At 45.6% G+C, this 56722-nt stretch carries 69 protein-coding genes and 1 riboswitch (2 of these 70 running past the window's edge); of the genes, 6 read left to right on the forward strand and 63 right to left on the reverse strand.

Going from position 1 to position 56722, the window contains the following annotated elements:
* The 21 genes from menG to prsW form a co-directional block, all read right to left on the reverse strand.
* Nucleotides 1–24: the 5' end (the start) of a demethylmenaquinone methyltransferase gene (gene menG, locus AXG56_RS05525; RefSeq protein WP_008638568.1), read on the reverse strand. Its footprint begins 687 nt before the window's first position; 24 of the gene's 711 nt are visible here — the first part of the coding sequence; its start codon is at nt 22–24; its stop codon lies beyond the left edge, outside the window.
* Nucleotides 25–27: 3 nt separating this feature from the next.
* Nucleotides 28–831, reverse strand: a complete 804-nt coding sequence (locus AXG56_RS05530; RefSeq protein WP_008638570.1) for a heptaprenyl diphosphate synthase component 1 — start codon at nt 829–831, stop codon at nt 28–30.
* A gap of 88 nt (nt 832–919) precedes the next feature.
* Complete coding sequence (gene mtrB, locus AXG56_RS05535) at nt 920–1144, reverse strand: trp RNA-binding attenuation protein MtrB (protein ID WP_008638573.1); 225 nt, start codon at nt 1142–1144, stop codon at nt 920–922.
* 184 nt (nt 1145–1328) lie between these two features.
* On the reverse strand, nt 1329–1601 hold the full coding sequence (locus AXG56_RS05540) for an HU family DNA-binding protein (protein WP_008638574.1): 273 nt from the start codon (nt 1599–1601) through the stop codon (nt 1329–1331).
* Nucleotides 1602–1964: 363 nt separating this feature from the next.
* Complete coding sequence (gene spoIVA, locus AXG56_RS05545; RefSeq protein WP_008638576.1) at nt 1965–3443, reverse strand: stage IV sporulation protein A; 1479 nt, start codon at nt 3441–3443, stop codon at nt 1965–1967.
* 218 nt (nt 3444–3661) lie between these two features.
* Nucleotides 3662–4390 carry a hypothetical protein gene (locus AXG56_RS05550; protein WP_062513517.1) on the reverse strand — a complete coding sequence of 243 codons (729 nt, stop codon included), beginning with the start codon at nt 4388–4390 and terminating at the stop codon, nt 3662–3664.
* 13 nt (nt 4391–4403) lie between these two features.
* Nucleotides 4404–4601, reverse strand: coding sequence for a DUF2768 domain-containing protein (locus AXG56_RS05555; RefSeq protein ID WP_008638581.1), 198 nt, complete (start codon nt 4599–4601; stop codon nt 4404–4406).
* Between the two features lie 236 nt (nt 4602–4837).
* Complete coding sequence (locus AXG56_RS05560; protein ID WP_008638582.1) at nt 4838–5095, reverse strand: stage VI sporulation protein F; 258 nt, start codon at nt 5093–5095, stop codon at nt 4838–4840.
* 61 nt (nt 5096–5156) lie between these two features.
* Nucleotides 5157–6197 (reverse strand): NAD(P)H-dependent glycerol-3-phosphate dehydrogenase, encoded by a 1041-nt coding sequence (locus AXG56_RS05565; protein WP_008638585.1) that lies wholly within the window; start codon nt 6195–6197, stop codon nt 5157–5159.
* Nucleotides 6198–6220: 23 nt separating this feature from the next.
* Nucleotides 6221–7531, reverse strand: a complete 1311-nt coding sequence (der, locus tag AXG56_RS05570; RefSeq protein ID WP_008638588.1) for a ribosome biogenesis GTPase Der — start codon at nt 7529–7531, stop codon at nt 6221–6223.
* A 182-nt stretch (nt 7532–7713) separates the two neighbouring features.
* Nucleotides 7714–7899, reverse strand: coding sequence for a hypothetical protein (locus tag AXG56_RS05575; protein WP_008638590.1), 186 nt, complete (start codon nt 7897–7899; stop codon nt 7714–7716).
* Between the two features lie 12 nt (nt 7900–7911).
* Nucleotides 7912–8781 (reverse strand): YIEGIA family protein, encoded by an 870-nt coding sequence (locus tag AXG56_RS05580; protein WP_008638591.1) that lies wholly within the window; start codon nt 8779–8781, stop codon nt 7912–7914.
* Nucleotides 8778–9110 (reverse strand): hypothetical protein, encoded by a 333-nt coding sequence (locus AXG56_RS19290; protein ID WP_152413404.1) that lies wholly within the window; start codon nt 9108–9110, stop codon nt 8778–8780. Before AXG56_RS19290 ends, AXG56_RS05580 begins: the two co-directional genes overlap by 4 nt.
* Before the next feature lie 345 nt (nt 9111–9455).
* Nucleotides 9456–10481 carry a type 2 isopentenyl-diphosphate Delta-isomerase gene (fni, locus tag AXG56_RS05590; protein ID WP_062513519.1) on the reverse strand — a complete coding sequence of 342 codons (1026 nt, stop codon included), beginning with the start codon at nt 10479–10481 and terminating at the stop codon, nt 9456–9458.
* A 16-nt stretch (nt 10482–10497) separates the two neighbouring features.
* A complete protein-coding gene (gene rpsA, locus AXG56_RS05595; RefSeq protein WP_008638596.1) occupies nt 10498–11640 on the reverse strand; it encodes a 30S ribosomal protein S1 in 1143 nt (380 codons plus the stop codon).
* A 102-nt stretch (nt 11641–11742) separates the two neighbouring features.
* Nucleotides 11743–12324, reverse strand: coding sequence for a 1-acyl-sn-glycerol-3-phosphate acyltransferase (locus AXG56_RS05600; RefSeq protein ID WP_026577346.1), 582 nt, complete (start codon nt 12322–12324; stop codon nt 11743–11745).
* Between the two features lie 7 nt (nt 12325–12331).
* Nucleotides 12332–13012 (reverse strand): (d)CMP kinase, encoded by a 681-nt coding sequence (cmk, locus tag AXG56_RS05605; RefSeq protein WP_008638600.1) that lies wholly within the window; start codon nt 13010–13012, stop codon nt 12332–12334.
* A gap of 143 nt (nt 13013–13155) precedes the next feature.
* A complete protein-coding gene (locus AXG56_RS05610; protein WP_008638603.1) occupies nt 13156–13809 on the reverse strand; it encodes a flagellar brake protein in 654 nt (217 codons plus the stop codon).
* Between the two features lie 178 nt (nt 13810–13987).
* The gene (gene ypeB, locus AXG56_RS05615) at nt 13988–15328 is read right to left on the reverse strand and encodes a germination protein YpeB (RefSeq protein ID WP_062513521.1); all 1341 of its coding nucleotides are present in this window, start codon (nt 15326–15328) and stop codon (nt 13988–13990) included.
* A gap of 11 nt (nt 15329–15339) precedes the next feature.
* Nucleotides 15340–16176, reverse strand: coding sequence for a spore cortex-lytic enzyme (gene sleB / locus AXG56_RS05620; RefSeq protein WP_062513523.1), 837 nt, complete (start codon nt 16174–16176; stop codon nt 15340–15342).
* 102 nt (nt 16177–16278) lie between these two features.
* Nucleotides 16279–16944 (reverse strand): glutamic-type intramembrane protease PrsW, encoded by a 666-nt coding sequence (gene prsW, locus AXG56_RS05625; protein WP_062513525.1) that lies wholly within the window; start codon nt 16942–16944, stop codon nt 16279–16281.
* An 88-nt stretch (nt 16945–17032) separates the two neighbouring features.
* Between prsW and AXG56_RS05630 the strand changes: the two genes are divergently transcribed.
* A complete protein-coding gene (locus tag AXG56_RS05630; RefSeq protein ID WP_008638611.1) occupies nt 17033–18001 on the forward strand; it encodes an asparaginase in 969 nt (322 codons plus the stop codon).
* Nucleotides 18002–18031: 30 nt separating this feature from the next.
* Here the strand turns inward: AXG56_RS05630 and AXG56_RS05635 are convergent, their stop codons facing one another.
* From AXG56_RS05635 to AXG56_RS05660, 6 genes are all read right to left on the reverse strand, one after another.
* On the reverse strand, nt 18032–18964 hold the full coding sequence (locus AXG56_RS05635; protein WP_062514110.1) for a YpdA family putative bacillithiol disulfide reductase: 933 nt from the start codon (nt 18962–18964) through the stop codon (nt 18032–18034).
* A gap of 152 nt (nt 18965–19116) precedes the next feature.
* Nucleotides 19117–20397 (reverse strand): Glu/Leu/Phe/Val dehydrogenase, encoded by a 1281-nt coding sequence (locus AXG56_RS05640; RefSeq protein ID WP_008638617.1) that lies wholly within the window; start codon nt 20395–20397, stop codon nt 19117–19119.
* A gap of 129 nt (nt 20398–20526) precedes the next feature.
* A complete protein-coding gene (locus tag AXG56_RS05645; RefSeq protein ID WP_008638618.1) occupies nt 20527–21471 on the reverse strand; it encodes a D-alanine--D-alanine ligase in 945 nt (314 codons plus the stop codon).
* Between the two features lie 127 nt (nt 21472–21598).
* A complete protein-coding gene (locus AXG56_RS05650; RefSeq protein ID WP_026577342.1) occupies nt 21599–22180 on the reverse strand; it encodes a genetic competence negative regulator in 582 nt (193 codons plus the stop codon).
* Nucleotides 22181–22314: 134 nt separating this feature from the next.
* Nucleotides 22315–23214: a MerR family transcriptional regulator gene (locus tag AXG56_RS05655; protein ID WP_008638621.1), complete on the reverse strand. Its 900-nt coding sequence runs from the start codon at nt 23212–23214 to the stop codon at nt 22315–22317.
* Between the two features lie 68 nt (nt 23215–23282).
* Nucleotides 23283–24071, reverse strand: a complete 789-nt coding sequence (locus tag AXG56_RS05660; RefSeq protein ID WP_062513527.1) for a metallophosphoesterase — start codon at nt 24069–24071, stop codon at nt 23283–23285.
* Between the two features lie 148 nt (nt 24072–24219).
* On the opposite strand from AXG56_RS05660, the gene AXG56_RS19100 reads away from it, so the two are divergent.
* The 3 genes from AXG56_RS19100 to AXG56_RS05670 all read left to right on the forward strand — a co-directional run bounded on the left by AXG56_RS19100 (nt 24220) and on the right by AXG56_RS05670 (nt 25349).
* Nucleotides 24220–24441 carry a spore coat associated protein CotJA gene (locus AXG56_RS19100; protein ID WP_008638623.1) on the forward strand — a complete coding sequence of 74 codons (222 nt, stop codon included), beginning with the start codon at nt 24220–24222 and terminating at the stop codon, nt 24439–24441.
* Entirely contained in the window at nt 24438–24704 is a 267-nt protein-coding gene (locus AXG56_RS05665; RefSeq protein ID WP_026577340.1) for a spore coat protein CotJB, read from the forward strand. Before AXG56_RS19100 ends, AXG56_RS05665 begins: the two co-directional genes overlap by 4 nt.
* 75 nt (nt 24705–24779) lie before the next feature.
* Nucleotides 24780–25349 carry a manganese catalase family protein gene (locus AXG56_RS05670; protein ID WP_008638626.1) on the forward strand — a complete coding sequence of 190 codons (570 nt, stop codon included), beginning with the start codon at nt 24780–24782 and terminating at the stop codon, nt 25347–25349.
* Nucleotides 25350–25450: 101 nt separating this feature from the next.
* Here AXG56_RS05670 and AXG56_RS05675 read toward each other — a convergent pair whose 3' ends face one another.
* From AXG56_RS05675 to AXG56_RS05690, 4 genes are read right to left on the reverse strand one after another with little or no spacing between them, the layout of a single operon-like run.
* A complete protein-coding gene (locus AXG56_RS05675; RefSeq protein ID WP_062513529.1) occupies nt 25451–25762 on the reverse strand; it encodes a hypothetical protein in 312 nt (103 codons plus the stop codon).
* Nucleotides 25755–26351 (reverse strand): CPBP family intramembrane glutamic endopeptidase, encoded by a 597-nt coding sequence (locus AXG56_RS05680; RefSeq protein ID WP_008638629.1) that lies wholly within the window; start codon nt 26349–26351, stop codon nt 25755–25757. Before AXG56_RS05680 ends, AXG56_RS05675 begins: the two co-directional genes overlap by 8 nt.
* The gene (locus AXG56_RS05685) at nt 26341–27852 is read right to left on the reverse strand and encodes an ATP-dependent DNA helicase RecQ (protein ID WP_062513531.1); all 1512 of its coding nucleotides are present in this window, start codon (nt 27850–27852) and stop codon (nt 26341–26343) included. The genes AXG56_RS05680 and AXG56_RS05685 overlap by 11 nt, the downstream gene beginning before the upstream one ends.
* Nucleotides 27849–28901 carry a helix-turn-helix domain-containing protein gene (locus AXG56_RS05690; protein WP_062513533.1) on the reverse strand — a complete coding sequence of 351 codons (1053 nt, stop codon included), beginning with the start codon at nt 28899–28901 and terminating at the stop codon, nt 27849–27851. Before AXG56_RS05690 ends, AXG56_RS05685 begins: the two co-directional genes overlap by 4 nt.
* 130 nt (nt 28902–29031) lie before the next feature.
* Between AXG56_RS05690 and AXG56_RS05695 the strand changes: the two genes are divergently transcribed.
* Nucleotides 29032–29280: a ferredoxin gene (locus tag AXG56_RS05695; RefSeq protein ID WP_008638633.1), complete on the forward strand. Its 249-nt coding sequence runs from the start codon at nt 29032–29034 to the stop codon at nt 29278–29280.
* Between the two features lie 42 nt (nt 29281–29322).
* On the opposite strand, the gene AXG56_RS05700 is transcribed toward AXG56_RS05695, so the two are convergent.
* The 16 genes from AXG56_RS05700 to AXG56_RS05775 all read right to left on the reverse strand — a co-directional run bounded on the left by AXG56_RS05700 (nt 29323) and on the right by AXG56_RS05775 (nt 43435).
* Entirely contained in the window at nt 29323–29763 is a 441-nt protein-coding gene (locus AXG56_RS05700) for a helix-turn-helix transcriptional regulator (RefSeq protein WP_008638636.1), read from the reverse strand.
* An 81-nt stretch (nt 29764–29844) separates the two neighbouring features.
* Entirely contained in the window at nt 29845–30933 is a 1089-nt protein-coding gene (locus AXG56_RS05705) for a hypothetical protein (RefSeq protein WP_062513535.1), read from the reverse strand.
* Entirely contained in the window at nt 30926–31462 is a 537-nt protein-coding gene (gene sigX, locus AXG56_RS05710; RefSeq protein ID WP_008638640.1) for an RNA polymerase sigma factor SigX, read from the reverse strand. The genes AXG56_RS05705 and sigX overlap by 8 nt, the downstream gene beginning before the upstream one ends.
* A gap of 100 nt (nt 31463–31562) precedes the next feature.
* Nucleotides 31563–32087 carry an ECF transporter S component gene (locus AXG56_RS05715; RefSeq protein ID WP_008638642.1) on the reverse strand — a complete coding sequence of 175 codons (525 nt, stop codon included), beginning with the start codon at nt 32085–32087 and terminating at the stop codon, nt 31563–31565.
* A 6-nt stretch (nt 32088–32093) separates the two neighbouring features.
* On the reverse strand, nt 32094–32495 hold the full coding sequence (locus AXG56_RS05720) for a DUF4430 domain-containing protein (protein WP_039871590.1): 402 nt from the start codon (nt 32493–32495) through the stop codon (nt 32094–32096).
* A 147-nt stretch (nt 32496–32642) separates the two neighbouring features.
* Nucleotides 32643–32820: riboswitch (cobalamin riboswitch) on the reverse strand.
* 49 nt (nt 32821–32869) lie between these two features.
* Entirely contained in the window at nt 32870–34648 is a 1779-nt protein-coding gene (locus AXG56_RS05725) for an ATP-binding protein (RefSeq protein ID WP_008638644.1), read from the reverse strand.
* Complete coding sequence (locus AXG56_RS05730; RefSeq protein ID WP_008638645.1) at nt 34648–35364, reverse strand: response regulator transcription factor; 717 nt, start codon at nt 35362–35364, stop codon at nt 34648–34650. The genes AXG56_RS05725 and AXG56_RS05730 overlap by 1 nt, the downstream gene beginning before the upstream one ends.
* A gap of 78 nt (nt 35365–35442) precedes the next feature.
* Nucleotides 35443–36630, reverse strand: a complete 1188-nt coding sequence (gene ccsB, locus AXG56_RS05735; RefSeq protein ID WP_026577333.1) for a c-type cytochrome biogenesis protein CcsB — start codon at nt 36628–36630, stop codon at nt 35443–35445.
* Nucleotides 36631–36648: 18 nt separating this feature from the next.
* Nucleotides 36649–38280: a cytochrome c biogenesis protein ResB gene (locus tag AXG56_RS05740; protein WP_062513537.1), complete on the reverse strand. Its 1632-nt coding sequence runs from the start codon at nt 38278–38280 to the stop codon at nt 36649–36651.
* Nucleotides 38281–38309: 29 nt separating this feature from the next.
* A complete protein-coding gene (gene resA / locus AXG56_RS05745) occupies nt 38310–38861 on the reverse strand; it encodes a thiol-disulfide oxidoreductase ResA (protein WP_026577331.1) in 552 nt (183 codons plus the stop codon).
* A 53-nt stretch (nt 38862–38914) separates the two neighbouring features.
* Nucleotides 38915–39643: a pseudouridine synthase gene (locus AXG56_RS05750; RefSeq protein WP_026577330.1), complete on the reverse strand. Its 729-nt coding sequence runs from the start codon at nt 39641–39643 to the stop codon at nt 38915–38917.
* Between the two features lie 143 nt (nt 39644–39786).
* Nucleotides 39787–40302 carry a spore maturation protein gene (locus AXG56_RS05755; protein ID WP_026577329.1) on the reverse strand — a complete coding sequence of 172 codons (516 nt, stop codon included), beginning with the start codon at nt 40300–40302 and terminating at the stop codon, nt 39787–39789.
* Nucleotides 40299–40889 (reverse strand): nucleoside recognition domain-containing protein, encoded by a 591-nt coding sequence (locus AXG56_RS05760; protein WP_008640105.1) that lies wholly within the window; start codon nt 40887–40889, stop codon nt 40299–40301. The genes AXG56_RS05755 and AXG56_RS05760 overlap by 4 nt, the downstream gene beginning before the upstream one ends.
* On the reverse strand, nt 40877–42025 hold the full coding sequence (locus tag AXG56_RS05765) for a D-alanyl-D-alanine carboxypeptidase family protein (protein WP_008640106.1): 1149 nt from the start codon (nt 42023–42025) through the stop codon (nt 40877–40879). Before AXG56_RS05765 ends, AXG56_RS05760 begins: the two co-directional genes overlap by 13 nt.
* 73 nt (nt 42026–42098) lie before the next feature.
* On the reverse strand, nt 42099–42686 hold the full coding sequence (gene scpB / locus AXG56_RS05770) for an SMC-Scp complex subunit ScpB (RefSeq protein WP_008640108.1): 588 nt from the start codon (nt 42684–42686) through the stop codon (nt 42099–42101).
* A complete protein-coding gene (locus AXG56_RS05775; RefSeq protein WP_026577327.1) occupies nt 42677–43435 on the reverse strand; it encodes a segregation/condensation protein A in 759 nt (252 codons plus the stop codon). Before AXG56_RS05775 ends, scpB begins: the two co-directional genes overlap by 10 nt.
* 137 nt (nt 43436–43572) lie before the next feature.
* Between AXG56_RS05775 and AXG56_RS05780 the strand changes: the two genes are divergently transcribed.
* Nucleotides 43573–44046 carry a DUF309 domain-containing protein gene (locus tag AXG56_RS05780; RefSeq protein WP_062513540.1) on the forward strand — a complete coding sequence of 158 codons (474 nt, stop codon included), beginning with the start codon at nt 43573–43575 and terminating at the stop codon, nt 44044–44046.
* Nucleotides 44047–44089: 43 nt separating this feature from the next.
* Here AXG56_RS05780 and AXG56_RS05785 read toward each other — a convergent pair whose 3' ends face one another.
* The 16 genes from AXG56_RS05785 to AXG56_RS05860 form a co-directional block, all read right to left on the reverse strand.
* A complete protein-coding gene (locus tag AXG56_RS05785; RefSeq protein ID WP_008640114.1) occupies nt 44090–44455 on the reverse strand; it encodes a GNAT family N-acetyltransferase in 366 nt (121 codons plus the stop codon).
* Between the two features lie 283 nt (nt 44456–44738).
* Nucleotides 44739–45185: a site-2 protease family protein gene (locus AXG56_RS05790; RefSeq protein ID WP_039871831.1), complete on the reverse strand. Its 447-nt coding sequence runs from the start codon at nt 45183–45185 to the stop codon at nt 44739–44741.
* 22 nt (nt 45186–45207) lie between these two features.
* Entirely contained in the window at nt 45208–45642 is a 435-nt protein-coding gene (locus AXG56_RS05795; protein WP_008640120.1) for a peptidylprolyl isomerase, read from the reverse strand.
* A 5-nt stretch (nt 45643–45647) separates the two neighbouring features.
* Entirely contained in the window at nt 45648–46952 is a 1305-nt protein-coding gene (gene lysA / locus AXG56_RS05800) for a diaminopimelate decarboxylase (protein ID WP_026577323.1), read from the reverse strand.
* A 121-nt stretch (nt 46953–47073) separates the two neighbouring features.
* Entirely contained in the window at nt 47074–48540 is a 1467-nt protein-coding gene (locus AXG56_RS05805) for a spore germination protein (protein WP_062513542.1), read from the reverse strand.
* 23 nt (nt 48541–48563) lie between these two features.
* Nucleotides 48564–48914 (reverse strand): stage V sporulation protein AE, encoded by a 351-nt coding sequence (gene spoVAE / locus AXG56_RS05810; RefSeq protein WP_008640128.1) that lies wholly within the window; start codon nt 48912–48914, stop codon nt 48564–48566.
* A complete protein-coding gene (gene spoVAD / locus AXG56_RS05815; protein WP_008640129.1) occupies nt 48911–49924 on the reverse strand; it encodes a stage V sporulation protein AD in 1014 nt (337 codons plus the stop codon). Before spoVAD ends, spoVAE begins: the two co-directional genes overlap by 4 nt.
* A 12-nt stretch (nt 49925–49936) precedes the next feature.
* Nucleotides 49937–50395, reverse strand: coding sequence for a stage V sporulation protein AC (gene spoVAC / locus AXG56_RS05820; protein ID WP_008640130.1), 459 nt, complete (start codon nt 50393–50395; stop codon nt 49937–49939).
* A gap of 18 nt (nt 50396–50413) precedes the next feature.
* The gene (locus tag AXG56_RS05825; RefSeq protein ID WP_008640131.1) at nt 50414–50824 is read right to left on the reverse strand and encodes a stage V sporulation protein AB; all 411 of its coding nucleotides are present in this window, start codon (nt 50822–50824) and stop codon (nt 50414–50416) included.
* Entirely contained in the window at nt 50811–51425 is a 615-nt protein-coding gene (locus AXG56_RS05830) for a stage V sporulation protein AA (RefSeq protein ID WP_008640138.1), read from the reverse strand. Before AXG56_RS05830 ends, AXG56_RS05825 begins: the two co-directional genes overlap by 14 nt.
* A gap of 123 nt (nt 51426–51548) precedes the next feature.
* Nucleotides 51549–52295: an RNA polymerase sporulation sigma factor SigF gene (sigF, locus tag AXG56_RS05835; RefSeq protein ID WP_026577321.1), complete on the reverse strand. Its 747-nt coding sequence runs from the start codon at nt 52293–52295 to the stop codon at nt 51549–51551.
* Nucleotides 52296–52305: 10 nt separating this feature from the next.
* A complete protein-coding gene (gene spoIIAB, locus AXG56_RS05840; protein ID WP_008640148.1) occupies nt 52306–52746 on the reverse strand; it encodes an anti-sigma F factor in 441 nt (146 codons plus the stop codon).
* Nucleotides 52731–53096, reverse strand: a complete 366-nt coding sequence (gene spoIIAA / locus AXG56_RS05845) for an anti-sigma F factor antagonist (RefSeq protein WP_008640150.1) — start codon at nt 53094–53096, stop codon at nt 52731–52733. Before spoIIAA ends, spoIIAB begins: the two co-directional genes overlap by 16 nt.
* Nucleotides 53097–53191: 95 nt before the next feature.
* A complete protein-coding gene (locus tag AXG56_RS05850; protein WP_008640151.1) occupies nt 53192–54367 on the reverse strand; it encodes a D-alanyl-D-alanine carboxypeptidase family protein in 1176 nt (391 codons plus the stop codon).
* A 231-nt stretch (nt 54368–54598) separates the two neighbouring features.
* Nucleotides 54599–55900: a pyrimidine-nucleoside phosphorylase gene (locus AXG56_RS05855; RefSeq protein WP_062513544.1), complete on the reverse strand. Its 1302-nt coding sequence runs from the start codon at nt 55898–55900 to the stop codon at nt 54599–54601.
* A gap of 87 nt (nt 55901–55987) precedes the next feature.
* Nucleotides 55988–56722 carry the 3' portion of a purine-nucleoside phosphorylase gene (locus tag AXG56_RS05860; RefSeq protein ID WP_026577318.1) on the reverse strand. The gene runs 87 nt beyond the window's last position, so 735 of the gene's 822 nt are visible here — the last part of the coding sequence; its start codon lies off the right edge, out of view; its stop codon occupies nt 55988–55990.

Consider the following 56722-nt stretch of genomic DNA (forward strand, 5'->3'; position numbering starts at 1 on the left):
CTCTTCCTTCGTTTGTGGCTGCATGTTCTAACCCTCTTCCGCTGTCTTTCGATGATTAAATTGATGATGAATTGCTGTGTGTACATAATCCTTCAACCAGTTAAAATGAATCGGCAACTGGGAAACAGCCGATTCCAAGCGCAGGACATGACTTTGCAGCATTTGTTCTAAATTGAGGAGTACCTGGCTGTTGCTTCCGAACAACCCGGGCCGCTTCGTAAGTACGTCCATGAGCGGTGAAAAATTCCCTGCCTGGTAACTCCGCTTCTCTTCCATAAGCTTCTTGGCTAAGAGCCAGTCGCCGGCCATATCATTGATTGCCGTCTTCTGCACATACGAGGCAACCCTTTGAATAAGCAGGGACTCTATCTTCTTCACACTTTCAAGGAATTCTTGGAAAGAATCCACGTCCTTGTAATATAGCTCCATCTTCCACTCATTGATTTCCTTTATTGCTCCTGCAAGCGTGTGGATCATCGGGATATCATCGAGTTGGGACAACAAGTAGTAATACAGGCCGCTGTAATAATCTCCCGCAAGCACGGTGAGCTGCCTCGTTCTGACAGTTTCCCTGTCATCATCCTCTTCCGATAATGTGACGAGATCGTGCGTATCAAGGGCGATCTGCACGAGCATGGTCGTTATAATATACTGTTCTTTTTTTACTTCAGAAAGGTTTGTGTGATCCATGATGGACGAAAGAATGACAAGTTTGTCTTCATCGATGGTAGGTTCAGGTATAAAGCGGACCAAATAAGGATGCCGAACCTTTGATGCGATTTTCTGTTTGAGTTCCTTTATATTGTTATCTGCAGAATTCAACGTGATCACCTGATCCCTTCCTGAAACGATGTTGACCCGAATCTGATTATAGCACAAATTCGTCCGTCATCTGTATGTATAGTATGCCGCAAGTGGGTCAATCCGCTTCGTTTGTCATCTCTCCGTGACTTGTCTGAATGACAGCTTTCCCTCTCACTTTCACTGCTGATGTATGTTCTGTAAACTGGGCAATCATAACTTCGCCCTTATCCAGTTTTTCCGAGTGATGGAACCGTGTGTCCGTACCGCGTGTTAAACCGATGACGTTGACACCGTCCTCCAACGCTTTAATAACGAAAAAATCATTGTTTGGTGCTGACATGTTCACGCCTCCTTCTTTATCAATACTATCTCTTACAAGGGGGGCTTTGTCAAAACATCCACCTTGTGGGCGATGAGACCAGATGCCTTTCTTATCTCCATTATGGACAGCCTTTTCTTTTTCTAACGGAATAAAAAGAAAAAAGGGTGCTTATGCACCCTTTCTTCAAGCCCTATGTAGCTGTTTATTTAACTGCATCTTTAAGGGCTTTACCAGGTTTGAAAGCTGGTACTTTGCTAGCAGAGATTTCGATCTCTTCTCCAGTTTGCGGGTTACGGCCTTTACGTGCCGCGCGCTCACGAACTTCAAAGTTACCAAATCCGATAAGCTGGACTTTGTCACCATCTTTAAGTGAATCCATGATAGATTCGAATACAGAATCTACAGCTTGTGTTGCGTCTTTCTTAGAAAGATCTGCTTTTTCAGATACTGCGTTGATAAGATCTGTTTTATTCATGATATTCACCTCCTCCCAAGAAGGTTAAACTCATTAAAGCGACGGAATGCCGCTTCAAATGTTTATTTTAGCGGTCATCTCTTTGATGACATGCCTTATAATAAACGAGTTTTCTCTGAAATTCAATAGACAACCCTTTTAAAATCGCGTAACAATGCGATTTCAGAGCTGAATCACCCCTCACTTAAAGGGCGGATTACCATAAATGGATTTTACTAGCAACAACCTCTAAACACTGTCACATCAAGGTTTTCAGCCATTTTTTATATTGTTACATTGCTAAATACGACGCCGATGGAAGAAACTCCTTCCTATCAAAGATTTTTTTCCGAAAAAAAATTAAAAACGGCCCCATCGGAGCCGTTAAAGTATGATCGCTATCATGCCGCCGGAGCCTTCATTAATGATTCTTTCCAGCGTTTCCTGCAGTTTATATCTTGCATTTTCAGGCATCAATGCGAGCTTAGCCTGAATACCTTCCCTCACAATAGAGCTCAGGGAACGACCGAAAATATCTGAATTCCAAATCGAAAGCGGGTCCTCTTCGAAATCCTGCATTAAATACCTTACAAGTTCTTCGCTTTGTTTTTCGGTTCCGATAATCGGGGAAAATTCGGACTGGACATCAACTTTAACCATATGAATCGACGGAGCGACTGCTTTGAGACGAACGCCGAACCTTGATCCTTGACGGATGATTTCAGGCTCATCAAGCCTCATATCCTCCAAGGTTGGCGCAGCGATGCCATAGCCTGTCTGTTTGACCATCTGTAGAGCATCCGCGACCTGGTCATACTCTCTCTTCGCATGAGAAAAGTCCTGCATGATCTCAAGGAGATGATCTTTCCCGCGGATTTCCTCTCCGACTATTTCCTTCAGCACCTGATCGTATAACTGTTCCGGGGCCTGAAGGTCGATTTCTGCGACTCCTTCTCCAAGATCCATACCGGATATATGTGCTCCTGTAATATATTCATACTGATCGAAGTTACCTACGACGGTATCGACATCACGGAGTCGCTTAATATCTTTAACCGTCTCTTCAATCGCTTCCTGAAGGTTGTTTCTCAGCCAGTGCCTATTGTCCAGTACCATGACCCAGCTTGGAAGGTTTACATTTACTTCAAGCACAGGAAACTCAAATAACGCTTCACGAAGGACGCTTTGGACATCCTGTTCCCTCATACTCTCTACAGATAATGCAAGAACAGGAATATCATATTTCTCAGAAAGGTTTGCCCTCAGCTTCTCCGTGTTCGGATGATGAGGCTGCGCCGAGTTGACGACCATGATAAACGGTTTGCCTACTTCTCTTAGTTCATCGACAATTTTTTCTTCTGCTTCTACGTAATCCTGCCTGCTGATCTCACCGATGGTCCCATCCGTGGTCACAACAATTCCGATGGTTGAATGCTCCTGTATAACCTTCTGCGTCCCAATTTCCGCAGCTTCATGGAAAGGAATGGCTTCTTCATACCATGGCGTGTGGATCATACGTGGTCCATGTTCATCTTCATAACCGATTGCACCGTTCACAGCATAGCCGACACAGTCGACCATACGGACACGAATATCAAGGTGGTCATCGATATTAATCGTTGCCGCCTGATTTGGTACGAACTTCGGCTCTGTAGTCATAATCGTTTTCCCTGCAGCACTTTGCGGAAGCTCATCCAAAGCGCGTTCACGCTCCGCTTCATCTTCCATATTCGGAAGCACTACAAGCTCCATGAATTTCTTTATAAATGTTGATTTACCCGTACGCACTGCCCCAACGACCCCTAAATAAATGTCTCCATTCGTCCGTTTGGAAATATCACTGAAGATATCAACCTTTTCCAAAGGATCCCCTCCCAAATAAAATTTCACCATCATACAAGCCTAGACAATCTAATTCTATGACGTCGCCCTACCGTAATATGCACAAATTCGAGAAGTAAAATGAGAAGCGTTTGGTAAATCATAGATTGATAACTTCGTCGGACCGTTACATATCATTAAGGATGATTTCGTTTAATCATATGAAAAAACCGCTCCCTTATGCAGGAAGCGGTAAGAATTTATGACGGCTGTTCATTCATGAAGACAGGTTCACCGTCTTCAACGGTATATGGTTTGGAGTAGGCGGGCACGAAAGGAGCGTGGTCTGTAAGAAGGTAACGAATGTCATCGCCCGGCTTATAATCCGCTCCTTCGTCCCGCATGAAGCTGTATATGTCTTTACGATAGTCTATAAACACCTTCCCCTGCTCATCTATATAAAGAGGAAGTGTATGTTCCGAATAGGGGCTGTCCACACTCGGCGGCTCCTTTAAACCGAGTTTCTCATGATCGATCTCATATACTCCTTTGGCCACAAAATCACCAAAAGGAGGATACCGGTGACTTTCCTGATAGAACGTCACCTTCACCTGAACGGAACGTACGGTTTCCGTTGTCCTGAGGTCAAGCACCTTCACCGTAGGATCCGTCTCCGGATGAATCAGCACGTACTGATAATGCCCCCCATTCTCAAAAGACGTCCCCGGAAGTTCTCCGATCAGATTCCGTTCCTTCAGCTTCTGGAACTCAATCGGATATTTCTGAAAGACCGGTGTTTCCTGATCTTTTGTTTTAATCGGGAGAAGACCGCTGCTTTGCTCCTGAAAGCTGTCCACTGCCGTCTGGACCATTTGCAACTGGGCATCGTTCGGAATTTTGTTCTTCTCTAAACGGGATTCCGGATAAAGACAACCGGAAAGGACAAGCAGAACCAAAACGGATAGTGCACCAATAGCTTTCTGTTTCATTACAGCCCCTCCTTCACGCCGTCGGCCCGCTCAGAACAATATAGAAGATGATCAGTCCGCCAAGGATCATAAAAAAGTATGCGAATATGGCAACGATGACGGATACTACACCCTTTAATTTATGTCGGCTCAAATAAATCAAACCCACGGCAAGGAATAGGGAAATAATCCCACCGAATGATATGTACATTTTTAACATGGATAAAGACATAGGCGCGCCTCCTAGCGACAATTGTAACTTTTGGTATTATACCATAATCAGGACACTTCTCCTACATCCTTACAGGTAGCGCTTCCAAACATCTTCATTCCTAAAAAAAACCGGAGCGGTTTATCCGCTCCGGGTGACTAAATAATTCCCTAACCAGCTCATGTGTAATGATTGCTGCGTGTTATCTTATGCATACGATCGAAGGACCGCCTCCTCAGGCGCCCACGGGTTCGTAATTATTTCATAAATTTCCCTAACGTGTTCATATCGAGAGGCATATTCTGCTTCGTGATCGCTTCTACAATCTTATCTTCTTTCTGCTTGGAGATGTTCTTGTTCGCGACCTTCGCCAACTGTCGTACGAGGCGACGGACGGTCTTCTCATCACTGAAGTCCGCATTTTGCACAGAATTTGCAACTTTAAACACATCTTCCGGGTCGATGTTTGCCTTCTTCTTTAAATGGTCGAAAATATTCTTCTGAAAATCACTCATCTATCCTTGACCTCCTCGTGCATTAGGTTCTGTGTATTATATGCACGGGGGCGGGGATGTGTCAGTGATTCATCTTATCATCAAGAATATTCGTTAAGTCTTCCATCTCGTGGCGGCGGATCCTCGTCATCAATTGGTCAACGACGTCTCCCGGAGCAGCATCTTCAAAGAGCACTTGATGAATTCCAGTCGTGATCGGCATGTCCACCTTTTGGTCAAGCGCCAGCTGATAGGCCGCTTTCGTTGTGCGGACTCCTTCTACGACCATGCCCATCTGCTCAAGCACTTCTTCAAGCGCATACCCTTTGCCGAGCTTATAACCTGCACGCCAGTTTCTGCTGTGAGAACTTGTACATGTGACGATCAAATCACCGACACCGGTCAATCCGGAAAAGGTCAGCGGGTTCGCTCCCATGGATGTACCAAGCCGGGCTATTTCGGCCAGGCCCCGGGTGATGAGAGCTGCTTTAGCATTATCCCCATAACCGAGTCCATCGGAAATACCTGCTCCAAGGGCTATGATGTTCTTCAAAGCACCTCCAAGCTCGACACCAACAAGGTCAGGTGATGTATAGACACGGAACTGCTTATTAATAAATAAATCCTGTACCTTTTCGGCAATTTCCAACTTCTCACCCGAAACGGTAACCGTTGTCGGTTGTCTCAAGCTTACTTCTTCGGCATGGCTTGGACCTGACAGGACTACGACATCTTCATATAAGTGTGCAGGAATCACTTCCTTGATCACTTCTGAAACACGCTTGTACGTATCCGGTTCTATCCCTTTGGAAGCATGCGTGAGTACGGCTCCCGGTTCCATCACATCTTTCAATTGACGGCACACGTCCCTCATCGCTTTTGTCGGCACGACTAACACAATGTGTCCGGCACCTTTCACGACATCCTGTAAACGGTCGCTGGCTGTGATTGTATCCGGAAGTTCTACTCCTTCCAGGTATCTGTTGTTCGTATGGGATTCGTTGATTTCATCAGCGAGCTCTTTCCTGTGGGCCCAGATATGAACATCCAGGTCGTTATCTGCCAGAACAAGAGCCAGGGCTGTCCCCCAGCTTCCTGCTCCCAATACTGCAACTTTTTCCATCATACCTGCCTCCTTATGGACGATTAGCTACGTTTCCTTGCATAAATTTTAATTGGAGTACCTTCGAATCCGAACGCATCACGAATTCTATTCTCGAGAAAGCGCTCGTATGTGAAGTGCATCAATTCCGGATCGTTCACGAAAACGACGAACGTCGGCGGCTTGACGGATACTTGAGCAGCATAGAAGATCTTAAGTTTCTGCCCTTTCACAGAAGGTGTAGGATTCATCGCCAGCGCATCCACGATGACTTCGTTCAGGATATTCGTCTGAACACGCTTCGAATGATTTTCGCTCGCTTCCAGCACCTTCGGCAGAAGCGTATGAATCCGCTTTTTCGTTTTAGCGGATAAGAATACAATCGGCGCATAGTCGAGGAAACGGAATTGATCCCGCACTTTATCCTCGAATTCCTTCATCGTTTTCTCTTCTGTCTCTACAGTGTCCCACTTATTGACAACAATGACGACAGCTTTTCCGGCTTCGTGCGCATAACCGGCAATTTTCTTATCTTGTTCATGAATACCAGTATCCGCATCAATCAGTGTAAGGACGACATCGGATCGTTCGATTGCTTTCAAGGCGCGCATGATACTGTAGCGTTCTGTTGATTCGTAAACTTTTCCACGCTTTCTCATACCTGCTGTATCAATGATAACAAAATCCTGGTCATCTTTGGTAAAAGGCGTGTCAATAGCATCGCGGGTCGTTCCTGCTATATTACTGACGATAACCCGCTCCTGACCAAGAAGGCTGTTAACAAGAGAAGACTTCCCGACATTCGGACGGCCGATCAAGCTGAAGCGGATTGTTTCATCGTCCACCTCTTCCATCACTTTCTCTGGGAAATGGCTGACGACTTCATCGAGCATGTCTCCGAGTCCAAGGCCGTGTGTCCCTGAAATCGGGAATGGCTCTCCAAAACCGAGGGAATAAAATTCGTAGATGTTTTCACGCATCTCGGGGTTGTCTACTTTATTAACAGCCAGCACGACCGGTTTATTGGATTTAAAAAGGAGCTTCGCCACTTCTTCATCCGCACCTGTAATGCCGTCACGTCCGTTCACCATGAAGACGATCACGTCCGCTTCATCGATGGCCACCTGGGCCTGGGCACGCATTTGAACGAGGAGAGGCTCGTCCCCAAGTTCAATTCCTCCTGTATCAATGACGTTAAAGCGTGTAGTAAGCCACTCGGCTTCTGCATAGATACGGTCCCTCGTTACACCGGGCGTATCTTCTACAATAGATATTCTTTCTCCTACCAATCGGTTGAAGATGGTCGACTTCCCGACATTCGGGCGGCCGACGATCGCAATTACTGATTTTCTCATGAAAGGATCATCCTTTCTCTATTTCTTTTTCAATTATTTCATGTGTACTCAGTAGTAAAAAGCAAAAAATGCCGTTCTTCAACGGGATGGTGTAACAGCCCATCTTCCGAAGAACAGCAGGATGCCATTAACTTTATTATCTTAGCAAACTTTGTGAAAAGAAACAATTCTTTATCCAACCCTTAATGTTTGACAATAATATAGAGATGATCACTCAGTGCATGAGCAATTCCGTCAAGAATTGCTTCCAGGTTGGCAGCGACCGCTTCCATCTCTTCTTTTGTCTCGCATTTGAATACGGCAGCACTTCCCTGCACTTTATCTTCGGATGTGGTAACAGCTGCCAATATCGCTTTCTCTATTTTCATGAGAAACACTCCCTATCTCCGCTTCGTCGGCATTTGTATCGCATTCTCAAGTACCGGTACGGCTGAAATAATTTCTTTCGCCCTTACCGGGTCCTGCTCCTGAGGAAGGATGAAGACACCGATCCTTCCATCATTTAAGTCTCTCTTAATCAACGGTACAAGCGCAGGCGTACCGGAATCGCGGAAAACCCCCAGCGACACGGAAACGTCATGTAAAATCGCCTGACGCTGGCCGAGGTTCGCAATCGTCGACCGGAAGTTAAATGATTTTGGAGTAAGAATAAAACCCATTCCGTATTTTAATATCTCTCTTTGACGCTCTTTGAGTCCGATGTTCATGATATAAATGTTGTCTACATATAAACCGGCACCGTCAAAGGACACCTCTGCCTGTTCAACAGTGACGATATCAGACAACTGGGATCCGCTCATCAACACACTCGACAGGATGAAAACCACCACCGCCGCACCTATCGCGACCCAAACATTAAAAGCGAGGTATCCTAGCGTAACGAGGAAAGACGAGAAGATAACCAGGTAGTTTCTGCTTTCAAACGCAACGGCTATCCCTTCAATATAAGTATTCCCCCTCGGTACAAGTTCATAGGAATCCATTTCAGATAGAGTATTTCTCTCCATATTACGCACTTCCCGAAACTGAGAGGCGGCAAGAGTGAGAAATGTCACAGCAGTAAATTCTTTCTCCATTATGGAAGGTACCGCTATCGTACCAAGAGAAGCGGCGATGAAGCCTAACGACAAATGAATGATTTTTCCATGAAGATAGGTTGGGTACTGTCTATAATCCGTTCGCAACATAAAAACACGAAGAGCGGTACCGACGATGATCCCAAAAAGGATGGGATATGTAAATTCGTTCATACAAATGCAGATCCTTTCTTTCGCAGGCTGCGTTTCTTTTTGTTAATCGATTGTTTCATACGCTCCACGCCGTAGATGATAAATAGGATGAATAACCCCTTCATCGTCAGCGTCATCATATTTCCGCTTTCCACCAATCCTTCTTCTGTGTAAAGAGAGAAGACATAGTAACTGAGGAGCGATCCTCCTGCATTCATAAAAATCCACAATCCTATACGCCCTTCTAAATCCCGTATAACAAGACGCAGACTGAAGACCACTCCCGCCAAAAGCAGGGATATCCCCGGAAACACCGCCCAAACCGGGTGTATGATATGAATGATCCACACGGCCGAATAACCAATGCTTGATAGGAGCAGCCAAGCATGCTCCCACTTCTTACGTCTTGTCCGATTCCAAAAATATATTCCAAACAGCAAAAAAAAGCCGGTTTGGACAAAAATATAATCCGTTTCCTGTATAAAAGGAACATTGTAGAGACACATAGAAAGGCACAAAAAAATGTACAGCCTTGGTCTGATGTACGTATTCGCAAAAAAACATGCGATAATTACAACCATCCAGGTTATCCAATAAAACGTTGCCGGCATATGGATCCCCCCTTTATCCCCTTTATTATGGAACAAAATTTATCAGTTTAAACATCAGCCATAACAAAAAAACCCATGACATTGTCATGGGTTTCTTTGATCGTACCAATCTTTTGTTTGACCGTACAAAACGTATGGTTTCCCCTTCAGTTCCTGCGTTTTCGTGCAGTTTAAAAGCATCATTGCCATTTTCACTTCTTGATGAATATGGTCGACAGCTAATAGGAGATTATCCGGCCCTTCTTCGACTAGAACTTTCAAGAGAGCTCCTGCCATACCGAAAGCTTGGGCGCCGAGAACCAAGGCCTTCGAACCGTCAAGTCCGTTTCTGATACCGCCTGATGCAAACAGATGAAGATCACTGTATCGGGCCGCATTTTCGAGGATGGAAGAAGGTGTGGGAATGCCCCAGTTATTGAAGGAAGCAAACGGCCGTTCTCTGCGCATGTTCTCTACTTTAGAGAAATTCGTTCCACCTCTTCCGCCGACATCGATGTACCGCACTCCCATGTCATAAAGTTTGTCCACCGTTTCTTTGGACATACCATACCCTACTTCTTTCACAATAACAGGAACAGGTGAACGCTCCAGGATTCGTTTAATGTTCACAGAACGCTTAGTGAAGTCGCGGTCTCCTTCGGGCATGATTAATTCCTGTAGGGTGTTAATATGAATTTGAAGTGCATTTGCTCCGAGCATACGGACGGCCTCCACTGCCTGATCGGGAGTCGCTTCACTTCCGACATTAGCAAAGAGAATTCCTTCCGGGTTTTCTTCTCGAACCACTTCATACGTCCGGCGTTCTTCGGGGTTTTTCAAGGCAGACATTTGCGAACCTACAGCCATGCTGATTCCGGCCTGCTTAGCTACGACAGCCAATTCCCTATTAATGCGTTCCGTTTCCCGACCACCGCCGCCTGTCATCGCATTGACAAAAAGAGGGGAACTTAAATTAAGTTCCCCCACTTGTGAAGCTATGCTTATTTGATGAAAGTCCAGCTCAGCCAGACTTTGATGAACGATCTGTACATCATCGAAATGATTGTGAAATTCCCGTTCATGCCCCAAGGCGTGGCGGATATGGTCGATTTTTCTTTCCGATCTACTCATATCCTCACCTGCTTCATTACTTCTTATATTTATCTAGTTTATCACCGATCATATCACTCAGAGAGAAGCCGGAGTTATCGTCCTCTTTCTCATACTGTTGAATATCGGCGCGTTCTTCATCACGCTCAAGCTCTTTCATGCTAAGGGAGAGACGTTTTGCATTTTCGTCAACGTCAAGAACTTTCACTTCGACCTGCTGTCCTTCATCAAGGACTTCATCAGGTGTCCCGATATGACGGTTGGAAATTTGAGAAATATGGACGAGACCTTCCACTCCAGGGAACACTTCCACAAACGCTCCGAAACTAACGAGACGTCGGACAGTGCCCTCCAATACATCCCCGGAACTAACTTTGGATTGGATATCGTGCCAAGGTCCCGGCTGTGTAGCTTTCAAAGATAGAGAAATCCTTTCATTATCGCGGTCGACTGAGAGGACTTTCACTTTCACAGCTTGTCCTTCTTCCACAACATCAGAAGCCTTCTCTACATGTTGGTGGGAGAGCTGTGAAATATGTACAAGCCCGTCGATCCCTCCAAGATTAACAAAGGCACCAAAATCTGTAAGCCTTTGAACAGTACCCTCGATCACTTGACCTTCTTCGAGTGACTGAAGGACCTCTTGTTTCTTAACGGATTCTTCTTCTTCAACTACAGCACGGTGGGAGAGGATGACACGGTTTTGTTCACGATCCAATTCCACGACTTTCAAAGATAATGTTCTTCCTTTGTAGTCTTCAAAATCTTCAACGTAATACGTTTCAACCAATGAAGCCGGAATAAATCCACGGAGACCGATATCCACGACAAGTCCGCCTTTAACGACGTCTTTGACTTCCGCTTCAAAAATCTCTCCGCTTTCGAATTTGGCTTCCAGATCCTGCCATGCTTTATCGGCATCCACAGCTCGCTTCGAAAGGACGATTTCATCATCTTCCACTTTCTTAACCTGCAAAGTCAGCTCGTCTCCTTCGCTGACAGCATCTGAAGCTTTTTCTACATGAAGGCTGGATAGTTCACTGATAGGTACAATACCCTCGACTTTATATCCAACATCTACGAGGACTTGCTTATCTTCAATTTTCACGACTTTACCAGTCACGATGTCCCCTGCAGAGAATTCTTTCATTCCTGATACTTCCTGATTCATTTCATCCATACCAAGCTACCTCCTTCAATTTCCGACACAACCAAAAATACAGAAATGCCCTTTTGTCTAACTTCTAATATTTAGAGCATTTTGTCAAGTGATTACGCCTCATCATTGATGAATTTTATGCAATTGTCTGATTTCTTCCATAATTCGATCCGTAACGACCTGGGCAGAAGCTTTCTTTTCCCGATATTCTGTCATATCGATCGGCTTACCATAAACAACTTTCAGAGGCTTAAATTTCCGGTATGGACCGATGATGGCACAGGGCACAATGGCCGCCTCTGATCGAAGCGCGAAGAAGCCTGCCCCGGCAAGCCCCTGACCGATTTCACCGTTTTTCTGCCTTGTACCTTCAGGAAACAGACCGAGTGCATTGCCCTCTTTAAGAATATCAAGACCTTTTCTCAAAGCGTTCCGGTCCCGCATGCCGCGCTTAATAGGGAAAGCATGGACTCTTTTCAATATTCCCCCAATGAAACGTTTTTCAAACAATTCTTCTTTAGCCATAAAGTAAATGTTCCTGCTGCTTGTAATCCCAACTACGGGAGGGTCGTAATTGGAAATGTGATTGGCACTGATGATGACAGGACCGTCAGCAGGTATATTTTCCTTACCAATGACTTTAATCCGAAACATCGGATAAAAAATGGCACTGCAGACAGCCTTACCTACTTTATAAAGATCCATCACTGCCTCATTCCCCCTTAGCCGCTTTCTCTTTGACTATATCAAGGATACGGCTCACAACCTCTTCGATATCCATGGATGTCGTGTCCACCTCGACAGCGTCCGCTGCTTTCACCAGAGGGGCGATTTCCCGGTTGGAGTCGATCTCATCACGTTTTCTAATATCCTCTTTCAACTGCTGAAGATCGGATTGGAATCCTTTTTTCAGGTTTTCCTTATGACGGCGTTCTGCACGTTCTTCGACCGAAGCAATCATAAATACTTTTACTTCCGCTTGAGGAAGTACGTGGGTACCGATATCACGGCCATCCATGACGACCCCTCTATCTTTGACAAGCTCCTGCTGTCTTCTTACCATCTCTTCTCGAACAAGACGATGTTTTGCAGCGATAGACACCTGATTGGTGACTTCGTCGGTACGAATATCATCGGAAACATCTTTGCCATCAAGGATGACCCTTTGTCCATCCGGGCTCTGAATAAGATTCAGTTCCGTTTCTTTCAGAAGCGCGGTCAAAGCTTCCTCATCCTCAAGGGATACCTTGTGCTTTAACGCTTTCCATGTAAGGGCACGGTACATGGCACCCGTGTCCACATAAATAAAGGACAGCTCTTCCGCCACCTTTTTCGCTACTGTGCTTTTGCCGGCTGCGGCCGGTCCGTCAATCGCAATTGTCATAGTGTTCATACATCCATATCCTCCATCTACCATACTACAATAAAAAACGCACAAGGACCGTGCGTCTTTCTCCAGTTGAGTAAGCGTTCATTCGATTTATTTACAATTAAAAGAATAACATAACGGTTGTAAAAAAATCCATGAATTCTCCATCAAACTCTCTTATCTGTACGAAGTTTCATCTGTTGTTCAAAACAATAACGGATGATCGTCTGACGATCCTGTTCTTCAATATCCGAAAATTCCAATGAAGCCCTTTCCGGGCGTTGATCCGTACCCTCTATTTCCCTTACCAATTCACCCACAGCACGGACGTAATGATAGGATCCCGACTTCATCGGCAGCACGATAGTCATCTCTACAGGACTGTCACTAGGAAATATTTTAGTGGAGGGTTTCACTATAAGAACGCCTCCCCCGCTGATATCATGCGTAACCGTCGTAAACGGGACACCATCCACCTCCACCGCTATATCAACGTTCGCAGGGACGCGGACATACTGTCTACGTTGTACTCTTTTCCACTCCTGTTTATCCGGCAGTTCCAAAAGAATGACCGGGATCGTTCTTTTTTCCCTCCCGACTACTGTTGCTTCGAATGAATACACGGCTTGTTGGTTGTCGACAAAGCTTACCTTAAACACGGCTCCCTCCAGGAAAAAACCAGGTCTTCCAGTTACAGAGTGGATGGGGTAGTCAATACAGACGAAGGCTTCTTCTACGTCCACTATTTTGCATTTGAATGTTTCTCCACCGTTGTTTTCCGTTTCAAGGGAAAGCGGAATACCAATGTGTAAAGGATTCATGGATTGCCCTCCGTTTCATGGGTCTTAAGCATTAACTAATTATCCCACGACCATTATAAAAAGGAAAGCATTTAGGTATAAAGATCCATTGAAACCCGATTCGAATAACGGGTTTCACTACTATTATTCTGCGATGTAAAGAAGGACTGCATCTCTGCAGTCCTTTTTTATATGGAACTTATACATCCTGGTTGAATTTCATCTCGGCTTTCTTCAACGTCTCCACTTTTTCTTCCTCTCCGTTGGAAGCGTTAATGAAAATTCGGTACGTCGTCTGGTCCATAGTGGTTAGAAATTCGTAAGTCAGCACTTGTTCTTTTACATCATTTTCAATAACCGCCATATGCTCTTCTTGAATTTCAAGGTTTGGATTTATCTTATCCCTGGCTTCCTCCACCGTAATTTCCGGTTTGTTTACCTCCATATCGGTGTGGTAGTTGAAGTAATCCCTTGCTGACATACCAAGAACTTCTCCATTATCAAGGGCAACTTTGACAACAATAGCATCGGAATGGTACCGGATGTCGTCTTGCGTATAAACAAAGCGGAAGACACCCATTTTGTCGTATTGGCTGCTCTCAATAAGAGTCAGTTCATCAATATCTAATCCTTGCACGTACTTTTTAGCTTTTTCGGAAGCATCATACAAGCTGATTTCTGCTTCTCCTACGGGACGGTTGATCATGATCGTCAGCGGATGTCCGCCTTTCTCTGTTAAATCGATATACCCGTTTTTATCCCCTTTTTGGAAAGAAGCGGTGTAGGTAGGTACTTCTGCCCCCTCTCCGGATTTAGTTACTGTCAGCGCTTGAGGGTCTACCTTTTCCAACCATTTACTTGCCGTGTTTCTCGCTTCTTTTTCGGATATTTCTTCTCCTGAAAGATCAGCAAACGGCTTGTCCCTTGTCGCTTCCCCGAAGCCGACCTGCGTGGTGTCTCCTTCGTAGCTCTCTACCGATTTCTCCACCGTCTTGAACCCGTTCACAATGGTATTGTCACCAACTTCATCATTGGTTGCTAACGCAAGTTGAACGTCCATCCACCTTAAATTATCATTTAAAACAACATTCTGGACTTTTCTCAACTCTTTTTCAATTTCACCTGATTGTGTATGAAGCTGCTCCAACTTGCCGATTTCCTCTTCGCTGAGCGGTTTTTTCTCCAAGTCCCGAACAGCTGTCCGATAGGCAAAATCACCGATATTGTATAAAAATTCTTCGGTTTTATTGAATGGGAGCAGGGTCAAAGGAAGCTGTCCTACGTCTGTATTAGCCTCCGACGAAATCTTCCATATTTCTGCTAATTGCGGAGAAAGCTGTTCCCTGGAATTCATTGCTAAACTGGAGCCGATTTTATCATGTAGTAGGTCTATATTATAGGTCAGATCATGAAAGGCTCTCTGATAACTGTTTTCCGCCTGTAGAAGGACTGCGTTTTTATCCTGGTTTTCTTTATATCCCCATACCCCTACTCCGACTAAGACAATACTCAAAACAATAATAGTTATCCAACGTACCATACTTCCACCTCCTATTTACAGAATATGTGTTTACCAATTTGTTTAATTTGCGGTCTGGACCATATCCAGCTCGAAGTCGCTGTATTAGGGTTGAAATAATACATCGCTTCTCCAGAAGGGTCCCAGCCATTAATGGCATCAAGTACAGCTTCTTTAGCTGTGTCATTAGGTTCCAGCCATATTTGACCATCACTGACCGCAGTAAAAGCGCGGGGTTCGAAAATAACACCGGACACAGAGTTAGGAAACGAAGCACTCTCGACTCGGTTCAATATAACGGAAGCTACGGCAACCTGACCGACATAAGGCTCTCCACGCGCCTCTCCGTACACTGCGTTTGCCATCAGTTGAATATCATTCTGTGAATATCCGCTTGGAACGTTGACGGCTGTCTGCTCTGTTTTTTTAGGTTTCGATTTTTCCGGAGCCTGATTACCGTTTGAATCATTTCCTGCTGGTTTCTTTGTCTGTTGAGACTTAGGCGTTCCGCCGTAATGGGTGAATTTATTTCCCTGGCGGATCTGTTCTTTAACAAAACCCTCATCAAAATTACTCGCCTTCACTAATTTATTTTTTACTTCAGGTCCCGCCAACCCGTCGATTTCCATACCGAATTCATACTGAAAATTACGGAGAGCCCAATACGTACCCCAACCGAACACTCCGTCAATTTCTCCATTATAAAAGCCGAGATACTGGAGACGGGACTGCAGTTCAATTACGTCATCCCCTGTCGCTCCCTGCTGTATCACTTGATTGGAGAATGCTTCCACTTGATTTCCTGAGTACACAGGTATCATCAAAAGCGTCATTCCAATCATGATGACCGCTGCTTTCTTCCATACCATTTCATACACACCCCTGTCCCAATAATTTATAGGGGTAGTTTTTGACAGATGTTGAACTTTATACACAGCCTGTGCGATAAAAAAAGAGCTGCCAGGGGCAGCTCAATGATCGATTTCCGGGTACGAAGTATGATGTTGGTTGGCAACTCGGATATGGCGGAAACTGATTATCCATAAGATCACGATGAACGGGGTGATCCAATACATCCATGAATCTCCCTTGATTGTGATGATATAATCATATATGGTATGAAGCATAACTGGAATAAAGAGAGCGATGTACATATATCTGTTTGAATACTCTCCTGCAAATTTGGCTTTTCCCATATAAAAGCCCATCATGATTCCGAAAAGACCATGGGAGGATACCGGAAAGACCGCACGGAGCACCGCAATTTCTATTCCGTTTGCAAACAAATAAATGACGTTTTCGATTGTTGCAAACCCCAGACTGATTGCTACTCCATAGATGATTCCATCATAATGATGATCGAAGTCGGAATGCCTGTATGCCACGAACAGAAGGAAGAACCATTTGAAGAATTCCTCAAGCAGACCCGCAAGGAAGAAGGACTTTAGAAAAGGCTCTTGAAACACCCCTTCTGCTTGAAAGGCATACTGGATGAACATCAAAGGGAACACCATAATGACACCGATAATGAACATGCGAAAAATCAGCGGTAACGGTTCCAACTCGATCCGTTTGCTTAAGTATATGAATGTCATGATGGCCACAGCAGGAGATATGGCAGCAGTGAGTATGGCCATTTTATCAACCTCTCTCTTTCTTTCACCTACATTTCATCGTATCATGAAGAAGATGGAAAAGGAATAATTGAATGGAAGTTGGTGTGCTATGAAAAGAATTTTGATCATTCATACAGGTGGGACAATCTCGATGAAAGAGGATAAAGAAACAGGAGAAGTGAATACAGCTTCCAACCACCCTTTACAGGAGATTTCCGAGCTGCTTAAAGATCACGTAGAAATTGAGGATGACATCCTATTTTACCTTCCCTCCCCCCACATTCGACCGGACCACATGTTGAAACTCGGCCGGTCCATCCATGAAAAGATGGCCCGTAAGAATTATGACGGCATCGTGATTACGCACGGCACGGATACACTGGAAGAAACAGCGTTTTTTCTGGACCTTTTCCTGCAGACGAGAAAGCCTGTCGTTGTGACCGGCGCAATGCGATCAAGCAATGAAATTGGTTCCGATGGTTTATACAACCTTTTAAGTGCGATAAGAGTAGCAAGCTGTGACGAAGCACAGGACAAAGGTGTCCTTGTCGTGATGAATGATGAAATACACACGGCGAGAAACGTTACAAAGACATCGACCAGTAATGTGGCGACATTCCAAAGCCCCCAATATGGACCAATTGGAATCACCACCAAACAAGCTGTCTTCTTCCACCATAAAATGACCAAACATGAATCCTATCCGATCCAGAAAATTGACAAGAAAGTCTCCTTGATCAAAGCATTTGCTGGTATGGACGGTTCTCTAATTGATGCCGTTAAGGAAAGCGGAGCTGATGGTCTCGTCATCGAAGCGCTCGGCCAAGGAAACCTTCCACCCGAAACGGTAGATGCCATTGCCAGGACACTGGATGCAGATATCCCGATTGTCCTCGTTTCCCGGTGTTACCAAGGTATCGTACAGGATACATACGGATATGCAGGCGGTGGAAGGGAACTGCGTCAGCTCGGTACCATATTTGCGAACGGTTTGACCGGACCGAAAGCCCGAATTAAACTGATGGTTGCATTGGAATTGACTAATAACCGGACAGAGCTTGAGCACATGTTCAGCTGAAATCGAAAAAGGAGCCCTGAGGCTCCTTTTTTATTTCTTATTAATGATGGATGAAGCGATGCGGCCGCCATGGTGGCGACCGTTCTCAATAAAAATCTCGTTGTTGTTATAACCGGCAGCAATAACACCTGCAATGTATATTCCAGACACATTTGTCTCCATTGTGTCTTCTTGGAAGGCCGGACGCCCTGTTTCTTCATCCATCTCCACGCCCATTCTTTGAAGGAATCCGTGATCAGGACGGTACCCGGTCATAGCAAAGATGAAATCGTTGGCTATGCGTTTCTCTTCCCCGCGGCACTCATAGACGACTTGATCCTCCGTGATTTCTTTTACGTCGGCACAGAATTCCATATCGACGATCCCTTTCCTTACAAGGGCTTCAAATTGTGGTAAAATCCAAGGTTTAATACTTTTTGAATATTCTTCACCTCTATAAAGGACTGTTACCTCCGCACCGCATTTCTCCAGTTCAAGCGCTGCATCTGCAGCTGAGTTCTTTCCACCGATGACAACGACCTTTTTCTTGAAATAAGGATGTCCTTCCTTGAAATAATGCATGACTTTAGGTAGCTCTTCCCCTTTGACACCCATGAAATTCGGCTGATCATAATATCCGGTAGCAACGATGATGTTATTCGTTTGGTAGACGTTGTTTTCCCCTGTGTTTGTTTCCGCGTTTACAACGAAGCCCGTGCCTGACTGTTCAACCGTCAACACTTTTTCGAAGGTGTTTACGCGCAGATCCTCTCTGTCTGCAACGGCGCGGTAATAAGCAAGCGCTTCGTTACGTACAGGTTTCTGCCTTTCGCTGATGAACGGAATATTTCCTATCTCCAGTTTCTCGCTGGAGCTGAAAAACGTCTGATGCGTCGGATAATGATAAATGGAATTAACGACATTTCCTTTTTCAATAATTAGTGGATCGATTCCATGTTTTTTTAATTCGATGGCTGCGCTCATTCCGCACGGCCCACCGCCTATTATAATTACATCTTCATTCGGTTGTTGCACAATGAAACACTCCTCTTCCAATAACCTGGACCTGATAACACTTAACATAATAAAAAATCTCCTACCATATTATGATAGGAGATTGTTCGATTAGAATCAACCTATATCCATCCTCTGAACCTTGATGCTTCGGCCATTTTACGCACACCGACCATATAAGCAGCCAGTCTCATATCCACACGTCTCGTCTCGGCTGTACCGTAAACATTGTCAAAGGCCTTCACGATAACCTTATGGAGTTTCTCTTCCACTTCCTCTTCCGTCCAATAATACCCCTGGTTATTCTGTACCCATTCAAAGTAGGATACGGTTACACCACCTGAGGATGCAAGGACATCGGGAACGAGAAGGATGCCGCGTTCAGATAAAATTCTCGTAGCATCGAGCGTCGTAGGGCCATTGGCAGCTTCTACTACGATAGAAGCCTTAACATTATGTGCATTATCTTCTGTAATCTGATTCTCAATCGCTGCAGGAACCAGAATGTCGCAGTCAAGCTCCAGGAGCTGTTCATTGGTAATGGTATTCTTAAACAGGTTCGTTACCGTACCGAAGCTGTCCCGGCGGTCAAGCAGATAATCAATATCCAGCCCATCCGGATCGTGCAATCCGCCATAAGCATCAGAAATACCAATCACTTTTGCGCCACGATCGTGCATGAATTTGGCAAGGAAACTTCCCGCATTACCAAAGCCCTGAACGACTACGCGTGCGCCTTCTACACTGATACCCTTCTTCTTGGCTGCCTCTTCTATACAGATGGTTACTCCCTTGGCCGTTGCGGTTTCTCTACCGTGTGAACCGCCTAGCACCAATGGCTTTCCTGTGATGAACCCTGGATTATTGAATTCGTCAATACGACTGTATTCATCCATCATCCATGCCATGATTTGAGAGTTAGTAAATACATCCGGTGCAGGTATATCTTTTGTCGGACCTACAATTTGACTGATGGCACGTACATAACCGCGACTGACTCCCTCGAGCTCCCGGAAGGACATTTCACGTGGATCGCAGATGATGCCGCCTTTACCTCCACCATATGGCAAGTCGACGATGCCTGCCTTAAGACTCATCCATATAGATAAGGCTTTCACTTCTTTTTCGGTGACATTCGGGTGAAAACGGACTCCGCCTTTCGTTGGTCCGACAGCATCATTGTGCTGCGCTCGATAGCCTGTGAAAATTTTGATCTGATCATTATCCATACGAACGGGGATACGGACCGTCATCATTCGTACAGGTTCTTTCATCAATTCGTAAACTTCATTTGGATATCCTAATTTATCAAGTGCTTTCTTGACCACCTTCTGTGTGGACTTCAACACGTCTAGTTTATCATTAGTTTCATTTGCAGAATCTGCTGGCTTATCGGCTACCATCCATTTACCTCCTATATCCATCCATTCGATTAGGGCTCATCTTTCAGTGATTAGTATACACCTTCCACCTGGTTAAGAAAAGATGGAAATACAGCTTTTCTCCTAATTAACCAAATAAAAAGAAAGCGATTACACCTTTTTCTTCTCCGTGGCTCCGGAAAGGTCTACGAACTTCTGAATCAGATCATCATAACTCCAGCCCACCGCCTGGGCAGAATCAGGGAAAAGGCTCGTCGGTGTCATTCCAGGAAGTGTATTAACTTCGAGTATTACCGGCTCATTCCTTTCATTAATAATGAAATCGACCCGGGAGTAGACATCGCACCCCAACAGCTGATGTGCAAGAACCGCATGCTGCTGAAGCTTTTCTGTCAAAGCATCTTCCACTTTGGCAGGAACAATATGCTCACTTCCACCTGGCTTATATTTTGAATCAAAATCATAATAATCATTCTTAGGTATAATCTCAATGACAGGGAGCGCCTGTTCCTTCCCTTTCTTTCCGATAACCGGAACCGTAACTTCCCTTCCACTGATGAAATCTTCCACCAATATATCAGTATCTGACTTTGCAGCCGTTTCAATAGCACCTTTTATCTGTTTTTCTTCTTTTACAATCGTCAACCCAAGGGTAGAACCTTCCTGATTCGGCTTAATGACGAAAGGAAGTTGGAATTCCTTCTTAATCTCCTCTTCAATCTTATGAAAAAGGGTTGAATCCCTCACGTCATACGCCACACTCTTCGCTGTGTGAAGTCCGTTCAACGAAAACAACTGCTTTGATTTTGCTTTATCCATGGCAAGAGCGGAGGCTAGGACTCCTGAACCTACATAAGGAAGTTCCATCATGTCGAGCACGCCCTGAATTTTCCCATCCTCTCCGAAACGTCCGTGAAGCCCTATGAACACAAGATCTACATCCAGATCAAGGACCTCGTTTATTCTATCAGGAGAAAAATCCACGGAAACCACTTCGTGCCCTTTGTTCTTCAGGGCGTTAATGATTCCTTTACCTGTCGATAAGGACACTTCCCGTTCTCCGGAAGTTCCACCATATAAAACCGCTATCTTCATGCTTTACACTCCATTTCCAACTACAATAATAATAGTTTGATACCGTTTTAATCTTAACACGTCCAACGTGTCTGCTTCTATTAAAAATAAAAAGAACGAAGCTTTTAATAAGCATCGTTCCGACAAATCAGGAAAAGTGTATGAATAATGTTTCACACGCCTGACCGTCCATAACCAGCTTCCCGTATTCCATCAGCCGATGGGAAGTAGCTGCAGAAGCAGACGCAAACTCTGACAGCAGTGCAATTACCTGGTCCTGATCCAGATGTAAAATATCTTCATCCTGAAGCAGCATATAGTAATTTTCATTATAATAATAAACACTACCGCCTGTCACGCCCAGCTGATAGAGTTGTATACCGGCCTGGATCACATCCTCGAAATCATCGAAAGAAAACATCATTTCTTTACTTTCGTCCAATGTAACTTTCATTTCAAAGTAATCTTCGTCCTCTTCCAAGTCCAGGGATTCTGTTCTGGTCACGACCACAAGCATTCCCTGCGCCTGTAATAGGTACACCTGAACAAGCAGCACTCCGGTAAGTTCCAAACCGAGCTCGATCCCCGCATCATACATCATGTCACTAAATATTCTGTGTACCCTCGGGAGGTCGTTCCACAGCTCTTCACGTGACAAACCTCTATCCATTAAATCATCAAACGTCAAAAATATCTTAAACTTCTCATTCGTCATTCTTTCCACTCGCACATGATCGCCCCCCTGCCACAATGTGTGTTATCTATATATTATGATGTACGTTCCGATTATGGCACCTTTTTTCAAATTATATCCGGCACAGCAGGAAGGGCCGGCCGCTTTCTCCAGAGAATTCATATCTCTGTTCAATTATCTTTCAGCCAAACCTCCCATGCTTTCTTTGAATTCCCAACAATGAACGGCTCTATCCGCTTCTTATCCAATTCAGAAAGGCGATCATAAGCATACCCGCCGAGGCCGATGACAAGATCAGGGTACTGTTTCTGAAGAGATTCCGCCAAGCGGACGGTTATTGGTATGTTCTTCTTAAGCGTACAGGACATGAACATATATTTAGGCTTAATTTCATCAATCACGATATCAATATCTCCGCCGGCTATACTTTGTCCAAGGAATACAACATCATAGCCTTTACGCTTCAGAAATAAAGCAAAGATAAGCAGCCCTAATTCGTGACGCTCATTTGGTCCGCACACAAGCAGCGCCTTAGGCAGCATGCTGTCCGTCGGTATAGATAAAAGCATCATGCCGATTCTGGACCGGATAAACTGACTCGCAAAGTGTTCGTGCGCACTTGTTATTTTGTTGGCTTCCCACAAATCCCCAATGTTAATGAGGATCGGGCCGATAATATCAATAGCGACTGTTTCCGGAGTAAAAAGACTAAAAGCATGATCGAGATGTTTTTGTGCATCATTCTCACTAAAGGAAAGCAGGGCGTCAAGCAGATCATCTCCGAGCTTTACCAACTGTTTGCTATGATCTCTGTTATCTGTATCCACCACTACTTCCTGATTGCTCTCAAGAAGCGAGACAGCCTGGGAAATGGTAAAACCTCTATCCACTTTCTCCATCAGCCATTTTAATATCCTGATATGCTCTTCTGTGTACAGCCTGTGTCCTGCTTCATTCCGTGAGGGGCGGATCATTTGATAACGACGCTCCCATGCACGCAGCGTACCCGGTTGAATGCCGAGCCGCTGGGAAACTGCTTTTATATTATATTTAGGTCTCGCCGTATCCATCTCGCCCCACCTGTCCTTTTTCTCTATTATATAAGAAGGAAGAATAACGTGTAAAATTTGTCTATTCTCTATATCTTTTCCCTGTAACCCTTCGCAGCAGGAAGAATTTGAATGGAATGCAGCTCCGCTCTCGTTCCGAGTCTCAACGGTAAAGCGGAGGTCCCGTATCCTTCACTGACCAGGTTCATCTGTTCTGCCGAACCTGCCCATCCACCTCTCTTGTATGGACCAAGTCCGAATAGACGAACCTGCCCGCCATGGGTATGTCCGCTGAGGACGAGGGAAAAGCGTGCTTTATTTTCTTCGTGCATCCGATGATACACATATGGATCGTGGATGCAGAGGATAGAGAACACGTCTCCTGGATTCTGTCGAAACGAGCGTGGCCCTGTACCAAGGTAATAAGGATCAAGTCCTCTCAGCAAAATACGTCTCTCATCATTTATTTTTATGACTGCATCCTCATTCGACAATGTTTGGACGCCGAGGGCAGCCAGTTCTGCAATGATTTTTTGACCATGATATTCATGATCGTTGTTACCAGGAATGAAATAAACAGGAGCCCCTGCCTTTTGCAGAGTCTGAACATTCCGGACTAATTTCTCCCTTGATGTTCTCTCATCGACGAAGTCCCCTCCTATAATAATCAGCTCCGGCTGAGGATACTTTAGAAGAGATCGTTCAAGGATTCGTCGATTATGTACATCGGAAAGAAATAAGAGTTCCAAAGGCTTCTCATATGGATAAGCAGCTAACTTCACTTCTTTTCTCTCCAACCGGTCGTTAAAGGCACTGTGAACCATGAAGAGGAGAATGACGACCATTCCTAATACTGCTATAGATAATATCCACCACATCTTGGGTCCCCTCCTCGAATTATGGAAGTTAATCGTATCACAAATCGCTCAAGGATAACATGAAATGGTTTATAAACTTCTCCATGAATCTTCATAGGACAAGTATCCCTGGACATATCTATGAGAGGTAAAGGATGTGATGAGTGGAATGTACACCCCGATTAAATGTTACCAACCGTACCACAGTCCGAATGACCCCTGCCCCCCGAGAGGGTATGCATGTTATCAAACCCCTCCTAATTTGTATTTAGGTTTTCAGCCGCCCAACCTACCGCAGTTCTCTCTGCAGGAGGCACTGTACAAAGGGACCTTATGGCCTGTTCTCTTCGATCCTTACCCTACGCCTCTGCCGCAAGGAGGGAAACAATGAATCAGGCACCTCAAACGGATCCACGTGCCCAAATGATGGAACAGATTCAAATGGTCGATTTCGCCCTCGTCGAACTGACGCTTTACCTGGATACGCATCCGAACGATACCCAGGCGATCCAACAATTCAATCAGCTTGCTGTCCAAAGCAGAGATTTAAAAGCCGCTTATGAACAACACTTCGGACCACTGCGTCAATTCGGCGGCAGCTTCTCCGGATACCCTTGGAATTGGAAAGACAGCCCCTGGCCGTGGCAGGTATGAAGAATAACCACAGTTGGAAGGGTGGGTGGGTCATCCCTCTCCTTTCCAGCGACTTAACCTAAAAGGAGTGGTGGTATGTGGTATTACGAAAAAAAACTCCAATATCCAGTGAAAGTTTCCGAATGTAATCCGAGACTTGCCAAGTATTTGATCGAGCAGTATGGAGGCGCCGACGGGGAATTGTCTGCTGCTCTTCGTTACTTAAATCAGCGGTACACCATCCCGGATAAAGTTATCGGTCTGCTGACGGATATCGGAACGGAGGAATTTGCACACTTGGAAATGATTGCAACTATGGTCTATAAATTGACAAAGGATGCGACTCCCGAGCAGATGAAGGAAGCCGGTCTCGGTGCCCACTACGCCAATCATGACCATGCGCTTTATTATAATGATGCGTCCGGCAACCCATGGACTGCTACATATATAGCAGCAAAGGGGGACCCGATTGCTGACTTATACGAGGACATCGCTGCAGAAGAAAAAGCACGGGCGACTTATCAGTGGATCATTAATATGTCTGATGATCCTTGCCTTAATGACAGCTTGAAGTTCCTGAGGGAAAGGGAAATCATTCACTCTCAACGGTTCCGGGAAGCAGTTGAAATACTGAAGGATGAACGCGACCGTAAGAAGATTTTTTGAGGAGCGACTTAGTCACACAGCAAAAAATCCGGATCACCTCCAAGTCTTCGAGCGAAGACTATCATAAGGTGGTCCGGATTAAATTATTGCAATCCTCTTACTTAAGGTGTTCTGTCCACAGTGACTTTTTGATGCTGGTACTCCGGTTGAGAGGGGTCCAGGATGGAGTGTTCAAACCACTGGTCCCAATACGGATAAGACAGCCATACACAGATGAGTATTATAAATACGAGCAGAAGGAAGCGGATCCATAGGGTACCCACTTTCCACTTTGTTTTGGACTGTTTGGAATCATGGGTATCTCTTCTCGGTGGGAGGTTCAGTACGTCAGGTTCTGTCTCCTGGAACTGTTCCTTTTCCGCATAACTTCTCAATTGCTCCGCTTGATCCTTTTCTTTCAATTTATCACTCACTTCCTCCACCCCATTTGCCGAAACGGATCGATAATGCCAATATTAGATCAATAATAAAATGGGCGGTAATCGTAACCGTGATGCTCCCTGTCCATTCGAACATATAGCCAAGCAGAAAGCTTACGAATAACACAGACAGGAGCAGCACTATTTTATTCCAATAACGAATATGCATCAGCGCAAAGAGAACGCTCGCAATAATATAACCGAACTGGGTATGCAGTACGCCGCGAAACAAAAGCTCTTCACTAATGGCTATAAGCAGGGTCAAAGCCACAATACCTGCTACGGACCTTGTTTGGAATACCTTTACATTAATACCGCCATCATCGTACATCTTTTCAGGTAAACTATACATGAGAATAAAATCGATGAGAAGTATCAGAAGTCCCGGGATGATCCCAAAATAGACCCATGTATGTAATTCTACATAAAACAGCTTCCTCCACTCCGCTTGAAATGAATCGAAAAGAAAGAAGCTTCCTGCCAACGCGAGAAGGAGAAGGACGAGCTGAGTAAATACTAATTGAACCGTAACTTCCCGATCACTCATTTCATGAATGATTTCCGCCTGGCTTTTACGATTCATGAGACGCCTCTATTTGAAACACGCTTTTCAAACGATCCAACCAGCTGCCGGCACCCAACACACGACTATTCACATTAAATCTAACACTATCTATGTGAAACCCACAGTTATCACAACAGGGCACATTTGGTTCCCGGTACCCTGATTGGAACGGACGGTACAGACTTTCACGCCGGCAGCCAGTGACGTGCAGCCAGCTCAACATTTCCTTAAGTTTATAGTGCTTATACTCCAGGCGTTGACGTAATATCCGCTTCAACTCGAGGTGAAAGGAAGACGGTACATCGCTGATTCTTTGATTGTTCATCCACCCGTTTTCCTCTAAGTGATACTTTATGAAATTCCATTGTGATTCCGAGAGCTGATAGGCTTCCATCATCAAAGTATCCTCCACAGAAACAGGACGATTCGATGAATGGAGGACACGCTCAATATCCGCTTCTGTCGGGAGCTCTCCTTGTATAAGCAACTGTGGAAGGTGGTGATCACGAGGAGTATGCAGGACAAGACTTACAGAAGCTTCCCCGTCACGGCCGGCCCGGCCGATTTCCTGTATGAACGATTCCAGTTGGGAAGGAAGGTGAAAGTGAATGACAAGGCGGATGTTTCCTTTATCCACCCCCATGCCGAATGCACTTGTACAGCATATGACATCCAGCTGATCATTCATGAACTGCTGCTGAACAAGCATCCGGTCCGTTTGATCCATACCACCGTGATAGAAAGCCACCCGCTTGTCAACCCTCTGCCTAAGCTCAACGGAAACTCTTTCCGCCCATTGCCGGCTCGAAAAATAGATCATGGTTGGAGCATGATTACTATTTAATAGATCTACGATCCTGTCCACCTTATCATCCGGTTTCTCATAGGACTCCACTGCCAGACTTATATTCTGTTTATCCATAGGAAAGATTCGTTTTTTCATGTTTGGAAGATTCAGCTTATCCATAATATCCTGCTGTACCTCCGGGGTTGCCGTTGCACTGAGGGCGAGAACGGGTGGATTTCCGATCTCCTCGATCGTCCGGTGCAGTTTCATATAATCGGTCCGAAACTCATGGCCCCATTGAGAAATACAATGAGCTTCGTCAATGACGAACAACGTCACATTCGTGCTGTCCAACCGCTCTTTAAGCCGTTCATTCTGCAACATTTCCGGCGAGATATATACGAGTGAAAAGTCAGAAAGGCGTTCCAATGTTCTTATTTTTTCCTGACGATCCATGAAACTGTTCAGGGCTGTCACATCTTTATAACCGGCTGCCTTCAACTGTTTAACCTGGTCAATCATAAGGGAAATAAGCGGAGAAACAACGATCGCTGTTCCACCTAGCAGCTTGGCAGGGAGTTGATAGCACAAAGACTTACCTGTACCCGTCGGGAGAATCCCAAGAACATTTTCGCCGGCAAGAATATCCCTGATCACTTCTTCCTGCCCCTCCCGGAACTGCCGGAAACCGAAGTAATGTTCCAAAGCTTTAGTCAAATCCAGTGTCGTCATAAAAGCTTCCTTTCTTTATAAAAATGCTGGGCCACTGCCAGAGCAAGCCGCAATTGAAAGTAGTCGTACCTTCCGTCTAACGCTTCCTTTATGCGCTTAAGCCGTTTTGTATCCAAACGTTGTGCGACCATGATAATCTCCTCTACCTCTGCTTTTCTCATGAATGGCTCAAAGCGGAAGGAAGAATCCACCAATGCCGCTTCCACGACATGATCCTGGATGGTGCTCTTCTTCAAACGCCGCAAAGAGACGATGTCGTCCAAACTGTATCCCTGCTCTAAATAATGGTACGTCCGTTTTGCTGATTCTGTAACCAAACTTGTGCCGCCGAGCCCTGTTTTACAGGAGGAAAGGATGGGAAAGCGTTCTTCGCTCACCTGATAGAGACGATAGTACATATGCTCAAGACAAATCCTTACGTCCATTTCCGTAATCTTGAACTCCCTGGCAAGCTGTTCCACTGTCAGTCCAATCACTCCACCGCCTGTCATGCGGTATGTGAATATACCAGCTTCCAGACTATGGCAGGTATTCAGTATCACCTGCAGTTCATCGAAGAGGTCATGAGTTGTCCTGTTGAGCTTCCCCTTTTGACCTGCATACATACGCTTCACCCACTGTTGTACCTCAGGATCGTCCACAATCGGAACAAAGGATGAAATAGAAGCGTTTATATTCGTCCACGTCTGTATCAATAAATTCAGCCGCTGACGGAATACATGGATAATGGTGTGTTTTGCCATCCCATCAAATGCAGTAAGAAGAGGGCCGGCATACTCTTCCAACGCTTTCTTCCCATGCACTGTCAAAACGGGATAAGCATCGTTTTCCATCCGGATACAGCCGCGACGCTCCAGATTCCCTATTTCATTATCCAGCGACTCTCTTTCTAAATTTGTATATACGGCAAAATAATTGTCCAGACGATACCCTTTCGCATCCTGCATCGTTTGGGAAGATCGCTTCCCGGTCAGCAGGTGAAAAATCCCGGAAACCGTCCGCTCGCCTCTAAGTTTCTCTATACATGTCAACAGTAAGTATTGAAACACGACTTCCCCTCCTTCCTGTATCCGGTCAGGTGCTTCCTATTGAAAAGTATATAAGCTGGATTTACAATGAATGGTGTACTTATGTAAATCTGTCTATTTAATAATCGTTTGGACAAAGGAGGATTTCACGGTGGCTAAGTTCACTATTGTGGACCAGGATACGTGCATCGCATGCGGGGCATGCGGCGCAGCTGCACCTGACATATATGATTATGATGATGAGGGAATTGCTTATGCAGTACTCGATGATAACAAAGGATCGTTCGAGGTCCCGGAACTGTATGAAGAAGATATGGAAGACGCTTTCGAAGGGTGTCCGACAGATTCAATAAAAATTGCCGACACACCCTTTGACGGAGACCCTTTGAAACACGAATAGTTTGCAGCCCCTCCCGATATCGGCAGGGGCTTTTTTTTACAGTTAAGTCCAACGGTCGAGAGTCATTTCTGCTTCTGTACGATCCACACTGGTGAAACGTCTTCCTGTATTATAGTCACTAATCCGGTAATGGCCGCTTACAGCGTGCTGCTCCATGACAACACTGCCTTTCTCCTCCAAAGGCTTCCAGTACCATTCCTCTTGGCGAGAAGCTTCCCACTCGTACCGTTGATGGGCAATAGTCAATGCCGTTTCCAGCGGGGAATCACCGCAGGCTGCTTTTAACACACTACTTCCCGGAAACAGTGCGATGACGGCCACTACGGTCGTCCATCCCGCTAAAATACGCCCTTTTTCAATCTGCACGAGCGTTTTTTTCGAGACACCGATGATCACCGCCATTTGATCTTGTGTGTAGCCCTGTTCCACACGTATCAGTTTTATCTTATCGGAGATGATTGCTATCAACTGTTCTTTGTCCATTCCCATCTTCCCCTTTTTGATATTTCCATTTTAACATGATTCATCGCTGTCCACTATCTGCAGGGCTTTGACTATTGACCATCAATTCGGAGCGAGAAGATTAATAACCTCAGGAGTAGGTATAGGGTGACGAAAATCGTAGGCACCTTTCTCTCGTTCCAGGCCGCTGAACTTCACTTCCCGATAACCGGCCGAAAATGCCGTTGCAAGCAAAGCATCCACCATTTCCCTTCTTTCCCTTTCATCCTTGAAGGCATGGTGATCTACATCAAGATACAAACGCTCTTTATCTTCCTTAACGACGGACAAACGAACATGATCTGGAATTGGAGACTCAAGCTGTGGAAAAGGAGCATTCTTTCCCATCTCTGTAAGGAGATCCGAAAAGTCTGCATCATCATCTGCTTGTACGGGAGTGAGCAGCGATTTTGTGGAAGCATCATAGTGATAAATAAGAAAATAATACGTTTCTTCTGAAACTACAGGCAGTTTATCGGTCACACCATAATTACCGATGGCAACCTGTTTCCCGTCAGAAGTCTTCACATCAACGGAATCTGAGGCATATCCGGATAATTCCCACCTCACACTTTCCACGACAGACCTAGCCCATGAACTCCCGCTGACTTGATAGTTCTCAGGAAATACCGCTCTCGCTTTTCCATTCTCTTCATCTATCTCGTAATCCACTTCAGGAACAGTACGCGGAGAAAGTCCGAAAGTGTCTGGGTCCACTCTCGTTTCTTCGGAAGCGAGTGTGATTGGAATGACGAACTCTCCATTCCTGTCCGGGAAGGCCTGCACCCTCATCCCGGATTTGCGGGTATCTGCAACCAGTGACAGTGTATGTGTCGGCATATCCAATCCAGCTCCTTCCAAAACGGGTGGTAATGGGACAAATTCCCCTTCCCTCGTGTCTGTTTGCTGCGCCCCTTGTTCAGGAAGGGGCTGCAGGATTTCCTGAACAAACGGGAGAGAGACTGCAAGGAGAGAGAGAACGGTAAGAATAGATAATAGAGGAACAATCCGGTGCCGCTTCTTCCTCACACCACGATTTATCCTTCTTTCAACAGCGCGATACACCTCCCCCTGCTCCCTTTTGTCTTCCAAAGAAGGTAACTGAGAAAGCCACTGCTTCACATCCTGGTCTGATATTTTTTTCTTACTCAATGTCTCCTCCTCCTTCCCTCGCTTTTTCTATATGGGTTCTCAAGGCTTTCATACCACGATGCTGCGTCGTTTTCACTTTGCTTTCACTGAAAGAAAGAGCCTCTGCTGTTTCCTGAATGGACATTCCCTGCAAATAGCGGAGTATGAGCACACTCCTCTGATTAAAAGAACACTTATCCAAAGCTCTGTACATTTCCTTCACCTCTTCGTTCATTACAGCCACTTCCTCAGGCAGAGGGAGACCATCGCGTAAGCTCTCCTTATTCTTCGTCCAATCAAATGTTTCTATAATACGATCCCTTTTTCTCTTCTGCTTCCGAAAATAGTCGATGGCCACGTGACGGGCAATGGAAAGCAGCCACGTCTTTTCTGAGCTTTGCTTTCGAAAGGAATGATAGGATTTTATGACACGTATGTACACTTCCTGCACGAGATCTTCTGCAACAGCACGGTCCTTGACCATATAGATAAGAAATTGAAATAAATCCCGGTGATGTTGCTTATACAGTTCATCAAAGAACGATTTCAAAACAGTACCCCCTGAATCACCTATGTATATAGTCGTAACAAATAGGAGATCGTTACACTACCTATACTAATACGAAAAAAAAAGAAAAAGCTACCCTGTTCTAGGGCAGCTTTCCTGCTGGGTCCAATCTATGGTTTGTTAATGGGTAACGTCTGAACAACCGTCCTAATACAGGAGCCATAACAATCAGAAAAACAGTGTTTGAAACCGCATGATTGATGTCCATAGGAATCCCTGCCAGATAATAGGCCCAGAAGGGCTGTCCTGCGACATGCATCGTGAGAGACAGGACAAAGCCATAGAAGATACCACTCAAAAAACCATATACAGATAACAACCATACCGGAAGCTTAGGAAGAATCTTACCTAAGATACCTGCTCCGACACCGATTAAACCCCAGGCTGTTATCTGCCATACGGTCCACATACCCATGCCGAGGAGGAGGTTGGAAGTCAGTGTCGTTACGAAAGCAACCAGTACACCTCCAACTGGACCCAGCCAAAATCCGGCGATGATAATAATCGCCGTTACAGGCTGGACATTAGGAATATTGGCAAGAGCCATTCGGCCCGCAACAGCTAATGCTGACAGCATGGCAATCAACGTCAGTTTATATGTGTTCATAGTTGGTCATTCCCACGCATGATAATCGAAGGTAACCTGATCTCCATCTTTCAATTCATAATCTTCTGCGCCGACTTGACCTTCTTCTCCATTGACGGTGTACATCCATGCTTTCTTTTCATCGCCTCCAACACCTTCAATGGAGTTGATGAATCCTCCGGACTGTTCCACTTTGAAATTGTCCTCCATCACCTCCATCAGATTCGCACCTTCTTCGGCAGTAATTGATTCAGAAGCAATTTCTTCGGCACCATTATCTTGTGAAAGCTCCACCTCTACGGTAATTTCCTGTTCCTGCTGTTCGGTCGTTTCTGCACTCTTTTCTTCATCTTCCTGCGCGCCGCATCCTGCCAAAACACCGACGGCAAGGAAGGCCGCCATCATCAGGCGATACCATTTCTGTAACATTTTTTTCTCCCCTTCTGTCTTTTTGAGGGTTTTGAGTAGCCACAAATAAGAGCCTGCCCCTGTTGGGACAAGCTCTAAGACGAACCAATAGAAGCGGGACTGGCCGCCATTCACCGATCGGTTGCCTCAAATACTCAATCCTCGAAGTATTGAAACGCGAGATCAGGCAGGTCTACTGACTCGTGCGTCATCCTTCCAAGGCTCCTTCCCGTTATCCACAGTGGATCCACCTTTTCGTCGGCACTCACAGTTGCGAGGACAGTTCCGGTTTCCTTACCGGATTCCCATTTTAAGTCTTTCAGACACCTGAATTCTCATTTTATACAGTTCCTTTTTAAGCGTACACGAAACCGTCACAATTGGCAATAAGGGGATTACCCATGAATGAAAGGGATGCGGAAGGTAAAGGTCGTCCCTTCCCCAAGCCTGCTGTGGACGCTGATCTCCCCGTCGTGCCCCTCGACGATGTTCTTTGCAATGGCGAGACCGAGACCGGTTCCTTTCTTATAATCCTTCGTTTTTCGCTTCCTGGATTTGTCCGCCTTATAGAAGCGTTCAAATACAAATGGCAGGTCTTCTTCAGCAATGCCCATACCGCTGTCGTTTACCGAAGCGACCCAGTCATTCCCGTCTGGAACGACCGTCACATTTACTTCTCCGCCTTCTTCCGTGTGGCGGATGGCATTATCAATCAAGTTCGTGAACACTTGTTCAATACGATCCGGATCAAAGGTAAGCCTGCCGAGTTCAGGAGCAAGATCAAGCGTAAGGTTCACCTGTTTATCACCTGCCAGACCACTGAACTTCCGGATAATCTTCTGCATATACGGTCCCATTTCGATCGTATCATGAGCGAGCTGAATATGCCCCGCTTCCATACGGGCCAAATCCAGCAGCTCGTTGACCAATCTGCCGATCCTGAGGGATTCATCATGAATGATCTGAGCCAGCTCGTTTTTGTCTTCTTTAGTTTCTGCAATATCATCCACAATTGCCTCGCTGTATCCCTGAAGCATAGAAATTGGAGTGCGTAGTTCGTGCGAAACATTGGCTATAAAATCTTTACGAAGCTTATTTAGTCTCCGTTCTTCCGTCATATCACGCAGAACCGCGACGGCGCCACGAACCTTTTCCCTGTCATAGAGAGGGGTCATAATGATCACCCATGAGCGACCTTGTACGGATACTTCCACCATGGATTCATGTTCCTCTGTTATAACACTTTGAAAGAGCTCTTTTAAAGGCTCCGGCAGACGAAGCTCCTCTTCCTTATCCCGGGACGGATCCCGTTCGAAATCAGCGGCTTTCAAATACTGCTGGGCTGGAGGGTTCGTTATGAGCACATCTCCTTGACGATTGATGGTTATGACACCGTCCGCCATGGAACGCAGGATCCCTGAGAGTTGTTCTTTCTCTTGATTCAAAGCATTAATATGAAATTTCAACTCTCTTCCCATCCGATTAAAAGCCATGGCAAGCTCGCCGATTTCATCATGCGTTCGGATCGGGATTTTCGTATGAAACTCTCCCTTAGCGAGTTCCATAGCTCCCTTTCTCATTTTAATAAGTGGAGCTGTTATTCTCGTAGACAGGAAAAAGGCAAAAATTGTAGTTAAAATAATCGCGATCCCTGCTCCAAGAAATATGATTTTCGTCGTTTGCTCCGAGGTCTCTTCTACGGTGTCGAGCGATTGATAGACAAAGACCGCTCCAGAGCTATTCTCAAGAGGTGTTCCAACTACCATCACACCGGAGGCATGCTCCTGCATATCTGCAATCTTTTTGACGTCTTTACCGTTTTCCATAACGGCCCGAAGTTCAGGGTCCTTCCGAAACCACGCATCATCAAGCTGCGGCATCGCTTCGGATTCACTTTCAGCGAAAAGACTGTCGCCGGGTCCCCAGACAATGACTGCGCTGCTCGCTGGATCTTTAACTAAAATAGTCGATGAAAGCAGAAGGTCTTCATCAGATTCATAGCGGTCGACAACTTGAGAGATCTTGTCGGCTGTCTGAAGCAGATCGCTTTCCGCTTCGAGTATGTGATAGTTTTGGAAGAACTCAAGCAGCAGAATGGTAAGGATAAAAAGGACGAAGCATACAAGCAGGAGGATGGTGAACCAGAGTTTCCCGACAACACTCCGCCAGAACATCAGTCTCCGCTGACCTCGAACTTATATCCGATTCCCCAAACAGTCACAATCATCCCTGCAGCTTCCTGAGAGACTTTACTCAGCTTCTCCCTCAGGCGTTTGACATGGGTATCCACCGTTCTTAAGTCACCAAAAAACTCATATTGCCATACTTCCTTCAACAACTGCTCGCGGTCGAAAACCTTGTCTGGTGACTGCGCCATAAAATGCAACAGCTCGTACTCTTTCGGAGTCAGGGAAACTTCCTCCCCTTCCGCAGTCACCCGGTGGGCATCATTGTCGATAGTCATATGCGGAAACACCAATACATTTCTCGCCTGCGTATCTGTTTCCAGGAATTTGGTCGAGGATGCTCTCCGCAACAATGCCTTCACACGCAAAACTACTTCCCTCGGACTGAACGGCTTGACTATATAATCGTCTGTACCGACCTCGAATCCTTGAACCCGGTTGGCTTCTTCACCTTTTGCGGTAAGCATGATTACTGGAGTAGCTTTTTTCTCTCTTAATTCCCGACATACATCTATCCCGTCTTTTCCGGGCAGCATTAAATCGAGTAAAATGACGTCATAATCATTGTTCAGCGCTTTTTGCAGAGCTTCTTCTCCATCCTCTGCTTCATCGATCTCGTAGTGCTCTCTTTCCAAATACATGCGGATCAACCGACGGATACGCTCTTCATCATCAACGACCAGTATTCTTGCTTCTTGTTCCATGTTACCTACCTCCGACTGTATATTCTAAGTTAGACAAAGGGCAGGCGGGACATTTCGTCCCCCTGCCGGGCTTCTCGTTTACGCATACGAATGTAAACCGGATATAATTAAATTCACAGCAATGAGATTAAACATAATAATACCAAATCCTCCGACAGCAAGCCAAGCGGATTTCATTCCCTGCCATCCCCGTGACAAGCGAAGATGCAGATAGGCTGCATAAAAGAAGAAGGTGATCAAGGCCCACACTTCTTTTGGATCCCAGCCCCAAAAGCGATCCCACGCCTGCTGTGCCCAAATCATGGCGAAAATAAGCGCCCCGAGTGTGAAAACCGGAAATCCAATCGCTACGGCCCGGTAGGAAACTTCGTCCACGACCTCAGGATTCACCTTGTTTAACAAAGGCTGAATACTTGCTGCAATCCGTTTTCTCAGAATGATCCGTGCCGCCCAATACACAACAAGACCTCCGAGAACTGCCCAGATAAACGTATTTAATTTCTTCGCAGCGTCTTCTCCTCGCATCCACTCCGGTACTTCAAAGAGAGGCCCGAAATTGTCACCGGATACTTTTTCTCCACCGGAAGGACCAGCGATCGCCGGCATGTAATAGACAATTTCCTTCACCTGACCCTCAACCGGGGCTTCAAACGTCGTTTCGTGCCCTATAGCATTGAAGGTAGAGGAAAGGACAATAAAAGCGATGGTGGTTGCGATAATATAAATAACAAATTCCAGCCATGTGGTATGTTTCGACCGCCTTGATTGATCGACCTGCCTTATAAGAAATATTAAACCGGCAACAAAGCTGACGGATAAAATCCCCTGTCCAAGCGAAGCCGTCGTCACATGGATGTATAACCAATGTGACTGAAGGGAAGGAACCAGCGGTGATATCTCCGTAGGAAACATACTGGCGAACGCAATCAGAAGCAGCGCGATCGGCAGTGCGAACAATCCCAGCAGATCCAACCGATAGATGAAATATAAAACAATAAACGCAAAGACGAGCATCATCCCGAAGAAGGTGGTGTACTCGAACAAGTTACTTACCGGTGCATGTCCGCTTACCATCCATCGTGTAATGAAATACCCGACCTGAGTCAGAAAACCGATTACTGCGAGGGTGATACCAATATTCCCCGCTAGTTTACTCCGCCCTTTCTTCTTGTCTCTTATCGTTCCTGCAAAGAAAAAAGTTGCGATCAAATAGATAAAAAAAGCTGCATACAGCAAATTGCCGCTAATCGTCGTCAAGTCCCCCATATCCATCCTCCTGACTATCTATGATTTCATTTCATATTGGTCTTTCGGTGATTCTATGTTGGTCCCTTCGATGGCTTTATCGATCTCCATTCTCAAAGCGTACCAGTTTTTGTTTGTGTGTCCGGAAACCCATACCCCGTCTTCACGGGGTTGCAGCCAAATGCGGCGGTGGTTCCAATACATACCCTGGATGACACCAATCATGAAGATGGCACCTCCGAGGGCAATGAGCCAAAGCGTGTGGTCTTTCTTTACCGTTAATCCGGTGACGTCCCGAACATCGAAAGCTGTAAGACCAAGTTTATACTGATTGTCCCCTCCGGCGTCAATATTTGCACCGATCCCGAGGAAACTCGTCTCCGGTTCCGTCTCGCCGGGAGGATAAACATGAAAGACAAAAGCAGGGTTTCGTGGATATTTAGAGGCGGATACCGGCTCCCCGTTCTCCATCTCATAATCCGGGAAGTAGTTGGCAATCTCCACACGATAATCTCCAACTTTGTATTCCGAAGCAGGTGCTGTCAAATCCACAGTGAACTCCCCGTAATTGGTTTCGTCATCGTCTTTATCATGAATCTTAAAGCTCATCTCTTTAAACTCATCCAGTTGATAACTTGCCTGATAAAGTGCATAATCATCGAATTTCAGCGGATTGTTCATCGTAGCGGCGCCTTCTTTCAACTCTTTCAGCTCCGGTTCCGCACCGGTAACACCCTGATTCGTCCGCTCATAGATGACAGCATCTGTCCGGAAGGTCTTTGGAATGGCACCTTCCTGATTCTCCAGCGCTTCTTTAAACCTGGCATCTTCCGGATTATCTTTATCATAAGTTTCCAAGGTAAACGCTTCATTTTTAATGTAAAACTGACCATCCGTCCCGTTGATCAGTGCCGTTTCCCCTTCCCGTACCCATATGAAATCATCGACATACAAAGCAGGTACGAAGCGTAAAAGCGCTCCCAGCAAGAAAACGATTAAGCCGATGTGGTTGACATAAGGCCCCCATCTGGCAAAGCGGTTCTTTTCAGCGAGCAGATGACCATTTTCCTCCGTAACCTTATACCGGCGTTTCTTCAAATTCTGCTTGAATAATTCCGTGTCGATATCATCCCGAACCGTCTCTCCGAAAATACGCTGTTTCTTCATGAATAGTTCATGACGTTTCGGTTTCTGTCTCTTCAAGGTTTTATACAATGGGAAGAAGCGGTCGATACTCGCGATAATGATCGATATGCCGATCATGGCAATCAGAAGCATGTACCACCAGGACGAAAATAAATCGTGGAATCCCAGCTGGTAATAAATCTGACCGAACATTCCATATTGGTCACGGTAGTGTGTACTTGGATCTACGTTTTGCGGTATGTACATTTCTTGAGGGAGTATCGTGCCAACGGCAGATGCAAAAACAGTAAGGAAGATCAGCCAGACTCCGACTTTTACAGAAGAAAAGAAATTCCAAATCTTATCAATGATCGTCCTGTTGTAGGTCTTCGAACGACGGGCGCTCCCGTCATACCTCATGTTGAGCAGCTCTTTCTGATCATTGCCATCAATATGTTGATTCTTCTCGACAGGTTTTCCGCAGGACTCACATAACACAGTCCCTTCCGGATTCACATGCCCACACTCACAGGTAATTTCGTTCATTAACAAAACCTCACAATATCGTGTAAAATCTACTCCTCCGGCGTAATCCTCTTCAGGTAACCTTCCAATTTATCCAACGTCAATGGACCAATTACCTGTTCTTCAATATCCCCGTCTGGTGTGATGAATAAAGTGGAAGGAAGGGGGTTTATATTATACAATTCCATAACCTGCCCATCCTTATCTCTAAGAATCGGGAAAGTAAGATTATATTGGTTGATAAACTTATCTACTACGAGATCGGTGGAATCGAGATTGATCGCCAATATCTCCACACCTTTTTCCTTATATTCCGGATACAGTTCCTGCATATAAGGCATTTCCTCTTTACAAGGACCACAAAAGGTAGCCCAGAAGTTTATCATAACGCCTTTACCTTCCAGTTCGCTTAACCGGACGGTTTCCTCTGTTCCAAATTTTTTCAATTGAAAATCAGGCGCCTCTTCCCCCTTGGCGATAACTTCCTTATCTTCCTTCCCATTTGCAAAGATGGCAAAGACGACAAGACCAGCCATGACCAACAGCATAAACGAACGAAAGAGTAAGCGCTTTTTTTTCTTGGCCAATGTCTTTTCCTTCACTTTATCCACCCCCAGATTATTATACCATTGAATGGAAATTTTAAATTTGAACGTTATTCAACATTTTTTTCCGCCAGCTGTCTCAGCTGTTTCACTTCATGAGGCTTCAGCGGCCGGTAATCCCCTGCATTCATTCCACGCAAGTCAAGCGAGCCGTATCTTTCTCTCTTCAACTTGTCCACAGGAAAACCAATGGCTTCGAACATCCGGCGCACTTGGCGGTTCTTCCCTTCATGAAGGATGATTTGGACAATTGCCGTGTTCTTTCTGGAGTCCGTGGATTGAACTTTGGCGTGTACGGCCTTCAAGTAATCGCCGTCTACCTTCATTCCTCTTTTCAACTGCTGGAGCTGTTCTCTTGTCGGAACGCCCTTCGTCTTTGCGATATACACTTTGTCCACTTCATGTTTCGGGTGCATAAGCAAATTTGCAAAATCACCATCGTTCGTAAGTAGAATCAATCCGGATGTATCATAGTCCAGGCGGCCGATAGGAAAAATACGTTCCGTCACTTCCGGCAGGTAATCCGTTACGACCTTTCTCCCTTTATCGTCACTTACACTGGAGATGACACCCCTCGGTTTATATAGGAGATAATAAACAGGCTCTTCTTTGTCAATCGGTACACCGTTCACCTCGACATCATCATTCCTGCTTACCTTCGTGCCGAGTTCTGTCACCACTTCACCATTGACCGTTACTTTTCCATCGGCGATCAATTTCTCAGCTTTCCTTCTTGATGCAATCCCTGCGTGAGCGATCACTTTCTGTAGTCGTTCCATTTCTGCCATACGACCGTCACCAACTTTCTTATACTCGTTTTTCTTTAAAATCCATAGCACGAAGCCACGCTTTTCTAAAGCGAGGCTCGATGATTCCTCTTCATTATACACATTATTGGTATATTTGAACAAAAAAAATCATCCTATCCTTGAAATAGAATGATTACGATAACAATGGAAGCCGCAATACCTACAAGATCTGCCAGAAGACCGACTTTCAGAGCGTCCCCCATCTTCCTGATTCCTACAGCTCCGAAGTAGACGGTAAGGATATAAAGAGTCGTATCCGTACTTCCCTGCATGACAGAGGCAAGGTACCCGATAAAGGAATCCGGACCGTGCGTCCGAATCAACTCTGTCGTCATGCTTAAGGCAGCAGTTCCGGATATCGGACGGATCAAAGCTAATGGTAATATTTCCTCCGGGGCTCCGATTGCGGAAAGGAGCGGTTCAAACAGGCTGCCGATAGCCCCCATTGCCCCTGATGCCTGGAAAATGGCTATGGAAACCATCATTCCCAACAAAAACGGAAGGAGGGAAATGGCAATGTGAATCCCTTCCTTACTGCCTTCTACAAATACTTCGTAGGATGGAACTTTCTTTATCGTTGCTGTCACCAATACAATAAGAATGATTGCCGGAATCAGCCAGATACTCATAATCGGACCGATCTCTTCCTACGGTAATGGAAATACCGATCGATGACTAAAGCGGCGCAGGTGGATACAAGCGTCGCTAATATTGTAGCTCCTATAATGGCAGTTGGATCAACGGAACCGTATTTCATCCGAATCGCGATCACTGTCGTCGGTACAAGTGTCAAAGAGGACGTGTTGATGGCAAGGAAAGTGATCATCGATCTGCTGGCTTCATCGGAACCGGATAGTTCTTTCAATTCTTTCATCGCTTTCAGCCCCATCGGTGTTGCAGCATTACCCAGTCCGAACATGTTCGCTGTCATATTCGAGAGAATGTATCCGAATGCGGGATGACCGTCCGGAATGTCAGGAAATAACCGTCGTACTATCGGTCGGAACAGCTTCGAGAGCCCTGCCAGCAGCCCGGCTGTCTCTGCTATCTTCATCAATCCAAGCCAAAAGACCAGCACACCGGTAAGGCTGAGCGTAATCATCACTGCTTCATCAAGCGTTGCGAAGATTGCCTGATTCACCTGATCCATCGTACCAGCAAAAGCAGCATAGATGATACCTGTAACGGCAAGCATGGCCCAGATTACGTTGACCATGGCGCCACCCCCATCATACGGTCCATGAAACCTTTCAGCTCCTTGAAAAAGCCCTCCTTTGGCTTTTCCTTGTAAACAGGAATGTCTGCTACTGGTTCGTTTCCTACTTTAAATGTTGTCACACCTGCCATATTAGACGATGCATCCTCATTCTGATATCGGTAAAAGACAGCTTCCACGTCTTCTTTTTCATTCAACGTCAGAGGAACAACAAGATCACGGGGTATGTAAAAAGATGTCCCGCCAACTTCAACCGTCCCTTCTTTCTGAAGAGTGACAGATTCAAAGTTTTCAAATCCCCATTCATACATCCGTTCATGATCATTCCAGTCATCCGAGGCTTGAAGGGTGACAGCGATCAGCTGCATGCCGTCCTTTTCGGCACTGGAAACCAACGTCCGACCCGCCTTTTTTGTATATCCGGTCTTCCCTCCGTTTGTCGGGTCATAATACTGGGTTAACAACTTATTTTTATTCATCCACGCATAATCTCTGTTCTTCGACCGATACATCTCACTACCTGTCACCTCTTTGAACGTTTCATTCTTCATGGCGTAAGACATTAAAAGAGCAAGATCATAGGCGGTGGAATAATGCGTCTCCCCATCCAATCCATGGGGGTTCTCGAAGTGACTGTCATTCATACCCAACCACAGCGCCTTTTCGTTCATCATTTGCACAAAACCCTCAACACTGCCACCAACGTGTTCCGCAATAGCAACGGCAGAATCATTCCCCGAACGGAGCATAAGACCGTAAATAAGGTCCTTCAACGGGATTTTCTCTTTCTCTGTTAGATAGATGGAAGATCCTTCGGTATAAACAGCTCTTTTACTTACCGTAACTTTTTCTTCGATGTCTGCCGCTTCAATAGCAATAATCGCTGTTAAAATTTTTGTCGTACTTGCAATCAACGTCGGGTCGTATGCATTTTTTTCATAAAGGACACGTCCAGAATCAGCATCCATCAACACGGCACGCTCTGCGGATACGGAAATGTTCGCTTCTGCATGAACACTGCCTGCCTGATTCATGGATACTATTAAAAAAAGGATAATGAAGAACCATAAGCACCTCTTCAAAAAAAGTTCCTCCCATTCAACGTCGTTTGCTTCACCATATGCGAAAAAGTACAAGCATATTCTTCTATGCAGTAGTAAGAGAGAAGGAAAACCATAAAAAAAGACCACCCAAAATGGTGGTCGGTAATTAATCATCAAAGGGGTTTTCCGGAAATTCATCAAAAAAGAGGTCTCCGCTGCCTGCGGCTTCTCCGGGTTGCTTCAATTCAGCTAAAGGCGGAAGCTGTTCCATGGACGTCAATCCGAAATAAATCAGGAAATCCTTGGTTGTTCCAAAAAGGACAGGACGACCGATCGCATCTTTACGCCCCTTCTCCTCAATAAGGCCTCTATTGACGAGCGTTTGAATAGCCCTATCACTTTTCACACCGCGCAGGTCATCAATTTCGATTCTTGTAATCGGCTGCTCGTATGCGATGATAGCCAGGGTTTCCAGCGCAGCTTGGGAAAGCCTTGTTGAGCCTGGTGTATCCAACAGTTTCTTATAATAGGAGGCATGCTCCGGCTTGGTTGTCAAGTGCAAAGTCCCTTGGGAATCCATAATGGTAAGGCCCCTGTGTTTTCCATTATAATCTTTTTTCATTTCTTCCAATATCCCGTTGACCGTCTTCGTGTCCACTTCCAGCAGTACGGACAGTTTTTTCTTTGTCACACCTTCGTCTCCTGCTGCGAACAAAAGACCTTCGATAATTGCTTTTGTTTCTTCTAACTCCATGGTGCATCCTCCATCTTAAACACAATCAGTTCTTCGAAATGTTGTTGCTGAACACAAACAATATCATTATTTTTCATCAATTCAAGAAGCGCGATAAAGGTAACGACAATGTGCGGTCTGGTTCTCCTCTCGAACAATTGGTCAAAAGGGGTTCCTCCAGAATGCGTTTCGATCTTCGTCAGAATCTCATCCATCCGCATCTGAATGGGGATTTCATCCCGCCTCACTTTTGCTTCCTGGGATGACGGTTGTTTACTCCTGTTCAAAAGACGCCCCATCGCCTGGATCATATCATAAATGGAAGCTTCCCCAGGCTTCACCGTTTCTACTTTCTCTTCCGAAAGATCCTCTGTACGGAGCGGAGGACGTGTATAAATACGGTTTGCATCCAATTCTTTGTCTTTCAGATCTTCAGCTGCCTGCTTATATTTTCGATATTCTATTAAACGTCTCATAAGATCCTCACGCGGATCTTCTTCCATCTCACTCTCTTCGAAATCATCGACAACAGCGGTGTTAGGCAGCAGCATTTGACTTTTAATCGCGAGAAGGGTGGCTGCCATCACCAAGTATTCACTCGCAAGATCAAGCTCCAACACCTGCATCGTATGAATATAATGCATATACTGGTCTGTGATCTGCGACACTGGTATGTCATAAATATCAATTTCATAGCGGTTAATCAAATGCAGAAGGAGATCCAGTGGACCTTCGAATCCTTCCACTTTTACTTGATAGCTTTTCATCATAGCATTCTTCCTTCACGTTTGTACTTCTTTCCTATCGTATCAAAAAAACCTCCGAATCAACAGACGGAGACAGTGGGATAGTTGCATAACAGATCTCTGTTTCTATACAATGAAATGGAGAATCGGAGGTTTCCATTATGTATCCAACACCTTATGTAAAATTTCTTACTCATTTTCACGGTACCCGTGACTACTTCGAATGCCACGAAGTACTGGAAGAATATTGGAAAGAGGTCGACCCGAAAAACCGCTCTTCTATATGGGTCCTCTTCATACAGACAGCTGTTTGTATGTATCATTATCGAAGAGACAATAAGAAAGGTGCAGACACCTTAATTAAAAGATGTATTCTTCGAGCAGAATCCGGCCTTTCAGAGATAGAAGAATTAGGCGTGGATGCAGAATCCTACCTGGAGCATCTAAACAGAATAAAATCGGATCTGCAGGAAGATCTGCCCTATCACAGCTGGAACTTTCCATTGAAAGATCTCTACTTGAGACAGGAAGTGCAGCAGATGTGCCTGGATTGGGGCGTCGCGTACGGATCGCCCAGTGACTTGGATAATGCCCAACTCGTCTATAAACATAAGCTCCGCAACAAACAAACCTAAGGAATCCAAACGGAAAGGAGGTGCCGCCAGCGGACACCTCCTTTCAAATTTGGGAAGAAGCACTCTCTTCATCACATTTATCTACAAAAGATTCCGTAGAAGCATCTGCACAAACACGCACCTGCTCTCCGTAATGTGCACGAACGCGCCGGATCATCTGCTTTCCAATACCCATGTTTCGATGGGAAGGGTTGACAGATACGTGCTGTATGACAGCCTCATCGTTCTCCAGACGTACGCCGACAGCACCGAGAATGTCCTCTTCTTTCCACAAGAACAAATTCCAATCAGGATTAGAATCGTACTCTTTAATGATTTCCTGAAGAGTTTTCACATCGGATACTTCCGGCATGAAAGAAAGTAAACCCATGGCAATCTTTTCAAATGATTTTTTATATCGAATTAGCATATTAACCCCTCAATTATGAAAATAACTTCCAATTTTGCCGTAGAGGCACAAAAGGTCCTGGAACTACCGTACTTTATAACGGCTGAAATCCGTGTGTTACTTTCAAGCGATAGCCTAACTTTGCCCCCTGAATGATGGCGCCCCAGAAACAGGTGATTACCAGCATCCCTGACCAAAGAAGACAGATAACATAACAAATGCCCTTTATCCCGGTCCATTTTAAGAAGCAGGAAGCTTACAAGCTCATACTCTTGTAATAGGATATAGGATTCTCCATCGATATTCAACCCCCATGCCTGCGGAAGCTGGACCACACATGGCAGCCGTCTGATTTTCTGCCATTTACGGTAAAGGGGATCATATTCGCAACAGCAAGATAAAGGTTGAACCAGAACAGTAAGGACCAGAAAATATGTATACCAAGGAGCGGCCAGACGAGGCCGGCCGCCCCTATGTTGAAGAGAGGTCCACCGAAACTGATCCATCCCTGTTCCTGCCTTGTGAAGGAGGGTTCCCTTTCATTTATAGAGAATGCTCCTTGAAAAAAGAACAGACAAATGACCAGACGAAATTTCCTGCTGCGGACATCTATAATCCGATACCCCCGTCCTAATTGCAAGGTACTGCATTCGGAGCGAAAGGCTAAACCAAAAAAGACATGCCCCCATTCATGAATAAACAAACTTAATGGAGCGACAAGGAGAACCAACAGGAATACGGCAGTGATCATCAATTCATATCAGGTTCTGCAATTATTTCTCTTCGACTCTTACCTTCTGCATTACATCTCCGACGCGGACACGGTCGACGATGTCTACACCATCAATCACTTTACCAAAGACTGTATGACGACCGTCCAGGTGAGGCTGCGGGGAATGACAAACGAAGAATTGGCTTCCTCCCGTATCTTTTCCAGCGTGGGCCATTGAAAGAGATCCGCGTTCGTGTTTGTGTGGATTACCTTCTGTTTCACATTTGATCGTGTAGCCTGGGCCGCCTGTACCTGTCCCGTTCGGACATCCGCCCTGAATAACGAAGTCAGGAATAACGCGGTGGAATGTCAAACCGTCATAAAACTCATCATTTGCAAGTTTTTCGAAGTTCGCTACCGTTCCTGGAGCCGCCTCTTCATATAGGTCAATCACCATTTTTTCTCCATTTTCAAATTGAATTGTTGCTTTTTTCATTTTCTCTACCCCTTTCCATTTTCGTAAGACAAATCAAGCCGTGTCATCTCTTGGTATGTTTCTCTCCGCACGACCAGCTGATGCTTTCCGTCTTCGACAAACACGACAGCCGCCTTTTGAAAGCGGTTGTAATTGTTTGCCATAGCATAACCATACGCTCCTGTGCTGAAAACTGCAAGCCTATCCCCATGCTCAACTTCCGGCAACGCCACATCCCATATTAGCATATCTCCAGACTCACAGCACTTCCCAGCAATTGAATATTCTTTGACAGGGTCTTCTGTCATGCGTTCTGCCAAAGCAGCTTCGTATTTCGCCTGATAGAGAGCAGGACGGATATTGTCCGTCATTCCACCATCTACCGAGACATACGTCCGTACTCCAGGGACTTCTTTAAGAGAGCCGAGCGTATATATAGTCGTCCCTGCTTCTCCAACAATCGCGCGACCAGGTTCGATCCAGATTTCCGGCATAGGATATTGGTACTGCTTCGATAAATGTTTGACTTCCTTGATCAAAGAATGGGCATATTGATCCAAATCCAGCGGACGGTCCTCCTTCGTGTACTGAATCCCAAAGCCTCCGCCTAAATTAAGGACACTCGCTTCGTAACCGTGCTTCTCTCTCCATTCTTCCAATGTTTCAAAAAGCTTCCTTGTTGCCATTTCAAAACCATTCGTTTCAAATATTTGAGAACCGATATGACAATGCAGACCGATGACATGTATCTTCCGGTGATCCTTCAGCTTTTCGAAGGCAAGTTCTGCCTGCCCGCTGCCAAGATCGAAACCGAACTTCGAATCTTCCTGCCCGGTCAATATGTAATCATGCGTATGAGCTTCAATACCCGGCGTCACGCGAAGAAGTACGTCAATTTCCGTATTCTTCTCTGTCAATATCGCATCAAGAAGCTCCATTTCATAGAAATTGTCCACTACGATGCAGCCGATGCCGTAATCAACAGCCATCTCCAGCTCCCTTATGCTTTTGTTGTTCCCATGCATATGGATTTTCCCCACAGGGAACCCGGCTTCAAGCGCCGTATGAAGTTCTCCTTCAGAAACGACGTCCAGGCTCAACCCTTCCTGTCCTGCCACCTGCAGCATCGCCACACTGGAAAAAGCTTTGCTTGCATAGGCCACTTGAGCCGGTACATCATACTCACGAAACGTTTCTACAAATGCTCGTGCATTCGATCTGATTTTCCCTACGTCATAAACGTACAGAGGTGTTCCGTATTGATCTGCCAACTCTTTGACCGACACGCCGCCGATCATGAGATGTCCTCTATTATTCACTTCGTGATTCATCGTATCCCGCCTTTATGTCCGATACCGGATGTGTTTGTTAAAAATAAAATGTCCTTTGACATCAAAGGACATTTTCAGATTTATTTTAATTTATCACATTGCTAAAGAACCGGCAATACGATTATTTTTGTCGCTGGTTGTTTTGCGGGTGAACGACGCTCGGGCGTACTTTGAGAGTCGGCATGCTCATACGGAAAACAATCTGCATGGCGGCTTTTAAGTTGAAAGGAAGAAACGGCCATAGGTACGGCGTGTTCAGCGATTTCGTATGGGCCAGCAATAGGATATAGGCCATAAAACCAATCAATAATCCTTTTATTCCGAAGACGGAAACAAGTATGACCAGCGTGATCCTCGCCATTTTATTCGCAACCGACAACTCATAACTCGGTGTCGCATACGAGCCAATAGCGGCGACCGCAACGTACAAGATAACCTCCGGCACGAACATCCCAACGTCGATCGCTATCTGTCCAATCAATACGGCAGCGATCAGCCCCATGGCCGTCGATAACGGCGTCGGAGTATGAATAGCCGCAATCCTCAGCATCTCCAAACCTAAGTCGGCGAGTAAAATTTGAAAAATGATTGGAATGGCGCTTTCTTCATTCGGCCCTATGAATGATAAAGGCTCTGGTAATAAATCAGGCTGCATAACGAACAGCATCCATAATGGAAGTAAAAAAACGGAAGAGAAAATACCGAAGAACCTTACCCATCGCACAAATGTACCAACAGCGGGTGATTGTCTAAATTCCTCTGCATGCTGGACATGGTGAAAGTAAGTCGTCGGCGTGATAATCATACTCGGGGATGTGTCGACCATGATCAATACATGCCCTTCAAACAAATGAGCAGAAGCGACATCCGGACGCTCGGTATAACGCACCAGAGGAAACGGGTTCCTTCCCTGATTAACCAGGTATTCTTCCAATGTCTTGTCCGCCATTGTCAGCCCGTCGATATCAATATTTTGAATTTCTTTCTTTATCAATTGAACGAGACCCGGGTCGGCTACATCTTGTAAATAAGAGAGGCAGATATCCGTTTTGCTTCGTTCTCCGACCTGCATGATTTCATGACGGAGCCGTTCATCCCGGATTCTCCTTCTCGTCAGTGCTGTATTTTCTATGATATTTTCTGTGTATCCGTCACGAGAACCGCGTATGACTTTCTCCGTATCCGGCTCTTCCGGTGTCCGTCCAGGATAAGAACGAACATCCACAATAAACGCTTTCGGCTCTCCTTCGATAAAAATGACGATCAGACCGGATAAAAGCTGCGTAATACACTTTTCCATATCATCGGCTTCTTCCACCTGCTGGTGTGGAATATCGCTTTTAATCCTTTCAAAAATGGGCATTTTCTTGTCTGCTGTCTCATTTATTTCAAACAACTGCCGCATCAATTCCACGATAATTGGTGTTTCACACAAACCTGTCACGTAATAGATATTTACTTCATGATCGAAAACGTGAAGGGTGCGGAACCCGATATCAAAGGACTGCTCCACCCCGACACGCTCATTCATAATCCTGCGATTCTGCTCCAGCTTCATGACAATCGGCGTCTTTTGTTGTTCAGGCATCACTTCATCTCCTTGCTATAGCATTATCCTTTCGGCTTAAAAAACACAGCGACAATGAATCCGAACAGGATGGCAGAAGCGATCCCGGCAGATGTCAATTCAAAGATTCCTATGGCAATTCCGATCAGTCCGTGATCCTCCGTCTGCTCCATTGCCCCGTGCAGGAGGGAGTGCCCGAAGCTCGTAATCGGTACGGTCGCCCCTGCGCCGGCAAATTCAATTAAGTTATCATAAAGATCGAAGGCATCGAGGACCGCCCCTGCTACAACAAAAGAGGACATAACGTGTGCGGGCGTCAGTTTAAATACATCAAACAGAATTTGTCCAATGACACAAATGCCTCCGCCCACCAGGAAAGCCCACAAAAAAGTCATGACGGTTCCCCCTTTCCTAATACGACGGCATGTGCGATGCCAGGTATCGATTCTTTCTGCTGAATCATCATCGGGTTCATGAGGGCACCCGTTGCTACAATAAGGACACGCTTATACTTACCTGCTTTTAAATCCTGAACAATTTTTCCGTAGGTGACGACCGCGGAACAAGCGCACCCGCTTCCCCCGGCAAAAACCGGCTGGTCACTGTGATAAACGAGATTACCGCAGTCCTTATGAACATCTGATATGTCGTACCCGTCCTGCTTCATTAAATCACGAAGGATCGGAGTACCGACAGACGAGAGGTCTCCTGTCGCAATCAAGTCGTAATCCGAAGGCATCCTCCCCATATCTTCCAGATGTGTCTTAATCGTATCCCAGGCAGCAGGAGCCATCGCTGAGCCCATATCGAACGGATCCTTGATGCTGTAATCCATGACTTTCCCGATAGTGGCCGCTTCCACCTTCACCTCCGAAGGGACTCTGGAAAGAATGGCCGCGCCGCTGCCTGTCACAGTGAACGTCGCGGTTTTCGGCTTCTGTCCTCCGTATTCTGTCGGATACCTGAACTGCCTTTCTGCTGTACAGTTGTGGGAACTGACGGCCGCCAGCACTTGGTTCGCATAACCGGATTCCACAAGAGCTGCTCCGGTTGCCAGCGTCTCCATACTTGTCGAGCAAGCTCCAAACATTCCGATGAGCGGAATCCCAAGCTGTCTCGCCACATAGTTTCCTGTCACGTTTTGGTTCAACAGATCCCCAGCCAGGAAGAGGTCGATAGCGGATTGATCGACACCAGCTTTCTGAAAGGCTGTATGAACAGCTTCCATCATCAGTTTTCGTTCTGCGAGTTCCCAGTTAGCTTCTCCGCAGTGCAGCTCTTCATGAATAATATCGAATGTTTCTTTCAAGGGGCCTTCCCCTTCCATCGGTCCTACAGATGTTCCGGTCGACTGGAGGTAGACGGCATCATTGAAAGACCACGATTGCTTTCCTGTTTTTCCCATAATGTTTACCTCCTAAAATATAATCGACCACAAATAACGAATGATTCCCAGCACGTAAGCAGAAACGACACCGAAGACGATGACGGAACCCGCAAGCTTAAATAAGTTCGTAGCAACGCCGAGCACCAGTCCTTCCGATTTATGTTCCAAGGCTGCGGAAGTGATGGAGTTGGCGAAACCCGTAATCGGCACGGCAGAACCCGCTCCTGCGAATTGTCCGAGTTTATCATAGACACCAAAACCCGTCGCCAGCGCAGCGAGTAGAATAAGCGTCGCCGCGGTGGGATTCATTGCATTCTCTTCTTTAAAGTCAAACCAATGCACATACATCTGGCTGATCAGCTCACCAAAGACACAAATGAGCCCTCCTACGATGAAAGCTTTGAGGCAATTCATGACGATGGGCGGTTTGGGCTGATACGTTTTACTTACCTTTTCAAAGTTCTTCTCGTTCATCGTTTGCTTTTCCATGATGTAACCTCCTGATGCTCATTTAACGAATATAATCCATTGAAACAAGGAACCTGCTATTTTCCCCAGCACTAACGCCATTAATAACGTAAACAAAAAGCCATCTACTCCTATGCGCTTGAACAACAAGGGAAATACGTTCAACACTTCTGTCAATGCAGCAGCGAGCATCCCGATGAATATGCCGTGGAAGAGACCCCAAATTATGATTCCGACCAGAGACATATGGACAGGCACGTCTCCAAAGGATAAATAGATGCCGCAGAAAACACCCAGGATAATAGCGGTCTCGTAAACACGGAGTTTGGATTGCGACCGGCTCAACTGCATCAGCCGGGGAACGATTCCAAGCACCGTCAGAAAAGCGACGAACCCTGTCCCGACCGCGATGCCCGCAGCTAGACCGATCAATATTTCAATGATCCACATCCTGTTTTTCCACCTTATTTTCTTTGATGGCCACATAATGATCGAGGTCTTCCTGATAATTGAAAATCTCCACTTCCATTGGACTCGGTTCTTCATTAAACCGCTTCTGGAACCAGTGGTTGAAGAAGAGGATCATACCGACCCCCAGTCCTATGGAATATGGAACCTGGATCCACAACGGGTGCTCTTCCTCTTCTCCTGTCAACATAAAGTGAAGCTTCTGCTGAACGGATTCCATGCTGACATCGTAGTGAAAGTTCATGATTGCCATCGCTGCACCGATGAATAACAAAATCCAGATTCCTGCGATCAATAATGGTGAAGGTTCTTTCTTTCGATCCTCTACATGGACTACGCACTGGCTCGGTCCAATCATTTCGATCTCAACGTCCGGATTTCCGGCTAGTATTTGTTCGATGACCATGAATGAGTCGATCACCACGATATTCTGATCCTCTTTAGTAACCTGATGAAGTTCCATGTGTTCGACTTCTTCCAAGTGACGTCCGGGACCCACGACCCGCGCGATATCCGAGAGGCGGATGACCGCACCGGGCGGGACATAAATCGACTGCTTCATGCGGATATAGATCGGCGTCATATCATTCGCCTCCCTGGATTGATTTGTTGCACTTATTATGTGTGTGTTGGGTGAAATCATACAGAATCACCGAGATGAGGGTTTGGACAAACAAAAAAAGACTGCACCCCACTGGGTACAGTCTCAACTTGTATCGGTCATCGTTTCTTTCATGTCTGCGAGGATCTTTTTTTCCAATCTCGAGACCTGAACCTGAGAAATTCCAAGACGTTCTGCTACTTCCGTCTGCGTTTGGTCTTTATAGTAGCGGAGATAGATGATCAACCGCTCACGTTTATCCAGTCTGCTCATGACATCCTGCAGGGTAAGGTGGTCAAACCAATTGTTATCCTCTTCTGCAATTTGATCGACAAGCGTGATTGGATCTCCTTCATTCTCATAAACCGTCTCATAAATCGACTGCGGCGAGCGCCCTACTTCTTCTGCCTGAACTATTTCTTCTGTTGTAAGTCCAAGGGCATCGGCGAGTTCATTAACCGTAGGAGAGCGTCCGTTCTCTTTGAGCAGCTCTTCTTTCTTCGCACGCACCTTATGATTAAGCTCTTTCAGACTCCGACTTACTTTCACACTCCCGTCATCCCTGATGAAACGCTGGATTTCCCCGATTATCATGGGTACGGCATATGTGGAGAAACGGACATCATAGCTCAAATCAAATTTGTCGATCGATTTCAAAAGTCCGATGCATCCGATTTGATATAAATCATCCTGGTCATATCCCCTGCGCAAATAGCGCTGCACGACAGACCAAACGAGCCTCGTGTTCTTCTCGACAAGGAAATCTCTCGCCTTATGATCCCCGGACTGACTCTTCTTTATCAAGTCTTTGACATCTTTGTCGGACAGACGTTCCTTTGTCGTATCGCTCATTCGCAGTCCCTCAATTACATAGAGCACGGGAGGAGGTCAATTGTTTCGTCATACGAATCGTTGTCCCCATCCCCGGCTCTGATGTAATATCGACTTGGTCCATGAAGTTCTCCATAATTGTAAAACCCATCCCCGACCTTTCCCACTCGGGTTTTGAGGTGTATAAAGGTTCTTTCGCCATATCGATGTTCTCAATGCCGCGCCCACGATCCTGGATAATTAATTCAATCTCTTCCCCTTCAATAGCGCAGGTTAAAAGGACTTTTTCATCCGCTTTCTCTTCATACCCGTGGATAATTGCATTGGTTACGGCTTCTGATACGACCGTTTTAATATCCGTCAGTTCTTCCATCGTCGGATTTATTTGACTGATAAAAGCTGCTACGGATACACGCGCCAGAGATTCGTTGGCACTGATACTCGTGAATTCGATGGTCATTTCATTTCGCATGATGCCACCCCCAGTACCTCAAGCGCAGTCGCTTCGTCCTCAACATGCTTCATGATTTTAAACATTCCCGACATATCGAACAGTCGTTTCACCTCAGGACGTATGGAACAAAGCATCATTTCATTCCCTCTCGCCTGAACCTCTTTGTAACGGCCAAGCATTACTCCAAGTCCGGAGCTGTCCATAAAGGACAACTTCTCTAAATTGACGATTACATGTTCGACTCCGGGATTCTTTAAATGTGTCTGCCACTTCTCTCGAAGCTGGGTAGCCTCATGATGATCCAACTCTCCATCCAGACGAACAAGCAATACGTTTTCATTCACAGCAAATTGTACACGAAGACTCAAGTGGTTCCCCTCCTCATACGATATAAGAGTCACACTAAGACTTTCGTATTTTCCACCTCTATTTCCTGCATGAAAACAATACTAGCCCAAAAATGCTAAAACCTCTGAAAGCTCGTCAAATTCCTCCAGGAACGCTCCCACAGTTCAAGAATACTCGCTCTCTTTACTGGATCCTTCGTTTCAAGACGCACTTTAGCCACTTCCTGCCCGTCTTTCTTAACGGCTACCCACCCCATGTGCGTCCCTTTATCCATAGGAATGTCGACCTGTCCGCCCTTCTTCAATTCTGTCTGGTAATCGGCTTTCTTTTCATTCTTTTTCTTTAATACAACCACGTCTTTCTCAGGATACAGCTTAATTTGACGCGGTTTCCCTCTTGTTTCCGTCACCACGTCCATTGCTTTATCCTTGGAATGGAGTTTGACAGCTTCATACTGTCCAAAACCATAATCTAAAAGGCTTGTAATATCCGCGTTTCTTTTCTTTGGATTTTCAGCACCCATGACCACCGCAATCATATGCATCCCGTCCCTGGTGGCAGATGCAGTCAAGCAGTACTTGGCCTCTGATGTATAACCCGTTTTCAAACCATCCATGCCTGGATAGGACTTGATCAATTTATTGGTATTAACAAGCCAAAATTCCTGATCTGTACCTTTTCTTAAGTAATCTTCATATATTTTCGTATAGTTCGTCACTTCTTCATGAAGCAGCAGTTCTCTTGCCATGACAGCCATATCATGTGCCGTGCTGTAATGACCCTCTGCCGGTAGACCGGTTGGATTCTTAAACTGGGTATTCTTTAATCCAAGATCTTTGGCTTTCTCATTCATCCGGTCAACAAACGCCTTTTCACTGCCGGCAATTCTCTCTGCCATCGCTACACTGGCATCGTTTCCAGAGGCTACAGCGATTCCTTTCAGCATTTCCTCCACCGTCATTTCTTCTCCTTCTTCAAGGAAGATCTGCGATCCCCCCATGGAGGCGGCATGTTCACTGACTCTTACTTTTTCGTTGAGTTTAATACCACCGGTCTCTAATTCTTCCATGATCAAAAGCAGCGTCATAATTTTCGTCATACTGGCAGGCGGCAGCTGTTTGTCCGCATTTTTATCGTATAGCAGCATTCCGCTGTTTTTTTCCAAGAGTACAGCGGAATTCGCTGATTGAGTGATGTCGGAAGCTGCTTTTTCCTCGGCAAAGGAAACCGTTCCCGGCATGACAGTCAAAAGAAAGAAAACTGCGGCGATCGTACCAATCAATTTTCGCATAAACAAGACCTCCCATTGGCTTTAAGTGCCCCTATTCTTCCCTTACCAGCATCTTCTATACATAAGGGAAAAATACTGCACAAATACAAACAACGCCCCCGCAGAGACGTTGAAATTAATATGGAAGGTTGTAGATTGGGAAATTAAAGAAAACGTAATTTTCACTACAGAAAACAAAAGAACGATAAGCTGAAAAAGATAAAATCCCGGCACTGCCTGCCGGGATTTGTTTTACTTGATGATGTTATGAATCAGCTTTGGTTTAGAAACTTTTTCTTGTGCGATTGTGTACGCTTCCTTCACTTTATCAATGGAGTCTTGAGGAGTTTCAACATCACTCAGCAGAACAACCAGGGCCTCTCCAGCTTTTACTGGATCACCAATTTTTTTCTTCAATGTAATTCCCACTCCATGATTAATCTGGTCATCTTTGGTCGCACGCCCCGCACCAAGGTACATGGCAGCAATACCGATTGACTCTGCATCAATGGCAGCGATATATCCCGCTTCCTCCGCCTCGACCGCGACTTCGTATTTTGCTTTGGGGAGCAGATCAAGATTATCAATCATAGAAACGTCTCCCCCCTGTGATTCTACAAGGGTACGAAGGGATTGGAATGCTTTCCCGTTCTCAATATTTTGCTCTAAGGCAGCATAGGCATCCTCATAGGAGGCAAATACTTCTGCAAGAACCGCCATATGGGAAGCGATTTCCAAGGAAAGCTCCCGCAAATCTTCTACTCTTTTACCTTGGAGGATTTCTGCAGCTTCTTTAATTTCATTGGCATTACCCACTTCAAATCCAAGCGGTTGGTTCATATCGCTAATTACTGCGATTGTCTGTCTGCCAAGATTATTGCCGATATCCACCATCTCACGCGCGAGCGCCTCAGAATCTTCCAATGTTTTCATGAATGCTCCGGAACCGGTTTTCACATCGAGCACAATACTATCCGCACCGGATGCGATTTTCTTACTCATAATAGACCCTGCAATTAGGGGAAGGGAGTTCACGGTACCTGTCACATCACGAAGAGCATAAAGCTTTTTATCGGCAGGAGCAAGGTTTCCAGTTTGCCCCGCTACTGCTAATTTATGTTTGTTTACGTTTTCAATAAAGCGTTCTTTTGTCATCTCGATTTCGAGACCCGCTATAGATTCGAGTTTATCCAGCGTACCACCGGTATGACCCAGTCCGCGTCCCGACATTTTCGCAACCGGTATCCCTACGGAAGCTACGAGCGGTCCAACAATGAATGTAACCTTGTCCCCTACACCACCGGTGGAATGCTTGTCCACTTTCTTGCCATCTATGGCGGAAAGATCGATCGTTTCTCCTGAATTTACCATAGCCTGTGTCAATGTTGCTGTTTCCTCCGGCGTCATCCCCTGGAAATAAATAGCCATCGTTAATGCAGAAGCTTGATAATCCGGTATCTCGCCTTTTGTATAACCATCAACGAAAAATTCAATTTCTTCTTTCGTCAATTCTCCACCATCGCGTTTCTTAACGATCACATCATACATACGCATCTCGCATCCACCCTTTACTTTTTAGGAATTAGAATTATCAGCGGTGCTCTCAACACAGGCAGGAGCACCGCAAATGTTTAAATGCTCTTAAGCCGGAAGACCACGAAGAAGATCTTTAACAAAACCGAGGAAGTCTTCCCTTACCTGTGCTGTCGTATCGATCACTTCGTCATGGGTCAGGGGCTGGTCAAGAATGCCCGCTGCCATATTAGAAATACAGGAAATGCCTAGTACACGCATCCCGGAATGGTTCGCTACCATTACCTCCGGCACCGTTGACATACCGACAGCATCTCCACCAAGTGTACGGAGCATGCGGACTTCTGCACCGGTTTCATAGGCAGGTCCGGTATTTCCGACGTAAACTCCCTGCTGAACCTTAAGATTAAGGCGCTCTGCCGATTGGTGTGCGTGTTGGATCAAGTCACGGTCATAAGCTTCCGACATATCCGGGAAGCGGGGCCCAAGATCCTCATCGTTCGGCCCGATCAGCGGACTATTTCCCATATTATTGATATGGTCCGTAATAATCATCAAGTTGCCAGGCTGGAACGTTTCGTTAATTCCACCAGCCGCATTCGTGACGAACAGCGTCTCAACGCCAAGCTCCTTCATAACTCTGACAGGGAAGGTCACCTGCTGCATGCTGTAGCCTTCGTAATAATGGAAACGGCCCTGCATAGCGATTACCTGCCTGCCCTCAAGCTCTCCAATCACGAGTTGTCCTTTATGTCCGGAAACCGTCGATTCTGGAAAATGTGGAATTTCCTTATAAGCGATTGTGACGGGGTTTTGAATTTCGTCAGCCAGAACACCCAAGCC

Source organism: Halobacillus sp. KGW1, assembly GCF_001592845.1.
Lineage (GTDB): Bacteria > Bacillota > Bacilli > Bacillales > Halobacillaceae > Halobacillus.

Excerpts from the sequence above, each read along its gene's own strand:
- AXG56_RS05680 (WP_008638629.1), bottom strand. The coding sequence starts at position 26,351 with ATGAATCGTAAAAGCCAGGCGGAAATCATTCATGAAATGAGTGATCGG.
- AXG56_RS05635 (WP_062514110.1), bottom strand. The coding sequence starts at position 18,964 with ATGAGCGCAGCCATCGAATTAAAAAAACATGGAATCGATCCACTAATT.
- ccsB (WP_026577333.1), bottom strand. The coding sequence starts at position 36,630 with ATGGGGGACTTGACGACGATTAGCGGCAATTTGCTGTATGCAGCTTTT.
- AXG56_RS05685 (WP_062513531.1), bottom strand. The coding sequence starts at position 27,852 with ATGACGACACTGGATTTGACTAAAGCTTTGGAACATTACTTCGGTTTC.
- AXG56_RS05715 (WP_008638642.1), bottom strand. The coding sequence starts at position 32,087 with ATGAACACATATAAACTGACGTTGATTGCCATGCTGTCAGCATTAGCT.
- spoVAE (WP_008640128.1), bottom strand. The coding sequence starts at position 48,914 with ATGACTTTTTTGTGGGCTTTCCTGGTGGGCGGAGGCATTTGTGTCATT.
- spoVAC (WP_008640130.1), bottom strand. The coding sequence starts at position 50,395 with ATGGAAAAGCAAACGATGAACGAGAAGAACTTTGAAAAGGTAAGTAAA.
- ypeB (WP_062513521.1), bottom strand. The coding sequence starts at position 15,328 with ATGGTACGTTGGATAACTATTATTGTTTTGAGTATTGTCTTAGTCGGA.
- AXG56_RS05795 (WP_008640120.1), bottom strand. The coding sequence starts at position 45,642 with ATGAAAAAAGCAACAATTCAATTTGAAAATGGAGAAAAAATGGTGATT.
- AXG56_RS05580 (WP_008638591.1), bottom strand. The coding sequence starts at position 8,781 with ATGAACGAATTTACATATCCCATCCTTTTTGGGATCATCGTCGGTACC.
- sleB (WP_062513523.1), bottom strand. The coding sequence starts at position 16,176 with ATGGTATGGAAGAAAGCAGCGGTCATCATGATTGGAATGACGCTTTTG.
- AXG56_RS05780 (WP_062513540.1), top strand. The coding sequence starts at position 43,573 with ATGTATCCAACACCTTATGTAAAATTTCTTACTCATTTTCACGGTACC.
- AXG56_RS05640 (WP_008638617.1), bottom strand. The coding sequence starts at position 20,397 with ATGGTAGCCGATAAGCCAGCAGATTCTGCAAATGAAACTAATGATAAA.
- AXG56_RS05775 (WP_026577327.1), bottom strand. The coding sequence starts at position 43,435 with ATGATGAAAAGCTATCAAGTAAAAGTGGAAGGATTCGAAGGTCCACTG.
- AXG56_RS05790 (WP_039871831.1), bottom strand. The coding sequence starts at position 45,185 with ATGATCACTGCCGTATTCCTGTTGGTTCTCCTTGTCGCTCCATTAAGT.
- AXG56_RS05720 (WP_039871590.1), bottom strand. The coding sequence starts at position 32,495 with ATGTTACAGAAATGGTATCGCCTGATGATGGCGGCCTTCCTTGCCGTC.
- AXG56_RS05740 (WP_062513537.1), bottom strand. The coding sequence starts at position 38,280 with ATGAACGAAATTACCTGTGAGTGTGGGCATGTGAATCCGGAAGGGACT.
- AXG56_RS19100 (WP_008638623.1), top strand. The coding sequence starts at position 24,220 with ATGTACACCCCGATTAAATGTTACCAACCGTACCACAGTCCGAATGAC.
- AXG56_RS05660 (WP_062513527.1), bottom strand. The coding sequence starts at position 24,071 with ATGTGGTGGATATTATCTATAGCAGTATTAGGAATGGTCGTCATTCTC.
- AXG56_RS05825 (WP_008640131.1), bottom strand. The coding sequence starts at position 50,824 with ATGTGGATCATTGAAATATTGATCGGTCTAGCTGCGGGCATCGCGGTC.
- AXG56_RS05760 (WP_008640105.1), bottom strand. The coding sequence starts at position 40,889 with ATGGTCAACGTAATCTGGGCCATGCTTGCCGTTACAGGTATCATCTAT.
- spoIIAB (WP_008640148.1), bottom strand. The coding sequence starts at position 52,746 with ATGCGAAATGAAATGACCATCGAATTCACGAGTATCAGTGCCAACGAA.
- der (WP_008638588.1), bottom strand. The coding sequence starts at position 7,531 with ATGAGAAAATCAGTAATTGCGATCGTCGGCCGCCCGAATGTCGGGAAG.
- lysA (WP_026577323.1), bottom strand. The coding sequence starts at position 46,952 with ATGAATCACGAAGTGAATAATAGAGGACATCTCATGATCGGCGGCGTG.
- AXG56_RS05670 (WP_008638626.1), top strand. The coding sequence starts at position 24,780 with ATGTGGTATTACGAAAAAAAACTCCAATATCCAGTGAAAGTTTCCGAA.
- cmk (WP_008638600.1), bottom strand. The coding sequence starts at position 13,012 with ATGAACACTATGACAATTGCGATTGACGGACCGGCCGCAGCCGGCAAA.
- scpB (WP_008640108.1), bottom strand. The coding sequence starts at position 42,686 with ATGGAGTTAGAAGAAACAAAAGCAATTATCGAAGGTCTTTTGTTCGCA.
- AXG56_RS05730 (WP_008638645.1), bottom strand. The coding sequence starts at position 35,364 with ATGGAACAAGAAGCAAGAATACTGGTCGTTGATGATGAAGAGCGTATC.
- rpsA (WP_008638596.1), bottom strand. The coding sequence starts at position 11,640 with ATGGATGAAATGAATCAGGAAGTATCAGGAATGAAAGAATTCTCTGCA.
- mtrB (WP_008638573.1), bottom strand. The coding sequence starts at position 1,144 with ATGTCAGCACCAAACAATGATTTTTTCGTTATTAAAGCGTTGGAGGAC.
- AXG56_RS05540 (WP_008638574.1), bottom strand. The coding sequence starts at position 1,601 with ATGAATAAAACAGATCTTATCAACGCAGTATCTGAAAAAGCAGATCTT.
- AXG56_RS05665 (WP_026577340.1), top strand. The coding sequence starts at position 24,438 with ATGAATCAGGCACCTCAAACGGATCCACGTGCCCAAATGATGGAACAG.
- AXG56_RS05850 (WP_008640151.1), bottom strand. The coding sequence starts at position 54,367 with ATGCGAAAATTGATTGGTACGATCGCCGCAGTTTTCTTTCTTTTGACT.
- AXG56_RS05855 (WP_062513544.1), bottom strand. The coding sequence starts at position 55,900 with ATGCGTATGTATGATGTGATCGTTAAGAAACGCGATGGTGGAGAATTG.
- AXG56_RS05805 (WP_062513542.1), bottom strand. The coding sequence starts at position 48,540 with ATGCCTGAACAACAAAAGACGCCGATTGTCATGAAGCTGGAGCAGAAT.
- AXG56_RS05830 (WP_008640138.1), bottom strand. The coding sequence starts at position 51,425 with ATGACGCCGATCTATATCCGCATGAAGCAGTCGATTTATGTCCCGCCC.
- fni (WP_062513519.1), bottom strand. The coding sequence starts at position 10,481 with ATGAGTAGATCGGAAAGAAAAATCGACCATATCCGCCACGCCTTGGGG.
- AXG56_RS05610 (WP_008638603.1), bottom strand. The coding sequence starts at position 13,809 with ATGAATCCTTTACACATTGGTATTCCGCTTTCCCTTGAAACGGAAAAC.
- AXG56_RS05655 (WP_008638621.1), bottom strand. The coding sequence starts at position 23,214 with ATGGATACGGCGAGACCTAAATATAATATAAAAGCAGTTTCCCAGCGG.
- AXG56_RS05750 (WP_026577330.1), bottom strand. The coding sequence starts at position 39,643 with ATGGAACGACTACAGAAAGTGATCGCTCACGCAGGGATTGCATCAAGA.
- AXG56_RS05725 (WP_008638644.1), bottom strand. The coding sequence starts at position 34,648 with ATGTTCTGGCGGAGTGTTGTCGGGAAACTCTGGTTCACCATCCTCCTG.
- sigF (WP_026577321.1), bottom strand. The coding sequence starts at position 52,295 with ATGAGCGATACGACAAAGGAACGTCTGTCCGACAAAGATGTCAAAGAC.
- AXG56_RS05555 (WP_008638581.1), bottom strand. The coding sequence starts at position 4,601 with ATGTCTTTATCCATGTTAAAAATGTACATATCATTCGGTGGGATTATT.
- AXG56_RS05785 (WP_008640114.1), bottom strand. The coding sequence starts at position 44,455 with ATGCTAATTCGATATAAAAAATCATTTGAAAAGATTGCCATGGGTTTA.
- AXG56_RS05550 (WP_062513517.1), bottom strand. The coding sequence starts at position 4,390 with ATGAAACAGAAAGCTATTGGTGCACTATCCGTTTTGGTTCTGCTTGTC.
- AXG56_RS05560 (WP_008638582.1), bottom strand. The coding sequence starts at position 5,095 with ATGAGTGATTTTCAGAAGAATATTTTCGACCATTTAAAGAAGAAGGCA.
- AXG56_RS05600 (WP_026577346.1), bottom strand. The coding sequence starts at position 12,324 with ATGGATCTTTATAAAGTAGGTAAGGCTGTCTGCAGTGCCATTTTTTAT.
- spoVAD (WP_008640129.1), bottom strand. The coding sequence starts at position 49,924 with ATGGGAAAAACAGGAAAGCAATCGTGGTCTTTCAATGATGCCGTCTAC.
- prsW (WP_062513525.1), bottom strand. The coding sequence starts at position 16,944 with ATGGCCATACTCACTGCTGCCATATCTCCTGCTGTGGCCATCATGACA.
- AXG56_RS05700 (WP_008638636.1), bottom strand. The coding sequence starts at position 29,763 with ATGGACAAAGAACAGTTGATAGCAATCATCTCCGATAAGATAAAACTG.
- AXG56_RS05630 (WP_008638611.1), top strand. The coding sequence starts at position 17,033 with ATGAAAAGAATTTTGATCATTCATACAGGTGGGACAATCTCGATGAAA.
- AXG56_RS05575 (WP_008638590.1), bottom strand. The coding sequence starts at position 7,899 with ATGAAAATAGAGAAAGCGATATTGGCAGCTGTTACCACATCCGAAGAT.
- AXG56_RS05645 (WP_008638618.1), bottom strand. The coding sequence starts at position 21,471 with ATGAAGATAGCGGTTTTATATGGTGGAACTTCCGGAGAACGGGAAGTG.
- AXG56_RS05565 (WP_008638585.1), bottom strand. The coding sequence starts at position 6,197 with ATGGAAAAAGTTGCAGTATTGGGAGCAGGAAGCTGGGGGACAGCCCTG.
- AXG56_RS05755 (WP_026577329.1), bottom strand. The coding sequence starts at position 40,302 with ATGAGTATCTGGCTGATTCCGGCAATCATTCTTATTGTATTGGTGACA.